Origin of the sequence: Pseudoalteromonas sp. Of11M-6 (assembly GCF_022347905.1) — a bacterium.
Taxonomy (GTDB): domain Bacteria; phylum Pseudomonadota; class Gammaproteobacteria; order Enterobacterales; family Alteromonadaceae; genus Pseudoalteromonas.
On sequence record NZ_JAKRFW010000033.1, the window covers coordinates 1 to 57,671 of the forward strand.

General features: G+C 43.5%; 46 protein-coding genes, 4 tRNA genes and 1 pseudogene (1 of these 51 running past the window's edge). 24 read left to right on the forward strand and 27 right to left on the reverse strand.

The annotated features are described in order from the left end of the window. Positions 1-214: 214 nt before the first annotated feature. From MHN32_RS15360 to MHN32_RS15390, 6 genes are all read left to right on the forward strand, one after another. Positions 215-904, forward strand: coding sequence for a GAD-like domain-containing protein (locus MHN32_RS15360; protein WP_239422260.1), 690 nt, complete (start codon positions 215-217; stop codon positions 902-904). A gap of 438 nt (positions 905-1,342) precedes the next feature. Next, complete coding sequence (locus tag MHN32_RS15365) at positions 1,343-1,921, forward strand: HNH/ENDO VII family nuclease (protein ID WP_239422261.1); 579 nt, start codon at positions 1,343-1,345, stop codon at positions 1,919-1,921. Between the two features lie 9 nt (positions 1,922-1,930). Then, positions 1,931-2,383 carry an SMI1/KNR4 family protein gene (locus tag MHN32_RS15370; protein WP_095728256.1) on the forward strand — a complete coding sequence of 151 codons (453 nt, stop codon included), beginning with the start codon at positions 1,931-1,933 and terminating at the stop codon, positions 2,381-2,383. A 335-nt stretch (positions 2,384-2,718) separates the two neighbouring features. Then, complete coding sequence (locus tag MHN32_RS15380) at positions 2,719-2,865, forward strand: T6SS immunity protein Tdi1 domain-containing protein (protein WP_233525243.1); 147 nt, start codon at positions 2,719-2,721, stop codon at positions 2,863-2,865. A 215-nt stretch (positions 2,866-3,080) separates the two neighbouring features. Further along, positions 3,081-3,317, forward strand: coding sequence for a hypothetical protein (locus tag MHN32_RS15385; RefSeq protein ID WP_239422262.1), 237 nt, complete (start codon positions 3,081-3,083; stop codon positions 3,315-3,317). A gap of 136 nt (positions 3,318-3,453) precedes the next feature. Further along, positions 3,454-3,714, forward strand: coding sequence for a hypothetical protein (locus tag MHN32_RS15390; RefSeq protein ID WP_239422263.1), 261 nt, complete (start codon positions 3,454-3,456; stop codon positions 3,712-3,714). A gap of 782 nt (positions 3,715-4,496) precedes the next feature. Here MHN32_RS15390 and MHN32_RS15395 read toward each other — a convergent pair. Beyond that, on the reverse strand, positions 4,497-5,525 hold the full coding sequence (locus tag MHN32_RS15395; RefSeq protein ID WP_239422264.1) for a DUF1570 domain-containing protein: 1,029 nt from the start codon (positions 5,523-5,525) through the stop codon (positions 4,497-4,499). A 319-nt stretch (positions 5,526-5,844) separates the two neighbouring features. Between MHN32_RS15395 and MHN32_RS15400 the strand changes: the two genes are divergently transcribed. From MHN32_RS15400 to MHN32_RS15425, 6 genes are all read left to right on the forward strand, one after another. After that, positions 5,845-6,597 carry a transporter substrate-binding domain-containing protein gene (locus MHN32_RS15400; protein WP_239422265.1) on the forward strand — a complete coding sequence of 251 codons (753 nt, stop codon included), beginning with the start codon at positions 5,845-5,847 and terminating at the stop codon, positions 6,595-6,597. A gap of 566 nt (positions 6,598-7,163) precedes the next feature. Continuing rightward, positions 7,164-7,913 (forward strand): pyruvate dehydrogenase complex transcriptional repressor PdhR, encoded by a 750-nt coding sequence (pdhR, locus tag MHN32_RS15405; protein ID WP_010370324.1) that lies wholly within the window; start codon positions 7,164-7,166, stop codon positions 7,911-7,913. Positions 7,914-7,983: 70 nt separating this feature from the next. Continuing rightward, positions 7,984-10,650, forward strand: a complete 2,667-nt coding sequence (gene aceE, locus MHN32_RS15410) for a pyruvate dehydrogenase (acetyl-transferring), homodimeric type (protein ID WP_206471282.1) — start codon at positions 7,984-7,986, stop codon at positions 10,648-10,650. Positions 10,651-10,661: 11 nt separating this feature from the next. Further along, positions 10,662-12,554 carry a pyruvate dehydrogenase complex dihydrolipoyllysine-residue acetyltransferase gene (gene aceF / locus MHN32_RS15415; RefSeq protein ID WP_239422266.1) on the forward strand — a complete coding sequence of 631 codons (1,893 nt, stop codon included), beginning with the start codon at positions 10,662-10,664 and terminating at the stop codon, positions 12,552-12,554. Between the two features lie 211 nt (positions 12,555-12,765). Further along, the gene (lpdA, locus tag MHN32_RS15420; RefSeq protein WP_010607389.1) at positions 12,766-14,190 is read left to right on the forward strand and encodes a dihydrolipoyl dehydrogenase; all 1,425 of its coding nucleotides are present in this window, start codon (positions 12,766-12,768) and stop codon (positions 14,188-14,190) included. Between the two features lie 142 nt (positions 14,191-14,332). Next, complete coding sequence (locus MHN32_RS15425) at positions 14,333-14,581, forward strand: DUF1289 domain-containing protein (RefSeq protein ID WP_010607388.1); 249 nt, start codon at positions 14,333-14,335, stop codon at positions 14,579-14,581. On the opposite strand, the gene MHN32_RS15430 is transcribed toward MHN32_RS15425, so the two are convergent. Further along, positions 14,565-15,254, reverse strand: coding sequence for a hypothetical protein (locus MHN32_RS15430; RefSeq protein ID WP_010607387.1), 690 nt, complete (start codon positions 15,252-15,254; stop codon positions 14,565-14,567). The genes MHN32_RS15425 and MHN32_RS15430 overlap by 17 nt on opposite strands. Positions 15,255-15,421: 167 nt before the next feature. Between MHN32_RS15430 and MHN32_RS15435 the strand changes: the two genes are divergently transcribed. The 3 genes from MHN32_RS15435 to MHN32_RS15445 are packed head-to-tail and all read left to right on the forward strand — an operon-like array spanning position 15,422 to position 20,524. Further along, positions 15,422-15,625 (forward strand): DUF3283 family protein, encoded by a 204-nt coding sequence (locus MHN32_RS15435; RefSeq protein ID WP_010607386.1) that lies wholly within the window; start codon positions 15,422-15,424, stop codon positions 15,623-15,625. Then, the gene (locus MHN32_RS15440) at positions 15,625-16,050 is read left to right on the forward strand and encodes a GNAT family N-acetyltransferase (protein WP_239422267.1); all 426 of its coding nucleotides are present in this window, start codon (positions 15,625-15,627) and stop codon (positions 16,048-16,050) included. Before MHN32_RS15435 ends, MHN32_RS15440 begins: the two co-directional genes overlap by 1 nt. Before the next feature lie 19 nt (positions 16,051-16,069). Continuing rightward, the gene (locus MHN32_RS15445) at positions 16,070-20,524 is read left to right on the forward strand and encodes an EAL domain-containing protein (RefSeq protein WP_237116773.1); all 4,455 of its coding nucleotides are present in this window, start codon (positions 16,070-16,072) and stop codon (positions 20,522-20,524) included. 15 nt (positions 20,525-20,539) lie between these two features. On the opposite strand, the gene MHN32_RS15450 is transcribed toward MHN32_RS15445, so the two are convergent. Further along, the gene (locus MHN32_RS15450) at positions 20,540-21,487 is read right to left on the reverse strand and encodes an ion transporter (protein ID WP_237116774.1); all 948 of its coding nucleotides are present in this window, start codon (positions 21,485-21,487) and stop codon (positions 20,540-20,542) included. A gap of 32 nt (positions 21,488-21,519) precedes the next feature. Continuing rightward, the gene (locus MHN32_RS15455; RefSeq protein WP_239422268.1) at positions 21,520-24,189 is read right to left on the reverse strand and encodes a bifunctional acetate--CoA ligase family protein/GNAT family N-acetyltransferase; all 2,670 of its coding nucleotides are present in this window, start codon (positions 24,187-24,189) and stop codon (positions 21,520-21,522) included. A 145-nt stretch (positions 24,190-24,334) separates the two neighbouring features. Here MHN32_RS15455 and MHN32_RS15460 point away from each other — a divergent pair, with 145 nt between their 5' ends. Further along, the gene (locus tag MHN32_RS15460; RefSeq protein WP_010607381.1) at positions 24,335-25,045 is read left to right on the forward strand and encodes an SIMPL domain-containing protein; all 711 of its coding nucleotides are present in this window, start codon (positions 24,335-24,337) and stop codon (positions 25,043-25,045) included. A 500-nt stretch (positions 25,046-25,545) separates the two neighbouring features. Here MHN32_RS15460 and MHN32_RS15465 read toward each other — a convergent pair whose 3' ends face one another. Further along, entirely contained in the window at positions 25,546-27,456 is a 1,911-nt protein-coding gene (locus MHN32_RS15465) for an aminotransferase class V-fold PLP-dependent enzyme (RefSeq protein ID WP_239422269.1), read from the reverse strand. Positions 27,457-27,756: 300 nt separating this feature from the next. Between MHN32_RS15465 and MHN32_RS15470 the strand changes: the two genes are divergently transcribed. Further along, positions 27,757-28,752, forward strand: coding sequence for a YncE family protein (locus MHN32_RS15470; protein ID WP_239422270.1), 996 nt, complete (start codon positions 27,757-27,759; stop codon positions 28,750-28,752). A 149-nt stretch (positions 28,753-28,901) separates the two neighbouring features. Here MHN32_RS15470 and MHN32_RS15475 read toward each other — a convergent pair. Beyond that, a pseudogene (locus MHN32_RS15475) lies at positions 28,902-29,153 on the reverse strand (endonuclease III); the annotation flags it as partial. A 182-nt stretch (positions 29,154-29,335) separates the two neighbouring features. Continuing rightward, positions 29,336-30,229, reverse strand: a complete 894-nt coding sequence (locus MHN32_RS15480) for a LysR family transcriptional regulator (RefSeq protein WP_239422280.1) — start codon at positions 30,227-30,229, stop codon at positions 29,336-29,338. A gap of 114 nt (positions 30,230-30,343) precedes the next feature. Between MHN32_RS15480 and MHN32_RS15485 the strand changes: the two genes are divergently transcribed. Both MHN32_RS15485 and MHN32_RS15490 read left to right on the forward strand, forming a co-directional pair. Continuing rightward, positions 30,344-31,330, forward strand: coding sequence for a zinc-dependent alcohol dehydrogenase family protein (locus MHN32_RS15485; protein ID WP_239422282.1), 987 nt, complete (start codon positions 30,344-30,346; stop codon positions 31,328-31,330). A gap of 64 nt (positions 31,331-31,394) precedes the next feature. After that, a complete protein-coding gene (locus MHN32_RS15490) occupies positions 31,395-32,207 on the forward strand; it encodes a DUF4437 domain-containing protein (RefSeq protein WP_239422271.1) in 813 nt (270 codons plus the stop codon). A 119-nt stretch (positions 32,208-32,326) separates the two neighbouring features. Here the strand turns inward: MHN32_RS15490 and nth are convergent, their stop codons facing one another. From nth to MHN32_RS15550, 12 genes are all read right to left on the reverse strand, one after another. Next, the gene (gene nth / locus MHN32_RS15495) at positions 32,327-32,959 is read right to left on the reverse strand and encodes an endonuclease III (protein WP_010607376.1); all 633 of its coding nucleotides are present in this window, start codon (positions 32,957-32,959) and stop codon (positions 32,327-32,329) included. A 99-nt stretch (positions 32,960-33,058) separates the two neighbouring features. Continuing rightward, positions 33,059-33,757 carry an electron transport complex subunit E gene (locus tag MHN32_RS15500; protein ID WP_174170854.1) on the reverse strand — a complete coding sequence of 233 codons (699 nt, stop codon included), beginning with the start codon at positions 33,755-33,757 and terminating at the stop codon, positions 33,059-33,061. After that, positions 33,754-34,389 carry an electron transport complex subunit RsxG gene (gene rsxG, locus MHN32_RS15505; protein ID WP_174170853.1) on the reverse strand — a complete coding sequence of 212 codons (636 nt, stop codon included), beginning with the start codon at positions 34,387-34,389 and terminating at the stop codon, positions 33,754-33,756. Before rsxG ends, MHN32_RS15500 begins: the two co-directional genes overlap by 4 nt. Beyond that, the gene (gene rsxD, locus MHN32_RS15510; protein ID WP_010607374.1) at positions 34,386-35,447 is read right to left on the reverse strand and encodes an electron transport complex subunit RsxD; all 1,062 of its coding nucleotides are present in this window, start codon (positions 35,445-35,447) and stop codon (positions 34,386-34,388) included. Before rsxD ends, rsxG begins: the two co-directional genes overlap by 4 nt. After that, complete coding sequence (gene rsxC, locus MHN32_RS15515; protein WP_239422272.1) at positions 35,444-38,137, reverse strand: electron transport complex subunit RsxC; 2,694 nt, start codon at positions 38,135-38,137, stop codon at positions 35,444-35,446. Before rsxC ends, rsxD begins: the two co-directional genes overlap by 4 nt. A gap of 9 nt (positions 38,138-38,146) precedes the next feature. Then, the gene (rsxB, locus tag MHN32_RS15520; RefSeq protein WP_010370380.1) at positions 38,147-38,701 is read right to left on the reverse strand and encodes an electron transport complex subunit RsxB; all 555 of its coding nucleotides are present in this window, start codon (positions 38,699-38,701) and stop codon (positions 38,147-38,149) included. A 2-nt stretch (positions 38,702-38,703) separates the two neighbouring features. Further along, positions 38,704-39,285 carry an electron transport complex subunit RsxA gene (rsxA, locus tag MHN32_RS15525; protein ID WP_010370383.1) on the reverse strand — a complete coding sequence of 194 codons (582 nt, stop codon included), beginning with the start codon at positions 39,283-39,285 and terminating at the stop codon, positions 38,704-38,706. A gap of 598 nt (positions 39,286-39,883) precedes the next feature. Then, positions 39,884-41,827, reverse strand: a complete 1,944-nt coding sequence (locus MHN32_RS15530) for a GGDEF domain-containing protein (RefSeq protein ID WP_239422273.1) — start codon at positions 41,825-41,827, stop codon at positions 39,884-39,886. A 187-nt stretch (positions 41,828-42,014) separates the two neighbouring features. Then, a tRNA-Asn gene (locus MHN32_RS15535) sits at positions 42,015-42,091 on the reverse strand. Positions 42,092-42,138: 47 nt separating this feature from the next. Continuing rightward, positions 42,139-42,215: transfer RNA gene (locus tag MHN32_RS15540), tRNA-Asn, on the reverse strand. Between the two features lie 34 nt (positions 42,216-42,249). After that, positions 42,250-42,326, reverse strand: a tRNA-Asn gene (locus MHN32_RS15545). 19 nt (positions 42,327-42,345) lie between these two features. Then, positions 42,346-42,422, reverse strand: a tRNA-Asn gene (locus MHN32_RS15550). 1,261 nt (positions 42,423-43,683) lie between these two features. Here MHN32_RS15550 and MHN32_RS15555 point away from each other — a divergent pair. Beyond that, a complete protein-coding gene (locus tag MHN32_RS15555; protein ID WP_010607370.1) occupies positions 43,684-45,060 on the forward strand; it encodes an MATE family efflux transporter in 1,377 nt (458 codons plus the stop codon). Next, the gene (gene uvrB / locus MHN32_RS15560; protein WP_102056245.1) at positions 45,060-47,063 is read left to right on the forward strand and encodes an excinuclease ABC subunit UvrB; all 2,004 of its coding nucleotides are present in this window, start codon (positions 45,060-45,062) and stop codon (positions 47,061-47,063) included. Before MHN32_RS15555 ends, uvrB begins: the two co-directional genes overlap by 1 nt. Before the next feature lie 55 nt (positions 47,064-47,118). Here the strand turns inward: uvrB and MHN32_RS15565 are convergent, their stop codons facing one another. Together MHN32_RS15565 and MHN32_RS15570 are read right to left on the reverse strand one after the other, a co-directional pair. Continuing rightward, positions 47,119-47,712 (reverse strand): porin family protein, encoded by a 594-nt coding sequence (locus MHN32_RS15565; protein WP_010607368.1) that lies wholly within the window; start codon positions 47,710-47,712, stop codon positions 47,119-47,121. A 137-nt stretch (positions 47,713-47,849) separates the two neighbouring features. Beyond that, positions 47,850-48,221 carry a hypothetical protein gene (locus MHN32_RS15570; RefSeq protein ID WP_239422274.1) on the reverse strand — a complete coding sequence of 124 codons (372 nt, stop codon included), beginning with the start codon at positions 48,219-48,221 and terminating at the stop codon, positions 47,850-47,852. Between the two features lie 261 nt (positions 48,222-48,482). On the opposite strand from MHN32_RS15570, the gene MHN32_RS15575 reads away from it, so the two are divergent. Both MHN32_RS15575 and MHN32_RS15580 read left to right on the forward strand, forming a co-directional pair. Next, positions 48,483-48,989: a winged helix-turn-helix domain-containing protein gene (locus MHN32_RS15575; protein ID WP_235368895.1), complete on the forward strand. Its 507-nt coding sequence runs from the start codon at positions 48,483-48,485 to the stop codon at positions 48,987-48,989. A 29-nt stretch (positions 48,990-49,018) separates the two neighbouring features. Continuing rightward, positions 49,019-49,747 carry a Sir2 family NAD-dependent protein deacetylase gene (locus tag MHN32_RS15580; RefSeq protein ID WP_239422275.1) on the forward strand — a complete coding sequence of 243 codons (729 nt, stop codon included), beginning with the start codon at positions 49,019-49,021 and terminating at the stop codon, positions 49,745-49,747. A gap of 18 nt (positions 49,748-49,765) precedes the next feature. Here the strand turns inward: MHN32_RS15580 and MHN32_RS15585 are convergent, their stop codons facing one another. Continuing rightward, positions 49,766-50,425, reverse strand: a complete 660-nt coding sequence (locus MHN32_RS15585) for a hypothetical protein (RefSeq protein WP_010607364.1) — start codon at positions 50,423-50,425, stop codon at positions 49,766-49,768. Between the two features lie 101 nt (positions 50,426-50,526). On the opposite strand from MHN32_RS15585, the gene MHN32_RS15590 reads away from it, so the two are divergent. Beyond that, entirely contained in the window at positions 50,527-52,683 is a 2,157-nt protein-coding gene (locus MHN32_RS15590) for a tetratricopeptide repeat protein (RefSeq protein ID WP_239422276.1), read from the forward strand. A gap of 308 nt (positions 52,684-52,991) precedes the next feature. Here the strand turns inward: MHN32_RS15590 and lnt are convergent, their stop codons facing one another. The 5 genes in view from lnt to miaB are tightly spaced (at most 54 nt apart) and all read right to left on the reverse strand, a layout consistent with a single transcriptional unit that may run on beyond the window. Next, the gene (lnt, locus tag MHN32_RS15595; protein WP_239422277.1) at positions 52,992-54,569 is read right to left on the reverse strand and encodes an apolipoprotein N-acyltransferase; all 1,578 of its coding nucleotides are present in this window, start codon (positions 54,567-54,569) and stop codon (positions 52,992-52,994) included. Beyond that, on the reverse strand, positions 54,547-55,425 hold the full coding sequence (gene corC, locus MHN32_RS15600; RefSeq protein ID WP_010607361.1) for a CNNM family magnesium/cobalt transport protein CorC: 879 nt from the start codon (positions 55,423-55,425) through the stop codon (positions 54,547-54,549). Before corC ends, lnt begins: the two co-directional genes overlap by 23 nt. A 22-nt stretch (positions 55,426-55,447) precedes the next feature. Then, on the reverse strand, positions 55,448-55,906 hold the full coding sequence (ybeY, locus tag MHN32_RS15605; protein WP_239422278.1) for an rRNA maturation RNase YbeY: 459 nt from the start codon (positions 55,904-55,906) through the stop codon (positions 55,448-55,450). Positions 55,907-55,909: 3 nt separating this feature from the next. Then, a complete protein-coding gene (locus tag MHN32_RS15610) occupies positions 55,910-56,944 on the reverse strand; it encodes a PhoH family protein (protein WP_010370423.1) in 1,035 nt (344 codons plus the stop codon). 54 nt (positions 56,945-56,998) lie between these two features. Next, positions 56,999-57,671, reverse strand: the end of a protein-coding gene (gene miaB, locus MHN32_RS15615) for a tRNA (N6-isopentenyl adenosine(37)-C2)-methylthiotransferase MiaB (protein WP_239422279.1). The gene runs 761 nt beyond the window's last position; 673 of the gene's 1,434 nt are visible here — the last part of the coding sequence; the start codon falls outside the window, past its right edge; it ends in the stop codon at positions 56,999-57,001.

Genomic DNA, 57,671 nt, shown 5'->3' on the forward strand with positions numbered 1-57,671 from the left:
TTGGTGTTTTGAATTAGTTTTAGTCGCTAATGTTCTAGAAATACCAAGAGAATCCTTAGAAGATAGTGTTTATGTTCCGGTTGATTTAATCAGATAAACCACCTCTACATAAAAATATTAATGGGGTCCTTTCAGATATGAGTATTGAGGCACAAAACACATTATTTACACTTAGTCCGAGTGAGTTAAATATACACCTACATAGGTGCAAATAATGAACAAGTTTTTTGACAATTTTTATAACTATAAAGGTTTTGGGCCGGCTATAAAGTCGATCCTACCAACCCCAGAGCAGCTACGATTCTACCAAGGCGTTTTACCTGACAACCTGCTTGAGTATTGGGAGAAGTACGGCTTTTGTGGTTGGGGAGATGGGCGTCTGTGGATAGTCAACCCAGCAGACTATCAAGATCTTTTGACTGAATGGTTGAAAGGAACTCAGTTCGAAATAATGCAAAATGAAGGCATCGATATTTTTTCTGTCATTGCGATAGATGCGTTTGGTAAGATGTGCATTTGGGGTAAAAACTCTGGTTACAGCTTAAAAATAACAAGTAACTATGGAATGATTTTTCCAATGTTTAATAATGAGTTTTATACTCAAAATGGAGCATCTAAATCACTAGATCTATTTTTTGCTACTCAAAGCCCAAAAGCTGAAATTGATCTAAAAGATCACAATGAACAGCCTCTTTTTGAACGTGCTGTCGAAAAGCTAGGCCCTCTTGAAAATGGAGAAATCTATGGCTTTGTGCCAGCTCTTGCCCTTGGTGGCGAACCTAAGCTTGAGAATCTCCAAAAGGTAAAAGCTACAGAACATTTGGCATTCCTAGCTGACCTTGGAGAGAAACGTGTTATGGCGGATATCGTTGCGCTATCTAACCAATTACCCCATAACCAATAGCACCTTTTTAAGTCTTTTAAATACATAGATGTTGCAAGGCTAGGTTCAATCGTCTTCCTAGCCTACATTTCTCACCACATTTCTTCTGCTGCTTTCATTTACATTTTTAATTAGAGAAACCACGGTAGCTAACTTTCAACTGCTTTATTGAGATGGTATGCAGTGGTAAGACAAAGTCACAAATAGAAGCCCAAGACGTATCATAACCATGGGCAAGGTTACCTTAAAAAAACCGGAGAATCCCTCTCCGCTGCGCTTGCTGTACTGCGGCTTTTTACCCAAAGAAAAGTCGGCAAAGGCGACCCAGTTAAATACCTAAGAAACATCAACTGGCAAGACCTAGGAAAACAATCCGCCACGGAAGTTAAAAACATCGTCAAAGGCCTGCAAGCCACGGTAAAACGCCTAGACGACGTCACCCCCAAAATCGACCAGCATATGCAACAAGCCGCCCAAGAAATCGGGCAGCGAGTTAATAAAGCACTGGATGAATATCAAGGCCAACCACCAATTCGAGGCGTTACCGACAAGCCCACCAAAGCCAAGGCCGATGAATTGGAGCCGCCAAAAGGGAATGAGCTGCCGGGGGGTGGAGCTGCAGTGAATGAGAAAATTTCCAGCTCAAACTACAAAAAATATACACCTAATATGGTCAATAATCGCAAAATGTATAAAAGCGATCTTGATTTTACGTCAGAAATACCAGCACATATTGATTCAAGTGTTCATAAGAGTATTAGAGCTAAAATTGAAAATGGTTGGTCAAATCTTGATTTAATGAAAAATGGGAATGCTCCGATAGGGAAGGATGGTAAGCAAATAAATTTGCATCACATTTTGGGACAAGAACCGAGCCCAATGGTTGAGCTTCTATCTTCAACTCATAAAAAACACCACAAAGCTTTACACGGTCTAATCGAAGATGGTAAAAGTTTTAGGAATAACCAATCACTCCAATATCAGTATGATAAATTTAAAAAAGAGTACTGGAAACTTAGAGCAAAAGATTTTGAGTAGGAAAGTTATATGAATAAATATAGTGAGTTAATTAAACAACTTGATTTGAGCGAACACGAAACCTTTTGGCAAGGTGCGGCTGACCTGAAAGAAATAGCTCTACTTGAAAAGTTAATTTCGATTAGGCTTCCACCTTCACTAGTGAGTTTTTTAAGAGAGTGTGGCGGCGGGGGAGTGATAGACTCAGAGATCTCTGGCATTGAAGATAATAATGCCAACTTAACGCACGGTGGGACGATATTAGGTGACACTCTAGATTGCAGGGGAGAATTTCAATTACCTAAGCATTTAGTTGTCATTTTTTATAAAGAAAATGAAATCTGTTGGTGCTTAGACTCTAATACCCAAGAGGAAGAATACAAACTGGTTAATTATAACTTATTTAAAAAACAAGTTGACGAGGTAATCTCGGACTCCTTCTTCTCATTCTTTTGTGAATATGTTGAGATTAGAACCTCGTAATTTTAATTATAATTAAGTCAAAAATACTGAGAGCTGCGCTTAGTAGTCACGGTGGGATCGCCTTTGTAAAAAGACTTTAACACCCAGCTCTTTTCTGATCTAATAACGCCCACATTATCACTATCTACTTGTTAATTATGTCGTTATTTAGCTAACTTTAACTTGTTGAAGATAAGCGTTCTTCCATCAACCAACATCATGCTCTTACTGATGTCTTGTTTCTTATCATTTCGGCGGTTTTATCTAATTGAGAAGGCTGGAAAGATACCGAAATATTTGGGCGCAGTAAACTACCATGACTCAGGCAGTTTGAAAATGGAGAAATCTATGGCTTTGTGCCAGCTCTTGCCCTTGCTGGCGAACCTAAGCTTGAGAATCTCCAAAAGGTAAAAGCCACGGAACATTTGGCATTCCTAGCTGACCTTGGAGAGAAGCGTGTTATGGCTGATATCGTTGCGCTATCTAACCAATTAACCCCATAACCAATAGCACTTTTTTAAGTCCTTTAAATACATAGATGTTGCAAGGCTAGGTTCAATCATCCTCCTAGCCTACATTTCTCATCAAATTTCTTTTGTTGCTTTCATGTACATTTTTAATTAGAGAAGCTGAGGTAGCTAACTTTCAACTGCTTTATTGAGATGGTATGCAGTGGTAAGACAAAGTCACAAATAGAAGCCCAAGACGTATCATAACCATGGACAAGGTTACCTTAAAAAATACCGGAGAATCCTTCTGTGCTGCGCTTGCTGTACTGCGGCTTTTTACCCAAAGAAAAGTCGGTAAAGGCGACCCAGTTAAATACCTAAGAGACATCAACTGGCAAGACCTAGGAAAACAATCCGCTACGGAAGTTAAAAACATCGTCAAAGGCCTGCGCGATTCACTCGATGACATGTCTACCAGTTGGCACTACGACCTACTGCTATGTTAGCCGGGAAAGAAATTTTTGAAGACCATGGAGAGGATGGGCTTTTTTATTACGACTTTTTAAAGTCCGAAATCAAGTTATAAACCATTTCTACGCAAAGGACAGCACATGACAGTTAGCATATACATCGTGCAATATTTTGTTCGATATATTTACCACAAAATTCAAGAGCCTTGGCTTAAGTGCCACACAAAATATCACCCTTAAGGCGGGTCGCAGCCATCGCAGTGTTATCCAAAGTGATATAAACCTCAAGGCAGACAACAATCTCACCATCACCGCCCAGGCTGGAAGTCAACTCATTCAAAGCCAAGGTAATATCACAGTAAAAGGCAGTGGCTCTGGCAACCTCACCCTTACAAGACGGTTGCACTATATCTGCTTAGGATTTGAGGATTGAGTGTGATGCCGGGGCGACGTTTTCTCGGTTCGCTCGATCACGTCGTTTAAAAAAATAAACGAGGAGCGCATGGATGCGTTTTGATATTAAACATGGAGGTTTATTTTGCTAACGGCTGATTGCTCGAAATTTATCGTGAAGTCAGCCTGTCCTTCTGGCAGGTTTCGAAGCCCATTCATGGGCTACGACTACCCGAAAAGTATAACTTCTCGGCGGGTAAACCGCCTCCCACAACGCTATTTACACTGTGAGGCTGGAGCCGCTTTTGAGCTTATAAACTACTCTATTGCTACTGAGAAAGTGGAAATTCCACAAGCAACTTTATTCCCCCTTCATCACACCCGAAAAGCATAAGTCGATATGCAATGTGCCGACAGGATGTCGACCAAGTCTTGTCTGGTACAGGGAGGTGCCTTACAAGACGGTTGCACTATATCGGCTTAGGATTTGAGGACTAAGTGTGATGTTGGGGCGACGTTTTCTTGGTTCGTTCTTTTTCGTCGTTTAAAAAGAATGAACGAGGAGCACATGGATGCGCTTTGATATTAAACATGGAGGTTTATTTTGCTAACGGCTGATTTCTCGAAATTTATCGTGAATTCAGCCCGTCCTCCTGACAGGTTTCGACGCCTATCCGTGGGCTACGACTACCCGAAAAGCACACTTCTCGGAGGGTGAACCGCCTCCCTACAAAACTATCTGCAATGCTAATTAGGAGGCTATGCTGATAGTTTTTTGTCATTGTTACAAACAGCTTAATTGCTATACCCTCACAGGGAGAGTTATTGCCATGCGCCACGTTGAATTTGGCGAGGTGTGTTACGCCATCCCTCAAATTGTGATTCGACGTTTTCATTAAAATTACGAAAGAGTAGCTCGATGTTTTGTGCAGGTACAATATTGCACGGGTTGCTGCTTTCTTGTCGTAAATACTCGAAAAAAGCGTTGCTGTTGTGCTCGACCATAAATCCGGTAAACAGGTAACTATTGGCATATAAGGTGGTACTTTGCATGGTTTGCCACTGATTTTCGCTATTGAATAGGGTGTTAATATCAAGCTTGGCAAAGCGCGATTTCAAAATCCCTTCTTTCGTTAACCAATCTTCGTCAGAGAGGTAAACTGAAAATTGACCTGTTTCGGTAATTCTTAGGTGCTCAAAATACTCGGCTAAGCCTTCCGTTACCCATCGAGGGGTTACGCCGAAATAGTAAAAAACGAGGGCGTGCACGGACTCATGAATGAGCGTTCTTAGCGTTTCTTCTTCAGTGCGACCGCCATTGATAAAGCCTTGGTTTTGAAACAAGAAGTACATGCCCAAGGTGCCAGCGGGCTCGGCATCGCGAGAGAGGATTAGCTCATTGTAGTCAGTGTCATTGGCGGCAATATGCATGTTCAACTGGATGGGAGATAAGGCTTTTTTGTGTGCTAACTGGTTAAAAAAGTGCTTAAACATCATATACACCACGTTGAGGGCTTGCTGCGCCTGATACTCAACATAAGGGCTCACGGGTTCACCCGTTAGATTAAGTTTAAAATTCTCAATGTCGTTGAATTGCGTTTGCAAGGAAAATACTTCGCGCTTTAGTGCTCCGCAGGTAGGTGTTGAGATACCGCTGAACATATTAACAATATCACTGTGCCCGTTTAGGTTATAAAAGGTTTTTTCTGGCATTTCAGGTAGCTGCTGTCTTGTTACTTTTGGTGGTGCAACCATTAGGTGAGGAGTGGTGTCTGGCTGACTTAAACGTTTTTCGGTATGGGTGTCTAGCTGTATGCCTAATTCAGTCAATAAAGGTTTGATAGACCTCATTGAGTTTGCTGCTGCACTTGGATAGATAAAATAAAGCGCAAACAATATCAGCGTGATGATAAGTAGTAGGACAAAGACCCGCCAAACCAAAGTGATATCCTTGTGTAATAAATGCCCAGAGACTCTGGTTATACTCGATTATCGGTAAACTTGGCAATGGGTAATTTGATTATCGGCTTACTCCCATGGCATTAAATAACATCTACTTTAGTGTGTCATAGCGTATCGTTTGCATTATTTGCCATTCTTTTTTCTACAACAATGTACCCATAATCTAATTCGTTGCCTATACTTTTTGAAAAAATAACAGAGCATACAGATGAAAGTAGTTTGGCCGTTGATTTTACTGTGTTGTGTGGGCGGGAGTGCGAGCGCGCTTGAGGCCCAGGTGAATATTACGACGGGGCAATGGCCGCCGTACTTAGATCAAGCGAAACAAGATCAAGGCTGTGTGGCTGCTGTGATCCGAGATGTCTTTGCGCTCTCTGATATCAAAGTCCGATTTTTATTTATGCCTTGGGAACGCGCCTATCAAGAGGGAATGAAGGCGGCTTACATTGGTAGTGCTTATTGGTATTACAGTGAGCAAAGGAGCAAAGACTATATTTACACTCAACACCCACTCACTGAAGAAACGGCACGCTTTTATCACCATCGAGATTTAGCGTTTACCTATACGAGTTACGCAGATCTCAAGCCATTTAGATTGTTGCTCAATCAAGGGTTAACTTATCCGCCTTCTCTGCTAGAGGCGATAGAGACGCTTGAAATCAAAACTTCATATGCCACGTATACCAGTAAAAATGTGGCACTGATCCTACGAAACCGTGCAGATATTATGATTATGGACGAAAAATCGGCGAAGTCCTATCAGCAGGAACTGCCTGCGGAAGAAGCGGAGTTATTAGCTGCGCAAGCGATCCCTGCTTTTATCCAAAAAGGCTATTTGCTTATCAATAAGCATCATAGTGAATATGTCGAGTTGTATAACGAAGGGCTTAAAAAACTATGGGCGGATGAAGACTATGTTGCTCAGTATCGTGCTCGCTGCTCTCGTGTGTTTACTGATTGATTGCTTTTTGGTTTTGCTAAAACCAAATAATGTCCTGATCCGTTGCGAAATCATTCATAAGTTAGAATCTAAATTTGTTTTTAATGTTTTTCATAGCCTGTTGGCTATTTTGACGGTATATAAAGCATAAAGAATGTTATTACACATAAAGCCTAATAAAGCCTAATAGTGTATTCAGTGGGATTTTAGAGTATGCTTTGCAGCCAACAATCGTAAAGACTATCTTGAATCGTCATTGGCTGCTTTAGATTTAGACTTGCCTTATCCAAACCGCCTTTCCAGCAGCTTGATTTAGCGTTAAATGGTATATGTCTATCTGGTCTGACCATTTAAATCACCTTTTAAATTTGCCCGATTCTTGGTTAAAGTTTATGCACGCCAACTGTTGTTTTTACACTCAGCTAATTATTGAATTGGGCTGAATTTTGACAGTTGTCATGGATTTTGATAACGTATTGTGCAAATTTGGTATGACCAATTTACCTATGAAGTTAATTCTTACCAAATTGATTAAAATAAGTCAGCGGTCTGGCTAGGTCACATCATAAAAAATTGGCGTTATTTCAATGTCTTTAAAGATTAAAGCAGCAAAATTATCCGACGTAATACTAGAACAGCTTGAGAATATGATCCTCGAGGGCTCGTTATTACCCGGTGCAAAGTTGCCGCCTGAGCGTGAACTAGCTAAGCAGTTTGAAGTGTCGCGTCCATCACTTCGTGAGGCTATCCAGAAATTGGAAGCTAAGGGGCTTGTTACCCGTCGGCAAGGTGGTGGCACGTATGTTAAAAATCAGCTAGAAGAAGGGCTGACTGATCCGTTATTTGACTTGATCAGTAAGCATCCAGAATCTCAGTTCGATTTACTTGAGTTTCGTCATGCATTAGAAGGCATCGCCGCCTACTATGCGGCACTCAGGGGCACAGAGAATGACTTTGCAAAGGTACAACAAAGCTTTGACAATATTGCAGAGATAGGTGATGACTTGATGCAAAAGGCAAGGGCAATTAATGCTTTTCACTTTGCCGTTGCAGAAGCGTCACATAACGTCGTCCTGCTTCATCTTGTAAAAGGGATGCAGTCACTGCTTGAGCAAAACGTGTTGCAAAACTTAACGGTCTTGGTGCAAAAATCAGACGTGAGTGAGCAGCTCGGTGAGCACAGAAAGTTGTTATTAGATGCGGTGATCAATGGTAACCCTGAACAAGCAAGACTTGCTAGTAACGCCCACTTAGCCTTTATCGAAGAAGCGTTATTAGAAGCCGGTAAAGAGCGTTCGCGAATAGAACGTTCACTGCGTAGAACAAAACAGCAGTAATCGGACTTGATTCAGTAAGAATTGGCACAAATAGAATAAATTCGTATTTTAAACATAAGGAACACTCCATATGTCTGAAGTCAATAAAATTGACGTAGACGCGCTAGAAACCCAAGAATGGTTACAGGCGCTTGAGTCGGTCGTAAAAGAAGAAGGCGTAGAGCGCGCTCAGTTCTTGTTAGAGCAAGTATTAGAGCAAGCGCGTCTTGATGGCGTAGATATGCCAACAGGCACTACGACTAACTATGTCAACACTATCCCAGCAGATCAAGAGCCTGCGTATCCAGGGGATGTGAACCTTGAGCGTCGTATTCGCTCTATCATCCGTTGGAATGCTATTATGATCGTACTTCGTGCTTCGAAGAAAGATCTTGAGCTGGGCGGGCATATGGCCTCTTACCAGTCGTCAGCTGCATTCTATGAAATGTGTTTCAACCACTTCTTCCGTGCACCAAACGAGAAAGACGGTGGTGACTTAGTGTATTACCAAGGCCACATCTCTCCGGGCATTTATGCTCGTGCATTTGTTGAAGGCCGCCTAAGCGCTGAGCAGCTAGATAACTTCCGTCAGGAAGTAGACGGTAACGGTATTTCTTCATACCCACACCCTAAGTTAATGCCTGAATTCTGGCAGTTCCCAACGGTTTCTATGGGTCTAGGTCCAATCGCGTCTATCTACCAAGCGCGTTTTCTTAAATACCTAGATGGCCGTGGTCTAAAAGATACGTCTGAGCAACGCGTTTACGCCTTCCTTGGTGATGGTGAAATGGACGAGCCAGAATCACGTGGTGCGATTTCTTTCGCTGCCCGTGAAAAACTAGACAACCTATGCTACCTAATCAACTGTAACCTACAGCGTCTTGACGGCCCAGTAATGGGTAACGGTAAGATCATCCAAGAACTAGAAGGCCTATTTAAAGGTGCTGGTTGGAACGTGATCAAAGTCGTTTGGGGTTCTGGTTGGGATAAGCTACTTGCCAAAGATACTACGGGTAAATTGCTGCAACTGATGAATGAAACAGTTGACGGTGATTACCAAACTTACAAAGCAAAAGATGGTGCCTTCGTACGTGAACACTTCTTCGGTCGTTACCCAGAAACAGCAGCGCTTGTTGCTGATATGACTGACGATGAAATCTTCGCGTTAAAGCGCGGTGGTCATGAGCCATCTAAACTATTCGCTGCATTTAAAGCGGCACAAGAAACCAAAGGTCGTCCAACTGTGATCTTAGCTAAAACTGTAAAAGGTTACGGCATGGGCGCTGCGGCTGAAGGCAAAAACATTGCTCACCAAGTTAAGAAAATGGACATGACACACGTAGCACACCTACGTTCACGTCTAGGCCTAGATGACTTGGTATCTGATGAGCAATTACAAGAGCTACCTTACTTGACGCTAGAAGAAGGGTCAAAAGAGCACGAATATCTACATGCTCGCCGTAACGCGCTTCACGGTTATACACCTAAGCGTTTACCTAACTTCACAGAAACGCTTACGCTACCTGAACTAGATGCATTTAAACCGCTTCTAGAAGAACAAAAGCGTGATATCTCAACCACAATGGCATACGTTCGTGCGCTTAATATCTTGTTAAAAGACAAGAATATCGGCAAGAGCATTGTTCCAATTATTGCTGATGAAGCACGTACCTTTGGTATGGAAGGTTTATTCCGTCAAATCGGTATTTACAACCCGCACGGCCAAAACTACAGCCCAGAAGACCGCGATATCGTTTCTTACTACAAAGAAGCAACGTCAGGTCAGGTACTACAAGAAGGTATCAATGAGCTAGGCGCGATGTCTTCATGGGTTGCTGCGGCAACGTCATATAGCACGAACGACTTACCAATGATCCCGTTCTATATCTACTACTCAATGTTTGGTTTCCAACGTGTAGGTGATATGGCGTGGATGGCGGGCGACCAACAAGCGCGTGGCTTCCTATTAGGGGCAACTGCCGGTCGTACAACGCTAAATGGTGAAGGTCTACAGCACGAAGATGGTCACTCACACATTCAAGCAGGTACAGTGCCTAACTGTATTTCTTACGACCCAACGTTTGCATTTGAAGTAGCCGTTATTCTACAAGATGGTATCCGTCGTATGTACGGTCCAGAGCAAGAGAACGTGTTCTACTACCTAACGCTCATGAACGAAAACTACCATATGCCAGCAATGCCTGAAGGCGCTGAAGAAGGTATTCGTAAGGGTATTTACAAGCTTGAAAGCTACACGGGCGACAAAGCACAGGTTCAGCTAATGGGCTCGGGTACTATTCTGAACGAAGTACGTAAAGCGGCGCAGATCCTAAGCGACGATTACGGTATCGGTTCAGACGTATTCTCTGTAACGTCTTTTAACGAGCTTGCTCGTGACGGTCAAGATGCAGAGCGTTTCAACATGCTTAACCCAGAAGCAGAGCAAAAAGTGGCTTATATCACCAGCGTACTTGGTGACGCGCCAGCAATTGCTGCTACGGATTACATGAAAAACTACGCTGATCAAGTACGTGCATTTATGCCAAGCGCATCTTACAAAGTACTTGGCACAGACGGTTACGGTCGTTCAGACAGCCGTGAAAACCTACGTCGTCACTTTGAAGTGAATGCCGGTTACGTGGTAGTTGCTGCACTTGGCGAGCTAGTTAAGCAAGGCAAAGTTGAAAAATCAGTAGTGACTGACGCTATCAAGAAATTTGATATCGACACCACCAAAACTAACCCACTTTACGCATAAGAGGACGAGTGATGGCAATCGAAATTCATGTTCCAGATATTGGTGCCGATGAGGTTGAAGTAACCGAGATCCTAGTAAGCGTAGGTGACACGGTTGCAGAAGAGCAATCGCTTATCACTGTTGAAGGCGACAAAGCATCAATGGAAGTACCTGCCTCTGTGGCGGGAACAGTTAAAGAAATCAAAATAGCGGAAGGCGATAAAGTATCGACTGGCTCTTTGATCATGGTTTTTGAAGCGGCAGGTGAAGAAGCACCGGCAGAGCAACCAGCAGAAGAAGCTAAGCCAGAAGCAAACGCCTCTGGCAAGACAGAAGTGAAAGAAGTTCACGTACCAGATATTGGTGGCGATGAAGTTGAAGTAACTGAAATCTTAGTAGCTGCGGGCGATGTTGTTGAAGAAGAGCAATCGCTTATCACGGTTGAAGGCGACAAGGCTTCAATGGAAGTACCAGCACCATTTGCAGGCACTATCAAAGAAGTGAAAATCAACGCGGGTGACAAAGTGTCAACCGGTTCATTGATCTTCATCTTCGAAGTGGCAGGTAGCGGTGATGCACCTGCGACTAACGAAGCTGCAGAAGCGCCTGCTCAAGAGCAAGCACCTGCTGCATCAGCTGAAAAAGAAGTGCATGTACCAGATATCGGTGGCGACGAAGTTGAAGTTACTGAAATCATGGTTGCTGTTGGCGACAGCGTTGAAGAAGAGCAATCGCTTATCACGGTTGAAGGCGACAAAGCCTCAATGGAAGTACCAGCTCCGTTTGCAGGTACGATTAAAGAGATCAAAGTCAATGCCGGCGACAAAGTATCAACGGGTTCTTTAATCTTCGTATTCGAAGTGAAAGGCGCGGCACCTGCACCTCAGGCAGCTGCTAAAACTGAAGCAAAACCAGCTCAGCCTGCGGCTTCAGCGGCAAAATCTGAAGCACCAAAAGCCTCTGCACAAAAAGATGATTTTGTGGCCAATGATCAGTATGCCCACGCATCACCTGTGGTACGTCGTTTAGCGCGTGAGTTTGGCGTTAACCTAGCTCGCGTTAAAGGTACAGGTCGTAAGAACCGTGTACTAAAAGAAGACGTACAAAACTACGTGAAAGAGCTGGTTAAGCAAGTTGAATCTGGTCAAATCGCAAAAGGTGGCAACACTGGCGGCGGTGAGCTAGGTCTTATTCCTTGGCCAAAAGTAGATTTCAGCAAGTTTGGTGAAATAGAAGAGAAGAAACTTTCTCGCATCAATAAGCTATCGGGTGCAAACCTTCATCGTAACTGGGTACAAATCCCACATGTTACGCAGTTTGACGAAGCAGATATCACAGAGCTTGAAGCGTTCCGTAAAGAACAGAATGTGCTAGCTGAGAAGAAGAAAATGGGTGTGAAGATCACGCCATTAGTATTCGTGATGAAAGCGGCTGCAAAAGCACTTGAAGAGTTCCCAACGTTTAACTCTTCACTATCTGAAGATGGTGAGAGCTTAATCTTGAAGAAATATGTTCACATCGGTATCGCGGTTGATACACCAAATGGTCTAGTGGTTCCTGTTGTTCGCGACGTGAACAAGAAAGGCATCATTGAGATATCACGCGAGTTGATGGAAATTTCTAAGAAAGCACGTGACGGTAAACTGACGTCTGCTGATATGCAGGGCGGCTGTTTCACTATCTCAAGCCTAGGCGGTATCGGCGGTACGGCGTTTACGCCAATCGTTAATGCTCCTGAAGTTGCGATTCTTGGTGTTTCTAAGTCAGACTTCAAACCGAAATGGAATGGTAAAGAGTTTGAGCCGCGCCTAATGGTGCCGCTAAGCTGTTCATACGACCATCGTGTCATTGACGGCGCACTAGCAGCTCGCTTTACTGTGACACTTGCAAACTACTTAAGCGATATTCGCCAGCTAGTAATGTAAGAATAGAAACCGCATGACTTAGGTGATGCGGTTTTCTTGTATTTTATTGTTCCGCTTGATAATTAGGCGGGACAATAGAGAGTGTGAATGATACACTTTCGAGCAATAATAACTCTCTCTGCCCTGTGCCCCGAATCGGGTGTTTGGCAGGCACTTTGGGTCGGCTACTCTCGACGAGTAAACCCGTTCAAATAACAGTTAAGGTAATAACATGAGCAACGAAATCAAAACTCAAGTTGTTGTACTAGGCGGTGGTCCTGGTGGTTACTCTGCAGCATTCCGTGCAGCAGACTTAGGTTTAGACGTTACACTAATCGAATCTCGCGACACGCTAGGTGGTGTGTGCTTGAACGTTGGTTGTATCCCTTCAAAAGCCCTTCTTCACGTTGCAAAGGTAATTGACGATGCAGCAGAAATGGCTTCTCACGGTGTTTCTTTCGGTGCTCCACAAATTGACCTAGACAAAATCCGTTCATGGAAAGAGTCTGTGATCGGTCAACTTACAGGTGGTCTTGGCGGAATGGCTAAGATGCGTAAAGTAACTGTAGTTAACGGCTACGGTAAGTTCACAGGTTCTAACACTATCGCTGTTGAAGGTGCTGACGGTGCAAAAACAGTGACCTTTGATAACGCAATCATTGCAGCGGGTTCTCAGCCTGTAAGCCTACCTTTCATTCCTGAAGACGAGCGTATCATCGACTCTACAGGTGCACTTGAGCTTAAAGACGTGCCTGAAAAGCTACTTGTGCTAGGTGGTGGTATCATTGGTCTTGAGATGGGTACTGTTTACCGTTCACTAGGTTCAGCGATTGACGTAGTTGAGTTTGCTGATCAACTAGTACCAGCGGCTGACAAAGACGTTATCAAGATTTACCAAAAGTACGTTAAAGACAAGTTTAACGTGATGCTTTCTACTAAAGTTGTTGCTGTTGAAGCGAAAGAAGACGGTATCTACGTATCTTTCGAAGGCAAGCAAGCACCAGAAGGCCAAGTTCGTTATGACAAAGTACTAGTTGCTGTTGGTCGTACACCAAATGGTAAGCTAATCGACGCTGACAAAGCGGGCGTAAATGTTGATGAGCGTGGCTTTATCAGCACTGACAAGCAAATGAAAACCAACGTTGATCACATCTTCGCTATCGGTGACATCGTAGGTCAACCTATGCTTGCACACAAAGCGGTTCATGAAGGTCACGTTGCTGCTGAAGTTATCTCTGGTAAGAAGCATTACTTCGATCCTAAGTGTATTCCTTCAATTGCATATACAGATCCAGAAATCGCTTGGGTTGGTGTGACTGAGAAAGAAGCAAAAGAGCAAGGTCTAAGCATTGAAACTGCGGTATTCCCGTGGGCTGCTTCTGGTCGTGCAATCGCTTCTGCACGTACTGAAGGTTCTACTAAGCTTATCTTTGATAAAGAGTCAGGTCGTGTGATCGGTGGTGCTATGGTTGGTATCAATGCAGGTGAAATGCTTGGTGAAATTGGCCTAGCAGTAGAGATGGGTGCTGACGGTGAAGACCTAGCGCTTACTATCCACGCTCACCCAACGTTGAACGAGTCAATCGGTCTAGCTGCTGAAATCTTCGAAGGTTCAATCACTGACCTTCCAAACAAAAAAGCAGTGAAGAAAAAGTAAGTTTTTCTGAGCTTTCAAAAACCCAGCCTTGTGCTGGGTTTTTTTGTTTTTGGGACCCTAGGTTGTAACTCGCTCTTTATAACCTTGGCAGACTAGTTACTAAACAGTATGCTTAGAAAAGGGTCAAAAGTGTTGAGTGTACATGGAACAAATTGAGATATTTGAGATCCCAAGTCCGTGTAAGGGGATCTGTCAGGTAAATAATCGCGGTTATTGTAAAGGTTGCTATCGCAGTCGCGAAGAGCGCTTTGAGTGGAATAATCTTAATAACGAGCAAAAACGTAAAGTTATTGCGCTGTGTCAGCAACGATATAAAAGGTACTTGCAACGTAAATCAAAAACGGAGCAAGCAGATGAGCAAACAGGAGAAAACTTTAAATTTGATATTTAGCTTTGAGCATTTTTATTACCCCCTTTCGTTCGAATTCCTCTAGTTTTGCCTTGATTAGTGGAATTAATTGTTCATTGCGCTTATGCACGAAGTGAAAGCTCTCAACGACGGCTAAATTTTTTATTTGTAGGGTTTCTTCATTGATATTTTTTAAATGTGGTTTCAAGTGAAAGTCGAGAATAAGTGCTCCTTCAACTTGCTTCTGCATGACTAAATTGAGTTGTGCGACCGCGCTTTTCACCCCGATAACATAAGCTTGGATTTGGTGCTCAGCCAAATATGTGGTCGCTACAGGATAGCCGCTGCGAACCGTTAAGGATTGAAGCTCCCTAAGTTTACAATCGCCACAAAGGGTGAATAGCTGCAAGTTAAACTGAAACAACGGGTAATCAACACGACGCAAGTTTGGATACTCCTTTTCCACGCTCGCAACTCGAGCTAACTGTCCATCTAGGTTTCCTGCATTAGCTGCAATTAGAGAGCCTTTGTGATTAAATTCTTCAAGGCGTAGCTCTATGTCGAGAGATTGATAAACCATTCCCATAAGTTCAATTACATAGAGTGCTTGCGGGGTCTTTGGCGGTTGATTGAAATGCATAACTTTTGGCGTATCTGTGGCTGCTTGAGTCGCCGTTGAAATCATCATAATTAAACATAGTAATGCGGTTTTCAATCCAACTCCGTCAACTGATTACTTAGAAGTAGAGGCTATTAGTATACATAATTTTTACAAAAAAGTGCACAGCATCTCGGTTTAATCAAAACTAGATTTTGCTGCAATAGGTGTGTTGGCTTGTGATACACTTGTGGTTCCCTTCACTTAAAATTGAATGATGTGTAATGAGCCACAACCTATGTTTGCTACCTAGACAAGAAAAATACCAAATTCAACTTGAGTATGAAGCATCGTTTTGGGCGTACCAAATAAAACGAGGCAAAAAAAGTAGAGAAGCAATCTATGACGCGATCAATCAAAGGCCACTCTCTGAACAGGATACGTTGAAGCAAAAGTTTGAATTTTACTTGAGCCTGATGCTTGCTTGATGTATTCGGTTGAACTACTCCCAGCGATAATGACACCGCTCGTTAATAAGTTTTATGATGCTCAAAAAGCACGAGGACGAGCTGCAAAACACGACAACGTTTGGGTAGTTAAAGATAATAGTAAAATTATAGCGGCTTGTCGTTTACAGCCTGTAGATGGCTATTGGTTACTTGTAGGCGTTTATGTTGCACCGCAGTTTAGACGCAAAGGTGTTGCAAAAAAATTAATTGAATCAGCTGTTTATCATTTTCTCAGTGTAAACCCAGGGCAAACAGTTTATACCTTTGCATATCGCCACCTCTGTCATTTTTATACCGCACTTGGGTTTCAAAATAACTCATGCCAATTACCGTCTGAACTCGCTTCTCGCTTATCTAGTTATCTTGGACAAAACCGTCAACTCGTGGCAATGTATTACGTCTAATTAACAATCTCGGCCTTTTATGTTTCGCCTGTGTTTTATATTTTGCATTTGCCTATTTACTGCATTGGTAAATGCCGCGCAAATTTCACGACTTTCACCTGCTGAAGGGTTATCACAAAGTTACGTCAATACACTGCTTATCGACGAGCAAGGGTATCTATGGCTTTCCACTGAAGGTGGGCTTAACCGTTACGATGGCTATCAGGTACTGGATGTAAATGGACCCGATGGCGTACTTGATAAAGTGCAGGTAAATTATATCTATCAGGACAACCTTGGTGGGATTTGGATCACTACGGGTATTGCAGGGTTACTGCGATACGATCCGATGAAAGATGAGTATAGAAAATATATAGAACCACCGTCTACAGAGGACGAGTTTTATTCTAATTTGGTTAATATTGTTTTGACCAAAGATGATGATCATATGTGGGTTGTGCGTACCAATGATGTTGCGACCCTCAATATCCACTCAGGTAAGCTCAAGAGTGAGGTGACTTTACCGTTAGATGAAGAAAGTGGTTTTATACGCGCTGTTTATCAACATCAAGACATCTTGTTTATCGCCACTTCAGAGCGCTTGTTTGCATATCATTTAACAACGAAAAAATTAAGAACCCTCGATCACCTTGCTCCCATTGAACATCCTTATCAAACAAATACTAAATCACTATTTATTTTAGACCAGGATACCTTGCTCGTGGGTGCGGTTCAGGGGATGTATGAGCTAGATATTTCTCAACTACTAAAAGATTTTGACGCAGAGGTACAGTTTAAAACGCTGCTTCCCGAACTAAACATATGGAAAATGCTCAGGCATGATGAACATACCTTGCTGCTTGGTACTGACAAAGGTCTTGTTTATTACACGATTGAAGATGGTAATGCGGTTCGAGATAGGCGTTTGTCTTCAAGCGTATTTTTGCCGTCAAATACCAGTATTATCGATATTGTTAAAGACAACTATGGTGGCCTTTGGGTCGCCACAAAAGAAGACGGTGCATTTTACTTACCAGACAGTACGCTGGCGTTTGATAATGTTAGTGATCTTACCGTTGAAGGTGAAGGTTTTTCTCACAGTAATGTCTGGGCGATGCATGAATCTAATCAATTTTTGTGGCTGGCAACGAATGACGGCCTAACACGATACAATCCAAAAACCAGAGAGACTAAACAGTTTCTAAAGGGTTACTTGGGTGACGAAATTCTCTCAGAGTTTATTATCTGGAAGATTGCGGAGTATAAAAATAAGCTTTGGCTCACGACGGTAAAAGGACTGTTTGTCTTTGACCCTATTACTCACGAAGTAACAAGGCCCAAGGCTAACAATCCAGAAGATAAAGAGATATTGACATCCTTTGTGAAAGGTGGGGAGTTGTTATCTGATGGTAAGTTTTATTTCGTCAATAGTGACGTTGGGATGTTCGTTTACGATATTAATACAGCAGAGCTGACACACCTGACGAAGTCATTTGAAAATGTCGATCCGTTTCTTACTTATGGCTTCTACCCACCACTTCCAAACGAACCGCTTAAACCCCTTTACTACTATGCTGGCGTATTGCTGCAATATGATCCGCAGTTGGAAACGCTAACTGAGATCTATAAAGCGCCGAAAGCAAATAAGCATTTAGCGGTCGATATCACTACCTACACCATAGATAAAAATAATATCTTGTGGTTGTCGTTATCATCCTTTGGTTTGATTGGTCTGACGTTAGATGGTTACGAGCCAATTTATAACATCGATTTAAAAGCCCATAAAATAGATACTTTGATGTATGAAATGCGTCAAGACAAGGAAGGTATGATTTGGATGTCATCTCATAAAGGTATTTGGCGTCTAGACCCAGATAATTTGCATTTACAACAATTCACGACCGAAGATGGCATACTTTCTAATGAGTTTAACGGTGGTGCGTCGGTGATGTTGGAAGACGGTCGCATAGCCTATGGTATGTTGAAAGGGTTTGTGGTGTTTTCTCCCGATGACAACAGACCTAAAAAGCCATTACTTGATCATGTCAATATCACCAGCGTGGATTTAATTTCTCGCCCAAATCAAAAAGCCGGATTAAAGCAATTTGATCACATCGAGCTTGAGCATGATGACATTGGACTCGAAGTGTCATTCTCTGCAATGGCATTTAGTTATCAGGATCGGATTATTTATGAGTATCAAATATCTGGTGGTCAGAAGATCCTGAGTCGTAATCAAAATCGCGTGGTATTTCCTAAACTTAATCCCGGTGAATATGCGTTAAAAGTGTGGGCTAAAGATCCGTTAACGGGAGATTATACACCGCCTGCAAAATTAACCATTAATGTAAATTACCCCGCGTGGCGCTCACCTGTTGCGATTGCCGGATATGTTTTTCTTACGCTCTTACTACTGTCTCTTTGGAGCTATCGAAAGTATCGCGTTGAGCAACTTATTCTTGCCGCTCATAAGGAAACACAAGACCGCGAAGCTAGGTTGAAAATGGCGCTAGAGGGAAGTAACTCCGGCGTATGGGAGTGGCATGCGGGTAGTACCTTAATCTATCAGCCTCGATTAGTTACGGAGCTCGATTACGAGCTTGAGAGTGTCGGCTTGGATGATTATCTGCAAAAGATACATCCCTCGGATAGAGCCATGTTTCGCTTACAGTGGCTTGAGTTCGTCACAACGAACAAAGGCTTTATCGACTGTACTTATCGATTAAAAGACAGCAAAGGTCAGTGGCGTTGGTATAAGGACTTTGGCAAGGTACTTGAGTGGGATGAAGGTAATCCAACTCAGGTGGCAGGCACCTATACCAACTTAACGCGTGAGCGTTTATTTGAAGAGCGAGCCGCATTATTTGGGGCGGCGTTTGAGCAGACCCGTGACTGGGTAATGATCTTAGACAAAAGACTGCGTATTCAGGCTTGTAATCGGGCGATGCAAAATGCCTTTAACCTTGACTCTATCCCATCATCAAGCACTGCGGTGAAGCTTGGGATGTCGAGACAAAAACGTATGATGTATCTACGCCAGACGTTGGCGCTGGCTGTGCATCAGCATTTAAGCTCTGAGGAAGTGGTGAGTTTGCCCAATGGTGACGAAAGAGACGTACTTATAAAAATTAGTGCCGTGGCGAATAGCGATGGTGAACTATACAGTTATGTGGTGGTGCTTACCGATATTAGCCAGCAAAAGCGCACAGAAAAAGAGCTATACCAGCTTGCTAACTATGATTTACAAACTAAGTTACCAAATAAAGCGTTATTGATGGATAGAGTGCAGCACGCAATCGTGCATTCGCAACATACACATTTCGCACTTTTGGTCATAAAGTTTAACCGTTTGCAGAACCTATACGATATCTATGGTGCAGACTTTGTTGCTGAGTTGCTTCCTCTGCTTGCAACAAAGCTACGCTGCTGCTTCCGTGAGTTAGATAGCTTAGCGACGGGACATGATAAGTCGTTTTATGTGTTGATGGAGCACCTCGACAACCCTGAACAGGTTCATCAGTATGTTGAGTGTTTGGTTCACTCATTTAGTACTCCAATTGAAGCCGCAGGGCATACCGTACTTATGCAACCTGCCATTGGTATTGCAATGTATCCCGACGATGCGTCAGATGCTTTTGAGTTAAACCAAGCAGCAAAGGCTGCGCTTGAGCATGTTAATGTACAGCAAATTTCCAGTTATCAGTTTTTTCGCGAAGAAATGAATGGCAAGGTTAGGCGTTCACGAGAAGTCGAGCAAGCACTTATGAGGGCCTTAAAAAATGGTGAATTTAGTAATCATTATCAGCCTATTGTCGATGTAGAAAGCGATACTCTGCTTGGCTTTGAAGCGCTATTACGCTGGCCTGAAAATAGCGAGTTTTGTGCGCAGGAGTATGCGCTTGCTGCTGAACATGCCGGTGTCGTTACCGAGCTTACCTTACAAACCCTTTCTCGGGCATTAGTTGAATTGAGACACTGGCAAACCATGAAGCAAGACCTATATATATCCATTAATCTCTCGGCCATTGATTTTGAATCCTCAAGCTTAGTCGAGGATATTCAACAAGCACTGTGCCGCAGTAAAGTGTCGGGTCATTCTGTGGCCTTTGAGATAACAGAAACAGCTCTGCTTTCTAACGTTGAGAGCGCGGTGAAAGTGATGAAAGAAATAAAAGCACTGGGCTGTCGTATCTATATGGATGACTTTGGGACGGGGTATGCCTCTTTGACCTATCTGCAACAATTGCCTATTGATGTCATCAAGATAGATAAAAGCTTTGTACAGCAAATTGCTGAGGATCCTGAAAGCTATTTAATTATTCGCTCATGTGTAAATTTAGCGCATGGATTGGGATTAAAATGTGTCGCAGAAGGGGTGGAAAACGATCTACAGTATCAACGCATCAAAGCAGAGCAAGTTGATTATTATCAAGGTTACCGTTTCAGCTCGGCGATTAGTGGCGAACAAGTCGCGCAGCTACTCTCTGAAATATAGCTGTAGTCTCTTTGGCTACAGCTTTTTACCACAGTGACGACAGTACATATGATGGACGCGTTGACTACTCATTAGTTTAATTGCTTGGTTTGCTTCCAATTGACTTAAGCCAAGCTCTACACGAAGGGCTTCTAAATGGGCTTGTTCACTTTTGTCGACATCACCATCGACTAACGCATGCAATACCGCCTCATTGAATGCATCTCGACGTTTGCGCATTTGGTCCGCAAAGCTTGAGGCCAAGAGGCCGGTGGGGATCGCGACCATGCCCATACTGAGTAAAGTGATAAGGCCACCAAAAAATTGTCCAAGCGGGGTGATAGGCACAACATCGCCATAACCCACGGTGGTTAGAGTAGCCATCGCCCACCACATCGCTTTAGGAATGGAGCCAAATTTATCCGGTTGCACATCGTGTTCAATAAGATAAATTCCGCAAGAGGCCATGATTAGCACAACGCTCATGATAAAAAAGGCGGCAAGTAATGAACTCGATTCTTCTTTAAATGCTGCGAGTAGCAACTGCATGGCCCGAGAGTAGCGCGTCAGCTTAAAGATCCTGAGTAATCGAATAACACGTAAAAAACGCAGATCAAAGGTGATAAAGGCCATTAATATGGTTGGCAAAATAGCGATGAGATCAATCACCGCCAGCGGTGATATCAGATACTTTAGGCGCTTTTTCCAATTTGGTATATCCAAATGGCGGTAATCAAGCTTATCGACACAGCACCAAAATCTCAGTAAGTATTCAATGGCGAAGATGGTCACACTGACTAACTCTAGGGTGAGAAAGTAGTGATGGTACACAGTTGCTAAGTCGCGCTCAGATTCCAACACGATGGCAACGACATTGGTTAAAATCAGGGTGATGAGGAAGATATCAACTGCCCGCCCGAGTCGGCGGTATTGCCCTGTAGCCTCGAGCACCGCAGCCGTTTTTTCTCTGATGTGAAGTTGCATCAAGTTGCCAGCATCCCTTATCTTTTTTGTGTTTAGTTTAAGTGTAACACCATCTGAATGGTGCCTTCCTCAAAATCTCGAGATACGGTGAATCCGAGCTTTTTGGCAAGACCTATCATACCGCTATTTTCTGGCAGAGTGATCCCTTCTATACTTTGTACGTTTTGTTTACGACAGTGTTTTATAGCAGCTTCCATGAGTATTCGTCCAAGCCCAAGTCCTTGGCAGTCTGAGCGTACCACTACGGCAAATTCAGCCACTTGGTTATCTGGGTCCATCAATACGCGTGATACCCCAAGCGTTTGGTAGCTAGATTTATTCGGCACAGTGACGATAAACGCCATTTCTCGGTCGTAGTCAATTTGCGTCATTTTGGCGAGTTGCTCATGATTAAATTGCGGCAGCTCGCCAAAAAAGCGGCGGTATCTATCTTCTTTACTTAAAGACTGGTCAAATTCTTGGTGCGCTCTTTCATCCTCAGGGCGAATAGGTCTCAAGGTTGCAGGGCGGCCATCTTTTAATGTCACGGTTTTTACCAACTCTCGGGGGTAAGGCCGGATAGCCAAGCGTTTACGGCCTGATACTGGCTCGTATCGTCTTAGCGTAATACTGGCGTCGAGCACTTGGAACTGACCCGAACAGGCCAAAATAGGGTTGAGTTCCATATCAATAATATCGGGTTGGTCGACTACCATTTGAGAGACACGAGTGAGTAGGGCGCACAGACGGTATTTATCGACCTTTTCAGGCAGTGCTCGCTCCTTGATAAAGCCTTTGTCATGGGCGGCTGCAATCAGGTACTTTGCAAGGTTCATATTCAGTGGCGGTAATGCCACCGCAGCTTGCGAGAAATTAAGCCCGGTGCCCGCTTCACCCAGTAAAATAACAGGGCCAACACCGGGTTCGGTTTTTACTGCTATCCGTAATTCTTGTCCTCCAGCGCGTTTTGCCATGCGTTGCAAAGAGAAGCCTTCTATTTCAGCTTCGGGTGCCGCCTCGCGGATCCGTAGTAACATCGAAAATGCGGTTTGCTCTACTTCTTCGGCATCATTGAGGTTGAGCACAACCCCACCCACTTCCGACTTAGAGGGGATGTCATGACTTATCAGCTTAAGTGCAACGGGAAAGCCAAGCTGCTGAGCTTGCTCTTTTGCTTCTGAGGGGGTGAGTGCGATTTGCGTCTCTATACATTCTATATCGTAATTAGCCAGCACTTGAGAAGCTAAATGGGTCGCGAGTTTATTGGCGCCAGAGTTTAAAAAGTCATTGATTAAACGTTTGCTTTGCAGGTGTTGCAGCTGGTCTTCATCACTGTAGGATTCTGGTGTCTGTGTGAGATGTTTTTGGTTTCGGCGGTAGCTCACCAAGTGCATAAAGGCACCAACTGCACCTTCGGGTGTACGATAAGTTGGGATCTTAGCATTTGCGCATACAAGCCTTGCAGCGTAGGCCGCTTCTTCACCCATAAAATTCGTCATCACATAAGGGCGCGCCATTTTTGGAATTTTGGCTAGGGTTTGTGCAATGATCTCGGCATAAGCGGTACTTGGCGCAAGCGCTGAAGGAGTATGAATTATCAATAAGTTTTTGACTTCGTCAGCTTTTAACAGAACTTCTAGTGCTTGTTGGTAACGTTTTGGCGAGGAATCACCAAAAATATCTATAGGGTTACAAGCATGATCCGTTTGTGGGATCAGGGCGCTGAGCGCTTGCTTGGTCTGCTCGCTTAGTACCGTCAGTTTGCCTGAGTTCTGTAGTAAGGTATCGACCGCCATAATGCCAGGGCCGCCACCATTGGTTAAAATGGTCAGCTGTTCTACTTGCAGCAATTTGGGGTGTAAAGCAAGGGTTTGAGTGGCAGCAAATAGCTCCCTAAGATCGTTTACCCTCAGCATACCTGCACGTTGGAACATGGCATCATAAACTGCGTCATCGGAGGTATTGCCGCCGGTGTGATTCAGCGCAGCGATTGCGCCAGCCTTGGTTTTACCGGTTTTTATGGCGATGACGGGCTTACTAAATGCAGCGGCTCGAGCTGCGGAAATAAAGCGCCTAACATCGTCGATATTATCAATATAAAGCAAAATAGCTTGGGTTTTTGGATCCCGTCCGAGGAAATCGAGTAGTTCGTCGAAATCGATATCAAGGCAATCCCCAACGGAAACAAAGTAAGAAAAGCCGATTTTTTTATGTTGTGCCCAGTCCAGTATGGTTGAACATACCGCCGCCGATTGTGAAATAAAAGCAAGCTTACCGGGTGCTGCAACCGTATGAGAAAAACTAGCATTAATACCCAAGTGAGGAATGAGTAAACCGAGGCAATTAGGACCAAGCAAGGTGACTTTGGCTATTTTGGCGGCTTCTTTTAATAGTTGTTTATGCTGATTATCGAGACCCGCCGCGATGATGATTGCATGCTGACAACCAATTTCGCCAAGCTCATTGATGATTTGCACTAGGGTTTGTTTGTTGGTACAAATAACAGCGAGATCAGGGACTTTGGGTAACTGTCTAATAGTATTGTAAGCAAGCACTCCATGCACTGCGGTATGTTTTGGGCTGACGGGCATAATGGGCCCTTTAAAGCCGCCTTGCAGCAAGTTACGCATTACAATAAAGCCGGCGCGATCTGGATTGTTAGAAGCACCAATCACCGCAATAGATTGGGGGTTAAAAAATTGGCTAATACGCTTTACGCTCATACTGTTTCCTAGTTCAGCCGCAGCTCATAAGCACCACTCTACCATTTTGCTCGCAGTTTTCGAGTGCAATTAAGGTAGACTTTGATCTATCCCTATAATAATTGTACGAAAACTATGACTGAGGCGTAACGTTGAGGACAAAGATATGTCTACTATGAGTAAATATTTAGCTCCTGCGGCTTTGCTATCACTGGCGGTGATAGTGAGTGGCTGGATGGTAAAATCGACCATTCTAGAAGTAAAAGGAATGGAGCGAACGGTAAGTGTAAAGGGGTTATCGGAAAAGGAAGTAACGGCAGATACGGTGATTTGGCCTGTATTTTATCGTGATGCAGATAACGATCTGGAAGCGTTGGTTGAGCGCACTGAAAAGAAAAACGCAGCTATCCGCGCGTTCTTAACCTTACATGGCTTTGATGCTTCCGAGCTTTCGATATCAGCGCCTTCTATTACAGATAAATACGCCCAAGAGTACGGACAAAATAATCAGGGATTTCGGTATGTGGCAAAAGCTGGTGTGACAGTGTACTCCAATAATCCAGATAAGGTATCGCAAGCGCTAGGGCAGTTAAGTGAGCTGGCCAAACAAGGTATTGCCATCACCAAAGATGATTATCAAAATCGAGTTGAATATTTGTTTACTGGCCTTAATGATATTAAGCCTGAAATGGTGCAAGAAGCCACACAAAAAGCACGAGAAGTGGCGGTCAAATTTGCTAAAGATTCCGACTCTGTACTTGGCAAAATAAAATCAGCAAGACAAGGGCAATTTAGCATTCGCGATAGAGACAGTAATACACCGCAGATCAAAATTGTACGTGTGGTCACGAGCGTAGAATACTATTTATCGGATTAGTATTAGCGCTAACTGCATTGAATTCACTCCCTATGCCAGCTATTGGTGCGTAAATTTGCCTTGCCTACAGGAAGCAGTGTTACCACTAAAACTCTCTGGCTGGACAAGGGGGAAATTAAGGTGAACTTTAAAAACAATAAGTTAGCTTATTCCTTATCCAAGACTCAGGTTGATTACTTTGTATCATCAGTGGAATATCTTAAGCTGAGCCAGAGATAGTGCTTTTCTATCAGCGTGTATTGATTAGATGGGTAGAGCTAGTCAATATAGGCTAAAGGGTAATAATACAGACTTGATGGTAACGATTTGATTTTTAAATTTTTATGTGTTCTCAGGTGGATCATATTTCTTAGTAGTAATTAGCCTGATAAACAAATTGTTTCTCAGTTAAGGCTATACTCAGTGAGCTAACAGCTCTTTATAATCTTTTATGTAATGCTGGTGCAGCAATGTCTAATGACATCGCTGCTCAGTGAGTCAACTAACGATAGTGGCTCGCTTTATTTTTCCTCTTGCTCCTTAAGCACGTAGATCTCACCATCGAAACTACCTTGAATGGTCAATCCTTGGCCTGCCAGTTCCTTGAGATATTCAATATGCTCTTGGGTAATATGTTGACCCGGCACCAAAAGCGGAATACCCGGAGGATACGGGGTGACTAAACCTGCACAAATACGGTTGTTGCTCTTGCTAATAGGCACAGATTCACGTTCACCGTAGAAGGCATCACTAGGAATACAAGCAAGGTCAATAGCGGGTAAATTCTCAGGTAAGCGTGAGCGTCGCGTTGACTTCGATAGTTTTACCTTGCCGCCATCGAGCTTCTTTAAGGCATTGTATAAACGAATGATCTTTGAGCGTGTACCTCCCAACGTCAGTAAGACCAAGATGGTACTGTGCGTGTATTTCTCAATCTCCAGCCCAATTTCGTCCAGCAGAAATTTATGAATATCCTTTAATGAGTACGGTAGTTCACTAATATCTATGAGGATTTTAAGCGGATCATGCCCCATATTATCGCCACTAAAATGTGGGAATATGTTCATGAAGTCTTGCTTATCAAGCACTTTGATATGTTTGAGCGAGGCCATCTGCTGTTTGAACTCTGTAACATGGTTCAGCAGCGCATTGAGTAACTTATAGCCTTCCATCTCTAACTGCTTTTGGCACACATCCAAAGACGCAATAAGTTGGTATTTGGGCGAGGTGCTGGCGTAGATACTGTAAATCTCACGGAAGAAATCAGCATCAAAATCGGGGTCATTAATATGGATATAAGACGCCTGCGAAAATGCCGATACGACTTTATGCGCCGAATGAGTGACATAATCGGCACCTGCATGAATGGCGGAGTAATGGCGCAAGCTGGGGTGAAATAGCGAGTAAGCAAACCAAGCTTCATCAATAAAAACTTTGATGCCATGCTGATGGGCGAATTCTACGACTTGTTTCAGATCGCTCAGCAAACCATCATAGGTACAGCCTGTGAGCACCAGTAGTTTTGCATCGGTATTTTGTTCAATCGCTTGCTTGATGTCAGCCAGTGAAGGCGGTGCGAATATGCCATATTTGGGATTTAAGATACTCGATAAATAGATAGGGAAACTGGCCGATTGCAAAATGCCATAGTGCACAGACTTATGACAGTTACGGTCGATGATCACCTTATCGCCCTTGCGAAGGAGGGTTTGCAAAATAATTTTATTCGAGGTGGACGAACCGTTGGTCACGAAGTAGGTGCGTTTAACCTCAAACGTTGCTGCTGCGGATTCCTGAGCGCGGCCAATGGTATTGGTGCTGTCTGACAGTGAACCTAACGAATCAACCGAGACAGACAAGTCTCCGACAAATACATTACGGCCATAGAATTGATAAAAATCTTTGATATAAGGAGAGTTTCTAAAGCTCGAACCGCCGCTGTGACCTGGAGTATGCCAAGAGTCGTTCGCTTCGCCGACATAACTGCGATACGCGGTCCAAAATGGCGTCTCGGCTCTGTCATCAAAGTCGTTGATCATATAACCTAAAATGGCTTCAGGATCTGAGATAACTTCATCTTTAAAGAAGAAAGACTCGATTTCCTCGGATTCGTTGACTATCTCAAGCCCTTTAGTGTCATCACCAATAACATAAACCGGTAATTCTAGACGAATACTTTTTAATTGCTCGATAAAGCGACTATAGGTTTGTTCGCCACTTTTCTGTTGCACATCCCAACTCAGCACGACAGCTTGAATATCACCATCTTCAGTGACATGCTCCAAGGCTTTTGAAAGTTCGAGACATTCAATAATATCGATTTGAACATCCTCTCGCTCAAAATTAGGGATCGTTTTTGACAGATTGCTTGAGAGCGCTTGCAATACGGCTGGCTCTTGTTCTATTAACAAGATACGAAGGACAGGTAGCATAATGATATTCGCATTAAAATTTAAAGACTTTCATTAGCATAAAGAAAGCGTAGTGATTTGTGAAATCAATACTTTGAAAATGTTCTAGAAATTGTAAAACGGATGTAGGCGAGGGAGTTGTTGCGAGTGATGGAAAGTGTGCTATTCAACATAGGAAACAGGAAGGTTTCGAGTATCAGGCGTGTCTGAGTTAAATTTGGGATAGGGTGTTTTTGACGGCTGTATTACGATTGCTTTTCAATGATAAATACAGTAGTGATAAAAACAACAGTACTAGCTAACAGATCAATAGGAGTCAAAATGAGATGGGTTAATTATGTTGTGTATGTGTTCTTATTTGGGTGTTTAATCAGCTTCCCTTCATGGGCTGATACAAATAACTTGTCGGGAACATTGGTTGTTGTAAATAAAAAGGGGGACTCGGTTGATTTCATCGATCTTAGCAGCCGAAAAATTAAGCTGACGCTCGCAACCGGCAGAGGACCACATGAATTAGCAATGAGTGCCGACGGGCATACGGCTGTTGTCACTAATTATGCACGTGGCAATAGTCTAAGTGTTTTTGACGTTCGGCAAGCAAAAAAAGTTAAAACCATTGATTTTTCTCGTTATCCAAGGCCACATGGCGTGTTGTTTTTAAAAGACCAAAAACGCGTTGCAGTATCGTCTGAAGGCTCCGACAGTGTGGTAATCGTTGATATAGAGTCGGGGAAAATTGATAAAGTAATAGCAACAGAGCAAAGAGGCTCTCATATGGTGGCGCTGCCGGCGTCTAGCGAGCGTGTTTACACCACAAATATGCGCGCAGATTCAGTGTCTGAATTAGATGTAAAGTCAGGTGCCTTACTTCGCAAAATTTCAATGCCAAAAGTACCAGAGGCTATCACCATAAATAAAAGTGGCTCAGAGCTCTGGGTTGGTAGCAACGATGATGGCTTAGTTACCGTGTTTGATGTAGCAAATGAGCGTATAATTAAGCAATGGAAAGGCTATAGCTTTCCATACCGTGTGTTACTTACCCGCGATGAGCAGTTTGCTGTGATCTCAGACTATAGGAATCACACCCTTGATGTGATCGATGCAATGCACAAAGAAAAGCTGCGTCAAATAAAGTTTGAGCCGGGAACAGGACCAAAAGGCGTGATCCTCCATCCAGACGATCGCACTTTATTTTTATCCGCTTACCAAAAAAATAAGGTCCTTGTTATAGATATTGTATCTGGCAAAACCTTATTTGAACTCCCTACTAGTAACGGACCAGATGGAATAGGGTATTCAGCAGTGGTATTGCCTTAGGCTAACCATCACGTCGATACGAATGTGGCGTGAAGTAGGAGCTGCTTTACGCAGCGATCTGTGCTTTCATATCGCTTGAACAATTTTACGAAACAACAAATTCACGGTAACCACCACAAATAAAAGTTGTGCTTATGCTAAAACAAAGATTAGCTATCAGTCTTCTCTTTAAACTCACACAAGTCTTCAATAATACAGCTGCCGCATTTGGGCTTTCTTGCTGTACACACATAGCGGCCATGGAGAATAAGCCAGTGGTGGACGTCCACTTTAAACTCTGTTGGTACCACCTTTTCTAGCTTTTGCTCGACAGCCACTACATCTTTACCCATGGCAAACTTAGTGCGGTTAGAAACGCGGAAGATATGGGGGTCTACGGCAATTGTCGGCCTGCCAAAGGAAAATTAAAGTAGATACGGATGCACTCTTGAGAGTACCAATAGCAGATGTTTGGCTTACATCACAAAACTACTTTTAATGGAGGTCTAAGTCATCAAGCGGTTAAAGAAACTTTAAGTCACAGAAACAGCTATTCCAACTAAATGAAGGTATTCCTGCTAAGTGAACGAAAAGGGGCTAATGGTTATTGTTCCCAATAAGGTGTGTCACCAAAATACTCTGAAAAATAATCAATAAAGGCCCTTACTTTGGGGGCTAGCAATCTTGAACTTGGGTAAACAGCCCAAATTGCCGTATTTGAAATAAGCGGAAAATCTTTTAATATTTGGACTAATTCACCACTTTTAATCTGTTGGTAAGCACTCCATTTAGAATTGATGGTGATACCTAAGCCATTAATGCAGGCATCACGAACAGCTTCACCATTATCGGTGCGTAACCTTCCCTTGACCTTAATATTGAATTGACCTTTTTCTGTTTGAAAATACCAATTATCGAGACCCATTAGGGTAATGCATTGATGAAAATTTAATTCATCAGGGAGCTTTGGCTCACCGTATTTTGCTAAATAATTTGGCGAAGCACACAATATTCGGGTATCTGGTGCTAACTTTCGAGCAATTAAACTTGAATCTTTTAGTTCTGAGTTACGAATGGCAATATCAAAGCCGCCTTCAACTAAGTCGACAATAGAATCTGAAAGTTTCAAATCAATGGTTAAATCTGGATAACGCACAAAGAAGTCATTCAATGCGGGTAATAAATGCATCCGCCCAAAAGATGCAGGTGCAGCAACCCGTAAAGTTCCGATTGGAGAAGTGCTGCCTGCCCCTACCGATGCGCGTGCCGCACCAACGCTAGCCACTACATCTTCTGCATGTGGCAGAAACGCTTTTCCTTCCTCGGTTAATGATACTTTACGGGTAGTTCGGTGAATTAGCCTAACGCCCAGCCCATCTTCTAGTTTGTTAATATGCGCACTCGCAACGGCAGGAGATAAACCTAACTCCTGTCCAGCCATACTTATGTTATGAGTTGCAGCAATCCTAATGAACAGCTTTAGATGGTCAATATTCAATATTATCAATGAAAACCAAAAAGTGATTTCTTATTTTGCTCTATTATCAATCAATTTTCTAGTGGATATGCTTACTCCATCAACTACTAAAGAGAAATTAGGATGAACACATCAATGAAAGCAATGATAGTAAACAGTTTTGGTAGCGAGAATGTATTTGAAGTTTGCGAAATTACTAAACCCCAAGTAAAAACTGGGCATGTTTTAATAAAAATTGCGGCAACAAGCGTTAATACAGTAGATACCATGATCAGAGCAATGGGTGATAACTTACCTATTGCACCAGCATTGCCTGCTGTCTTAGGGATGGATTTTGCCGGCACTGTAGAAGAAGTTGGTGAAGGTGTAACTGATTACAAAGTCGGTGATAAAGTTTATGGGTGTGCAGGTGGTTTGGCTGACCTTCAAGGAACATTGGCTGAGTACATGGTCGCTGATGCAAAATTGATTGCCCTTAAACCCCAAAATTTATCGATGCGAGAAGCAGCTGCATTACCATTAGTCGCTATTACCGCTTATGAAGGTTTGATGAGAGCAGGTATTAGTGAAGGGCAGAAGGTATTGGTACATGGTGGTTCTGGCGGTGTCGGTCACGTTGCCTTGCAACTTGCCAGATATTTTGGTGCAGAAGTTTATTCAACGGGTGGTGGTGATAGTCAGCTTGCCTTAATTGAGAAGCTAGGTGCTAAAGCTATTAATTATAAAACGGAAACAGTCGCAGGCTATGTTGCCAAATTTACTGAAGGTCTAGGATTTGATGTTGTGTTTGACTCTGTAGGCGGAGAAAACATGAGAAATTCGTTTGAAGCAGCCGCATTGAATGGTCAAGTTGCGTCAACAGTAGCTATGGTAAACATGGATTTATCGTTAGCCCATTTTAAAGGGTTATCATTACATGTTGTCTTTATGCTGATACCTATGCTGCACAACATTAAACGAGAAGAACATGGGAAAATTCTAAATGAAATATCGCAGATTGTTGAAGCTGGCGAATTAACGCCTGTTCTGGATAAAGAAACATTCTCTTTAGAGGAAGCGGGTAAAGCCCATGAGCGTTTAGCCAGTGGTAAAGCCATGGGGAAAGTGGTGATCAGCATTTAATTTGACCAGTTTTTTTGAAGTACTTGCCTTTAGCTATTAATCACGGATTAATATGGGATAGATTATGAAATTTTCAATTAAGGCTTCGATAGCAGCAATATTTATATTTTGTAATGCGTTTGCTTCAGACATAAATGCAAAAGTAGTTTCTGCGGACGATATTACTTGGGGCTACTTAAATCCCTTGAGAGGCGAACTTAGCCCTGGTGCTGCCAATCTGTGGGGCGATCGAACTAAAGATACAGCGACTGGTATGTTAGTTCGCTTCAAAAAAGGGTTTGAATCGCCACCTCATATTCACAACATTACTTATCGAGGTGTAGTAATTAATGGCTTAATGCACAATGACGATCCAAGTGCCGAGAAAATGTGGCTGCCTTCTGGCTCTTTTTGGACACAACCTGCGGGCGAAGATCATATTACCGCGGCGAATGGAGATAGTAATTTAATTTATTTAGAAATAGATTCTGGCCCATACCTCGTTCAACCATCAGCCGAAAAATTCGATAATGGCGAGCGTCCTTTAAATCTGCATCGCGATAACCTCGTTTGGCTAAATAATCATGATCTACATGACATCAAAGCAGAGGGGGTGAAGTCTAGCTTTCTTTGGAATAGTAATTCGACATTAGGGGGCTCGATGGTTAAATTACCTGTAGGCTTTAACGGTTCTATCTCTACCCAAGCTAGTGAATTTCGGATGGTGGTAATTTCAGGGGAAATTAATTATCGAGCTAACCCAAAAAATGCTGTGAAAAATTTAGCCGCTGGCAGTTATATTGAGTCAACTGGTCAGTTTAGCCACAAAATTACTAATCAAACTGACCGAGAAGTCATCATATACATCCGAACAAATGCGAAGTATCAAGTAATATAAAAACGCAACGTTTTATATTAGGTGTAGCGACAATTCAGTTCAAGTCGCTACACAATATACTTTTTGTTGAAATTACCTATAAAGATAATAACTCAATTCATTATTATTTGAGTGGAAGGTTATTCCGTTTTCTCTTTAAACTCACATAAGTCTTCAATAATACAGCTGCCGCATTTGGGCTTTCTTGCTGTACATACATAGCGGCCATGGAGAATAAGCCAGTGGTGGACGTCCACTTTAAACTCTTTTGGTACCACCTTTTCTAGCTTTTGCTCGACTGCTACTACATCTTTACCCATGGCAAATTTGGTGCGATTGGAGACGCGGAATATATGGGTGTCTACGGCAATTGTCGGCCAGCCAAAAGCGCAGTTTAGTACCACGTTGGCGGTTTTTCGGCCGACACCCGGCAGTGCTTCTAGTGCTTCACGGTTTTCAGGAACTTCGGAGCCGTGTTTGTCGACGAGGATCTGACACATTTTATAGACGTTATTGGCTTTTGAATTAAATAAACCAATGGTTTTGATATAGTCTCTTAAGCCTTCAAGGCCAAGCTCCAGAATTTTCTCAGGTGTGTTGGCAACAGGGAAGAGTTTGCGTGTCGCTTTGTTTACCCCAACATCAGTGGCTTGTGCTGAGAGGGTAACGGCAACTAAAAGCTCGAAGGGTGACGAGTATTCTAGCTCAGTTTCAGGGTGCGGATTTTCGTCCCTGAGTCGCGTGAGTATTTCTATACGTTTTTGTTTATTCATAAGATTTACTTGCTAAATTCAATGACGGTAGCATGCAGTTACTTTCATTAAGCAGCGATAGTGACGGTATCGCTGCAAATTGGCATTATTATTACCGCATTAGTTTAAGTTAGTGACCCGTGCTCTAGGACCTTTTACTTCTTCGGCTGTTGGCGCTGCTTTGGCTTTGAGCTGAGCGTCGATAATGTTTTTAGCGGCAATCAAAAAACCAAGGCCCAAAAAGGCGCCTGGTGGCAGGATTGCAACTAAAAATTGATGATCGAATGAGAAGATCTCAATACGCAATACACTTGCCCAGTTGCCAAGGAGTAGCTCGGCACCATCAAATAGTGTTCCTTGACCAATCAATTCGCGCATTGCACCCAGTACAAATAGCACCAGTGCAAAACCCAGCCCCATCATTAAACCATCCCAAACCGATAACAACGGACTATTCTTCGAAGCGAATGCCTCGGCACGACCAATAATGGCGCAGTTGGTCACGATCAACGGTATAAATATGCCAAGGGACTGATACAGACCAAAGGTATAAGCGTTCATGAGTAGTTGAATAACCGTAACAAAGGCGGCGATGATCATCACAAACACGGGAATACGAATGTCTTTTGGCACCCAGTTTCTCACCACCGATACGGTAAAGTTAGAACCAACCAGTACCAGTAATGTGGCAATACCAAGCCCCAAGGCATTGGTTACCGTTGAAGTTACTGCAAGGAGTGGACACAGCCCTAAAAGCTGTACCAGTGCAGGGTTATTTTGCCATGTACCTTCTTGAAAGAGCGATTTAAACTGACTCATTGCGACACCTCGCAAGTATTAGGCGCGTTAAATAGCGCATCAAAATGCGTTTTGGCAAACCATGCGGCCTGATTTACCGAGGTTACCACGGCACGTGGGGTAATGGTTGCGCCAGTAAATGAATCAAATTGACCGCCGTCTTTTTTCACATTCATTTTAGGATCTGCTTCACCTTCAACTTGAACACCGTTGAAAGTCGTTACCCAAGCCGATTTTGCCAGCTCGACCTTATCACCAAGGCCTGGGGTTTCTTCATGGCGCGTTACACGCACACCTGAGATCAGACCTTGTCTATCGATAGCGGTTAAGACATCAATATTGCCACTGTAGCCTTTGGGGGTGATGTGTCTCACTAACAGGGCTGAGGGTTCGCCATTGAGTCTGGCTCTGTAAATGGTGTGCGGGCCGCCAGGGCCGAGTTCTAGTGCGTTGCTGGTGGTGCAATCCAAATACAGTGTATTGTCGTACTTACCTGCTGCAATCACCTGAGAAAGCAGTTGCATCAGGTGCTGCTGCTCTTGGCTGGCAATTTTATCTTTGGTGAGGTCATTAATCAGTGCGACCGCCCCTGTTGTTGCCAGTGCAAATGCCGCGAGGATGAGGCCATTTTTCTGCATCGATTGAATTATCATGATTTTGCTCCATGACCATAAGTACGAGGCTGAGTGTAATGATCGATAAGTGGTACGGCCATATTCATGATCACAACTGCAAATGCAACGGCGTCTGGATAGCCACCAAATTGACGAATAACATAGACTGTTAAGCCGATTGCCGCGCCGTAAATCAGGCGACCTAAGTTAGTGGTAGAGGCCGACACCGGATCGGTGGCTATAAAAAAGGCACCAAGCATAGCGCCGCCACTTAACAAATGGAATAGGGTGCCCGGCTCTGATTCAGGGGCAATGATATAGCCAATTGCGCTAGCAAGGCCAAGACTGGCAATAAAGGCTACAGGAATATGCCAGTTGATCACTTTGGCTTTTAGCAGATAAAGACCACCTAGCAAAAAGGCCAGGTTAACATATTGCCAACCAAGTCCCGCAAGTGCTCCAAAACCCTGCTTATTCATCGCCTCATTCACGGTTAAGCCTTGCGAGACTGCGGTTTTTACCGAGTCTAATGGCGTGGCACCAGTCGCACCGTCAATCACCCCTGCACGCCATACGTCAAGTGAGACACCTTGGCTGGTGGACTCGGTAAAGATCATCGCGAGTTGGTCGACAAAGCTTAGCGACTCTAGCGTGAGCGCTTGAATAGGTGACCATGAAGTCATTTGTACAGGGAAGGAGATCAGCAATAATACATAGGCCGCCATGGCCGGGTTGAAAAGGTTAAAGCCTAGGCCACCGTATAGCTGTTTTACAATTGCGATGGCAAAAAATGCGCCAATGACAGTTATCCACCAAGGGGCTAGTGGCGGAATACTGATGGCCAGTAGCACAGCAGTGAGCCAAGCACTACCGTCGCTGAGGCTGTGCCATATCGCTCGACCTCTTAGCTTTAGCACTAGCGCTTCAGCAAGGCTTGCGGTAATAAGCGCCAAAGCCAACTGGATCAATACACCAAAACCAAAATAGTAGGTTTGGACTAAGATCCCGGGAATACAGGCTGCCATGACGGTCATCATGATTTTGTTGACCGACTTATGGCTATGATTGTGCGGGGATGAGGCCATGGTTAGTTTCATGACGGTTCATTTCCTTCTTGTTCTTTCGCTTGCTTCTTCGCTTTTGCTCTTGCAATTGCGGCTTTAACGGCGGCTTTTTTACGTGCTTCAGGGCTGGCTTGTTGCTGCTCAGATGTGCCCTCAGCACCTTGCTCTGTACCGCTGGAGTCTGTTTCTGATCCCGCCGTTGGCTCATTTGTTTCTTCGCCTTGCTCACTCACGCTTTCGCCAGCTTCTTGTGCCTCTTTAGCGGCTTTTTTGGCCTTAGCTCTGGCAATTGCGGCGGCAACGGCAGCTTTGCGTGGATCTTCCTCGGCGCTTGCCGTTGGAGCGGCTTCTGCTTGTTCGCTCACGCTTGCGCCAGCTTCTTCCGCCTCTTTAGCAGCTTTCTTGGCCTTAGCTCTGGCAATTGCGGCGGCAACGGCAGCTTTACGTGGATCTTCGTCAGCACTTTCCGTTGAGGCGGCTTCTGCTTGTTCGCTCACGCTTGCGCCAGCTTCTTCTGCCTCTTTAGCAGCTTTCTTGGCCTTAGCTCTGGCAATTGCGGCAGCAACGGCGGCTTTGCGTGGATCTTCCTCGGCGCTTGCCGTTGGAGCGGCTTCTGCTTGTTCGCTCACGCTTGCGCCTGCTTCTTTAGCCTCTTTAGCAGCTTTCTTGGCCTTAGCTCTAGCGATTGCGGCGGCAACGGCAGCTTTACGTGGATCTTCCTCGGTGCTTGCCGTTGAGGCGGCTTCTGCTTGTTCGCTCACGCTTGCGCCAGCTTCTTCCGCCTCTTTAGCTGCTTTCTTGGCTTTAGCTCTGGCAATTGCGGCAGCAACGGCAGCCTTTTTATCGCTTGGCGCTGCATTGGCTTCAGGCTCAGCTGTGTCTTCTGCGGCTGCTTTTTTGGCTTTAGCCCGGGCGATTGCAGCAGCTACGGCTGCCTTTTTATCATCTGTTGCTGCTGGCTCAGACTCAGATGATGCTTGGGCTGCGGCCTTTTTCGCCTTTGCACGGGCAATGGCGGCGGCTACTGCGTCTTTTTTATCTGTGCTTTCAGGCTGATCAGTTTTTTCTTCTTTATATTTACGCGCCTGCGCTTTGCGTTTTTCACGCTCTTCTGCAATGGCGCTGTTATCCGGCTCTAATTCGCCGTTCTCACCTCGTTTGGCTTTGGCGCGTGCAATCGCAGCTTGGACTGCGGATTTATCTGACTGCTTATCCTTAACGCGTGAGAGTGCTTCTTGCACTTTTTCTTTATCTGCGGCTCTCGGCGCAGCACCTGCCGAACGGCGTTTATGTTTATTTTGGCGTTCTTCTTGTTCGCGCTCTAAGCGCTCTTTTCTTGCCTCAAAACGCTCTTTAGCACGCTCTGCTTTGACTTGTTCGAGCTTTTGTTCGCGAATGTCGGCTTTGGCTACACGATAGTATTGCACTAAGGGGATTTCGCTTGGACAAACATAAGAGCACGCACCACATTCGATACAGTCAAAGAGGTTGTATTCCTCTAACTTTTGGTACTCTTTGCCTTTAGCAAACCATTGTAACTGCTGTGGTAATAAGCTTTGAGGGCAGGCATCTGCACAGGCACTACAGCGAATGCATGCCTTTTCGTCCCCCGGGATCGCAAGTTCTTGGTTGTCTGGCGCGAGTATACAGTTGGTGGTTTTGACCACTGGGATCCTAACCGATGGCAAGGTAAAGCCCATCATTGGACCGCCCATGACTACGCGCTGCGCCTCTACTGGTGAAAAGCCTTGTGAGTCTAGCAGGTGCTTTATTTCAGTGCCGAGTAAAGCCCACACGTTGCTTGGCTGACCAATGGTATTACCGGTCACGGTAACTACACGCTCAATAAGTGGTTTACCCTCAAAAATGGCTTGCCAAATTGCGAACAGTGTTCCAACGTTCTGCACTAGAACGCCGATATCCGCTGGTATTCCAGCACTTGGTACTTCTTTGGAAGTTAATAGCTTGACCAGTTGCTTTTCACCACCTGAGGGGTATTTGGTTGGCACACTACGGACTAAGATATCCTGATTATGCTGAGCCGCTGCGGTGATCGCCACAATGGCTTCTGGTTTATTATCTTCAATGCCAAACAACACTTTTTGTGGCTTCAATATACCTTGTAGCACTTCGACGCCTGCGATGATTTCTTTGGCGTGCTCACGCATCAAACGATCATCGGCTGTAATATATGGTTCGCACTCAATGCCATTGACGACTAAAAACTCAATGGGCTTTGGGCTGTCTGCTTTGACATAGGTTGGGAATCCCGCACCGCCCATACCGGCAATACCAGCTTGGTGGATAATATCGATAAGCTGTTTGTTATCCAGCGTGCTAATGTCGCTAATTGGGTTCAGTGGTGTCCACTTATCTTCACCGTCTGGGCGCAAAATAATACTGAGCTCAGGTAGCGCGGATGGATGCGCCGACGGCATCGGTTTTATCGCTTCAATGGTGCCAGATGTGGGGGCGTGAATGGGCAGCGACCAGTTCGTGCCTGGAGCCGTCAATGCTTGACCCTTAAGGACGTGATCGCCAGAGTTAACTAACAGGCTACCATTGGCACCAATGTGCTGCTTTAGTGGCAGGATTAGTTTATCAGGCAAAGGTAAACGAGCAATCGGTTGTTGGTTGGATAATGTCTTTTGCTCTGGTGGATGGATGCCACCTGGGAACTGCCACAGTTTTCCGCTTTCTATTTGTTCAAGTAATGTTTCCACTTAAACCTCTTAATCAATCTGTGTCACAGGAATGGCGTCTAGCTGCCACTTCCACGTTTGCTTGGTCTGTGCAACCGGGATCATATCAATACAATCGACCGGGCAGGGCTCGACACACAGATCGCAGCCTGTGCACTCGTCGATGAGCACGGTGTGCATTTGTCTGGTTGCACCAACGATAGCATCCACGGGGCAAGCTTGAATGCATTTGGTACAGCCAATACATTCGTCTTCACGAATGTAAGCCACTTTCTTGACCGGCTCTGCGTCTTCTCCGCCAGCCAGTGGCTTTGCTTCTACGCCCATTAAGTCCGCCAGTTTTTTCACTGTAGCTTCACCGCCGGGAGGGCATTTATTTACGTCATCGCCATTCGCAATCGCTTCAGCGTAAGGTCGACAGCCGGGATAGCCACACTGGCCGCATTGAGTTTGTGGCAGAATAGCGTCTATTTGTTCAACAATTGGGTTGCTTTCAACTCGGTATTTCACTGCTGCATAGCCAAGCACAATACCAAAAATAAGCGCCAGCGCACCCAGTGCAAGTAATGCGTAAAGTAATGTCATATCTAAAACTTAACCAATCCAGAAAAGCCCATAAACGCAAGCGACATAAGTCCTGCGGTGATCATCGCTATCGATGCGCCTTTAAAGGGGGTCGGCACGTCAGCGACAGCCAAACGCTCACGCAAAGCGGCGAATAGCACCAAAACCATAGAAAAGCCAACCGCAGCGCCAAAACCATAGACTGCAGACTCTAAAAAGGTGTGGTCTTTTTTGATATTAAGTAGTGCGACGCCTAGTACAGCGCAGTTGGTGGTGATCAAAGGTAAGAAAATTCCCAGTAACCGATACAAGGTTGGACTGGTTTTACGTACCACCATCTCTGTAAATTGCACAACCACAGCGATAACCAAAATAAAGCTCATCGTTCTTAAAAAAGTGAGATCGAGCGGCAATAAAATATACTGATTGACCAAATAGCTGGTGACTGAGGCTAGCGTAAGAACAAAGGTGGTCGCTAACGACATTCCCACTGCGGTATCCAATTTTCCAGATACCCCCATAAATGGACATAAGCCCAAAAATTGGACTAAAACGAAGTTATTCACCAGCACGGTGCCAATGAGCAACAAAATGTATTCGGTCATTCCTGCCTCTATAACTTATTCACTTTATGCGGGTTTTCCCGTCAAATCGAGGTGATAGTTAACTGTATTAAAGAACTTACTAGGTGCAAGTTTTGACTGGATTTAATTCTGCTAAAAATACTTTTTAGTAGAATTAAACCGATAGCACCGTTCCGCTTTGAATTTTTTAAGTGAAAACATGTGCCTTGCTATCATTTAAGCTAGCGTCTCACATTTTATGAGGCTGTAGCTTGTCATGTAATGCTGACAGTTTTCATTCAGTTATTAGCAAGTAATCCTAATTCAGAGTTTGCTTATCAGGCTAAATATATGATTCTTTAGCAATAAAATCATAGTGATAGAGTGATTTTATTGCTAGATATTGGATTACCGCTAGCGCCGAAATAATCTTCAAGCTTATCTTTGTGAACTTCTTAAGATCCCATGGACAAACTTGAATGATAATTCCTGCCAATAGTAACACAGATTGTAACTGGTGTGGCAAATGATAGTGTGTGAAAGTCAGCGCAATGGCAGCGGGAAAGGGAAGGGCAAATACGTTGCCCTTGGAACTTTCGTTAAACTTGGATAAGGGGAGAATTATCCAAGCTCTGGTTACTTAGATTTCTTTCGGCTTTTCGATGTAATAGCCTTGTACACCGTCCAAACAAAGCGTTTCGACTATGTGTTTTTCTTCTTGGCTCTCGATACCTTCGGCAAATACGTTGACACCGATACGGTGCGCAAGGTCAACCATTAAGCGCATAAAATATTGATTATTCTTGTCTTCTTCAAGACCACGAGTATAGCTTGCATCCATTTTGATATAGTCAGGCTTTAAGTCTCTAAAAAACTTAAACGACGTCAAACCCACACCAAAACGCTCAACGGTGATACGAGCGCCGGCACGATGCACCATATCAATAAAGCGCTTACTGGCTTTAATATTTTGCTGTAAGCCAAACTCGCTAACTTCAAATACCAGTTTAGAGGCGAGATTGGTTTCTTTTAACAAACGACGCTCTAACCAGATCACAAATTGATCGTTATGAGCGCTCGATGCGGTGACATTGATCCCAAAATACTTTTCATTAAAGTTACGCGTTTTGATAAGTTCTAGCGAGGTGTCGATGATCAGCTGATCAATCTCGATGGCCATTTCCAGCTTTTCCGCCATGGCAAGGAAAGAAGCCGTTGGTAGCATCTGTCCTTCTTCAGTTTTGAAGCGAGACTGGATCTCAGCATAGGCCTTAGAATTTTTACCAATTGGCATGATATTTTGCATCATCAAGCTAACACGTTTGCTGTTGATCACATCGCGGATCACGCGACGCCAGTTTTGGTTGCCAAATCCAGCACTAACGTTATTCACTAGGTCAGATTCACGCTGAATATGCCAAGCATTGGCTTGCTTGCTTTGTGCCATACTCATGGCATTATCAACAACCGAGAGTAGCTCTCCAAGTGGTTTACCGTTCTCGTAAGGTACAATCCCAGTGTTTGCAACCGATGATAGTTCTTGGTTTTGCTGGAACTGAGTAAAACGCGCTTGCAGTGTTTCACCAAACTCTTCCGCTTCTTTACTTGGCACATTGGGTAAGATCACTGCAAAATCGGAACTATTTAAACGGAACACCTGGCTGCCGGCATAAGTACCTGTAACGTGCTTGATGATATCCGATACCGACTTAATGTATTCATCACCTTTTTGATAACCACGAGTTTGGTTAATGACCTGCAATTCAGAACAGCGGATCATCGCCAACGAGCCAAATGCCTTTTTAGCTGATGACTCAATATACTGCTCGTAATGTTCAACGAACATATTGCGGTTGCCAAGATCGGTGACTACATCTTTATACGCTTCTTGCTTGATAGTGTGAGCGGCATTTTTAATGTCTTCTTGCTTTGACTTTAAAAAGCTAGCTAATCGTTTAAAAGAGGGGACTAAATCATGCCCGAGTTCCGCCACTTTGCCATCATTAAAATCAAACTCAATATTGTCGGTAACTTGGTTTTGTGTGATGTATGAATCTACCGCACTGGCCACTGTCATACTGACGTTGCGATTGAGCTTCTTATAGACGCCTTGCATAAAGAAAACAGGAATAAAGGCAACTAACGCTGAAATAATGATAAGCAGCAGTAGGGCTTGTTGTAGTAATTGCGCCTGGCTTTGTGCATTGATCAAGAATTCAATTTTGATGTCTTTGGTATCGTTAACAGCAAATTGGGGGCGAATAGCATTGATATTTGATTCTATGAGTTCGGCGATAAAGGGGAGGTTGCTTGGTGTGTTGACTTGCAAAACAGTTTGGCCGTCAAAGTCTCGTACGATAAAAGTTGAGAAAACATCCCCGCTATTTAAGGCCTGACGGATATGTTCAGGAGTAACTTCAGTGAGTTTCTTATCCTTTATATACTCTGTCACCATGGTATGGGCACTTTGTTGTGCTTTGTTGATTGCAGAGTCAAAACTTGTTGCGAAAAAAAAGCTACCAATCAAGGAGAATAATAGCCAAGAGGTGACTTGGAGTACGATAAGTTTTTTAAAACCAGCCATAGTACGCTTCTTAAAGAGAGTTATTCCATAGTATCGGGTGCATTGCCAATTTCTTTATCAAATTCATCGGTTTGATTTTTGTCTGGTCGATAAATTGCAGAGAAGGTTGTTATTCGGGCAAATGCAGTGAGAATATTGCTTGTAGAGTAGTGTAAATGCTGGAAAAAGTCTAATGCTTTCGTGGAATTGGCTCCCCCTCCCCGACTCGAACGGGGGACCTGCGGATTAACAGTCCGTCGCTCTAACCAACTGAGCTAAGGGGGAACAATTTGGAACTTTAGAAATGCTCTTTTGAGCACTATCTTATTGATTGGCTCCCCCTCCCCGACTCGAACGGGGGACCTGCGGATTAACAGTCCGTCGCTCTAACCAACTGAGCTAAGGGGGAACTACAATAAAATGTTGACTTTCCGGTGAAGGAGTGGCTCCCCCTCCCCGACTCGAACGGGGGACCTGCGGATTAACAGTCCGTCGCTCTAACCAACTGAGCTAAGGGGGAATAGTCAAGTGTGAGAATTTGGCTCCCCCTCCCCGACTCGAACGGGGGACCTGCGGATTAACAGTCCGTCGCTCTAACCAACTGAGCTAAGGGGGAAGCGTATCTCTCAACGGGGCGAAATATTAATGACGACATTGCAAGGTGTCAACCACTAAAATCACAGAAACGTAAAAAACTCTACTAAGCGATGAATTAATGCGCTATTTGTTGGCTTTTTAGCTTGTTTAGTATTATTGATATAGGTCCTGTTGACCTTTGCGGTTTGATTTTTGTTCCCCTGAGTGGGTTTTGAGCGCGGCGCTCGACTTGCCGCCTAGTAATCTAAGCAAAAGTTGAGTGATAGGTAATTTATCATCGTTAATATAATGACTCTTAGCGAGTTTCGGTTTTAAAAACCTCATATCATGAAGAGCTGCAAAATATGAAATAGAAGCTGTTGTATAAAATTCCTAAATCATCATGTAGGGGGATGTCGAATAAAATTAACATATACAGTGTTTACTGTTTATCTATACAGTGATATATTCTGTTTAATGTATTTTTTGAACGTTTTGTTTGAATTATATCCCTAACTGCTCATTTTATGATGTTTTCTTGAGATCTTTAAATCATTGCAATTGTCACGTGAATGAGATCAATGAGCATGAATAGTGTGATATTGATAATCTCTATTTAAACGCGGTGTAGCAAACAGTAAGTAGTTACTATCGTCAAAGTGAGAATCAATAAATTAATAAAAAGTTCAATTAAAACAGTTGTATATGTGATCCTCGTTATTTTTAGTAGCTAGATGCTTTTTACTTCCAGAAGCAAGGTTAGTCTAGAGATCTAAATTGATCCAGTTGTTGTTTTAAGAATGATCACACTAAACTCGCCGTTGATCAAAATTACTCCAAGCTGAAAACCTTTATTCTATTGGCTTGGAGCGACTTATCCACGGAATCTGTGGATAACATTGTTTATTATTATTTGAGAAGTATTGCAAGACTATGAAATTAGGGCGCTGCAGCCGTTTCAAGTAAAATTCGATAAATATTTAATTTCAACAATATCAATAGGTTATATTTGATTGGTTATTTTTGTTTATTTGTTGCTCAGTGTGAAGCTTTTATGAACTTTTTACCTTTTTGGTTGTGCAAAAAACATGCTACTTTGCAAGCGAGGTTGTAACTTTTTTGTCAAAACTTACTGAATCGTTATTTTCAACACTAAACCTTAATCCTGTGACGTAACACAAGCTTTTTATAGGTAACTGTTGCTAATTTAGACTTTATAACGACTCTTAACGTTTCCCACATAGCGTCAACATCTTGAATAGCATACAATGAGCCGCTTAAAGTATCAGAAATAGGTTGTTATGACTCAAGCTAAGTCAAATTCCAATGGCAACGATATCCTTTTTGGTGATATTGGGGCGACTTTAAAGCGAATGACGATCCCCATGATATTCGGGATGATCACGCTGATGATGTTTAATCTCGTTGATACTTTCTTTATTAGTATGCTTGGCACCGAGCCGCTCGCAGCAATCAGCTTCACCTTTCCAGTTACCTTTACTGTAATTAGTTTAGCCATCGGGCTAGGTATTGGCACATCCGCCGTTATCGCGAAGGCTTTGGGTAGCAATTTGCTCGACGAAGCTAAGTTTGATGCCGCAGTGGCTATTATTATCTCTGCCATTTTTGTTTCGCTGCTTTCTATTCTTGGTTTTATTTTTGTCGATGAGATCTTTATTCTCCTCGGGGCAGGTGAAGCGGTTATGCCATTTATACACGACTATATGTCGGTGTGGTTCATTGGCTCGATTTTATTGATAACGCCGATGATTGGTAATTCAGTACTGCGTGCCAGTGGTGATACCAAAACGCCAAGTTTAGTCATGGGACTCGGGGGATTAGTAAATGCGGTGCTGGACCCGATATTAATCTTCGGATTTGGGCCAATTGATGCAATGGGTGTAAAAGGGGCTGCAGTGGCCAGTGTGTTATCTTGGAGTCTTGGGGTAACTATTATTTTATATTTGCTGATAGTTAAAAAACGTCTTATCTCACTGTCTGCAAAATACACCAGCTTCACAAATGCGGCAAAAAAAATTCTCACCATCGGCCTGCCTGCAGCTGGCGCAAATATGCTGACGCCGTTGGCAATGGCGGTAATGACCGCACTTATTGCCAGTTATGGACCAGAAGCTGTGGCCGCATTTGGCGTTGGGAGTCGTATCGAGTCTATCGCAAGTCTCGTGGTTTTGGCGCTTTCTATGACTTTGCCTCCTTTTGTAAGTCAGAACTTTGGTGCAAAACAATACCAGCGTGTGTCTGATGCCTATACCCAAACACTTAAATTTGTGCTTGCTTTTCAATTTGCGGTCTATCTATTACTGGTATTGAGCGCTTACTACATCAGTCATACTTTTGGTAATGAACCTGCTGTCGTTGAAACCATACAGTTATTTATTTATATCATGCCGCTAGGATACGGCCTTCAAGGCGTGATCATATTAACCAATTCGTCATTTAATGCGTTGCATAAACCGATGAATGCGCTCATTCTAAGTGTGATCCGGTTGTTCATATTTTATGTACCTATTGCTTATATAGGCTCACAGTTGGCAGGATTACCAGGGCTATTTGCAGGGGCTGCTTTGGGGAATTTATTTACCGCAGCCATAGCCTACAATTGGTTTAAGAAAGTAATTAATGAAATTGCAGCAAGCGAGGTTCAAAAGGAGGCGTAATGGAAGATAAGTTTCAGCTAGTTTCTGAGTTTCAGCCAAACGGAGATCAACCAACTGCGATTGCTCAGCTGTGTGATGGTTTAGAATCGGGCCTTGCACATCAAACCTTGCTGGGGGCTACGGGGACAGGTAAAACCTTTACCATGGCCAACATCATTAATAATCTTAACCGTCCTACAATCATTATGGCGCATAACAAAACACTAGCGGCGCAATTGTACGGCGAAATGAAAGAGTTTTTCCCTCATAATGCGGTTGAGTATTTCGTCTCTTATTATGACTATTATCAACCCGAAGCCTATGTCGTTGCCAGCGACACTTTCATTGAGAAAGACGCGTCTATCAATGATCACATTGAGCAAATGCGTTTATCTGCGACCAAAGCTTTGCTTGAGCGCAGAGACACTATCATCGTCGCCTCAGTTTCAGCTATTTACGGCCTTGGCGATCCCGACTCTTATATGAAGATGATGCTGTTGCTGAAAGTCGGTGAAACTATCGATCAGCGCGACATGTTAAGGCGTTTGGCAGAACTACAATACACGCGTAATGACATGGATTTTAGCCGTGGTACCTATCGAGTTCGCGGTGAAGTTATTGATATTTTTCCTGCCGAATCGGAAACCATTGCGGTACGGGTTGAGATGTTTGACGATGAGATAGAGCGGATCAGTTTGTTTGATCCCTTGACTGGTGCCGTTGAGAAACACCTAGTTCGCGCAACTATCTATCCAAAAACCCACTATGTGACGCCAAGAGAAAAGATCCTTGATGCCATTGAGCGTATCAAGGTGGAATTAAAAGACCGCCGTACTCAATTATTGGATAAAAATCGCTTAGTTGAAGAGCAGCGCATTGCTCAACGTACACAGTACGACATTGAAATGATGACCGAGCTTGGCTATTGCTCTGGTATTGAAAATTACAGTCGATATTTATCGGGACGTGCACCAGGTGAGCCACCACCAACTTTGTTAGATTACTTGCCGGATGACGCGCTTATGATCATCGACGAGTCTCACGTTACTGTTTCGCAGGTTGGTGCGATGTACAAAGGCGATCGCAGTCGTAAAGAAAACTTGGTTGAATATGGTTTTAGATTGCCGTCTGCGCTAGATAATAGGCCACTAAAGTTTGAAGAGTTCGAAGCGATTTCGCCGCAAACTATTTATGTTTCGGCGACTCCTGGTGATTATGAATTGAACAAATCTGCGGGTGATGTTGCCGAGCAAGTGATCCGTCCAACAGGGCTATTAGATCCAGAAGTAGAAGTGCGTCCAGTTGCAACTCAAGTTGACGATTTGCTCTCTGAGATCTACAAACGGGTGGAAGTGAATGAGCGTGTACTGGTTACTACGCTAACAAAACGCATGTCAGAAGATCTGACCGATTATCTTAACGATCATAATGTTAAGGTACGTTACTTACATTCTGACATCGATACCGTTGAACGTATGGAGATCATTAGAGACCTGCGCAAAGGTGTCTTTGATGTACTCGTTGGCATCAACTTATTACGAGAGGGCTTGGATATGCCCGAAGTTTCTTTGGTTGCCATTCTTGATGCTGATAAAGAAGGCTTCTTACGCTCGACACGCTCTCTTATTCAGACAATTGGCCGCGCGGCACGTCACTTACATGGTAAAGCGATTTTATATGGTGATAGGGTGACGAACTCAATGCGCCAAGCTATAGATGAAACGCAAAGACGTAGAGAAAAGCAAGAGGCGTACAATGAGACCAATGGCATTACCCCAACGGCACTCAATAAGAAGATCACGGATGTGATGGATCTCGGTGAGGAAGTGGCTGATGACAAAGTGGTTGATATCGATGCCAAATTTAAACCAGGTATGCCTGCAATGGATGCGAAAGAGATCGCTAAAGAAATAGACCGACTCGAAGCACAAATGATGAAGTTTGCTAAAGAGCTTGAGTTTGAAAAAGCAGCTCAAGCGCGCGATCAAGTTCAAATCTTACAAAAGCGTTTGATTAAAGCCTAGGTTTTAAAGAATAAAAAAGCATGTGAGACTCACATGCTTTTTTATTGGTTGGGTATTAGAAGCGGTAGCTGACACCCAGAGATAGGCTCGATGTATCCAAGTCACCCATATCAAGGTACTTATAGCCAAGGTTAACTGCCATGCCGTTATCCCAGTCATATTGCCAACCCGCTTCAGCGACAAAACCGATGCCATCGTCGGTAACTAATTTAGTGCGGCCACGAGTGATTTCGTAATCGTAGTAGTTCGCACCTAATTTGCCGTAAAAATAGCTGTTGTCAGAAATTTGATAGTAGCCTTTTGCGGCAACAACAAAGTTATCAAATTCTAAATTGTTAGCGCCAAGGCCAAACAAAGTTTTGTTGTTTTGCGTACAGGTAAACTTGCGATCATTTTCGTCCTCACACTTCCAATCATCTAAGTCTTCACCGCTGTTATAACCTAATTCAAGCGCCAAAATTGGCGTAAAGTGATAGTTGTAATACAGGTATGCTTGGCCTACACCATCACCATCTTTGCTTGAGCTTTTATAAGAAGCGCCGCCGCCAGAGATGTCTAAACCAACGCGATGCGTCTCGTTATTTTGTTCTGCAAAAGACGATAAACTTGTTGTGAGTAATGCAAGAGATAAAAGCGCTTTAATTTTCATAATCAATGTCCGTTGTGGTTAACTTGAGGACAGTATAAATAGGGTAGGTGTCAAGGTCTGTTGGGGGGCTGTCATAAAGTGTAAGAAGGCGTCTAGTTTGGTTCTCTTTATTTTACAAATATAAATAGTTGCACTTGCTAAGTACTTTTAGCTGCCGTAGGTTTTGCAATGAGCGTTTGGTATTTTAGTATGGTTGTCAATGTCAAAATCGCAGCAATAAGCCCACTCCATATGTGATGCATGATCAAGTGACTTGCAATGAACATAGGTACGTCTTGCCAGCCATCAATAAACAAAAGTTTACCCAATAACAACAAGTAACCGAGCAGGTGCGAGAAGGTCACAAACTTAAAGGATTTAATAAATTCGCTTTTTGCATTGGTTGAGAGGGTGGGTATATTGAGATGTAGCGCGAGAATAAAGACTGTTGAGAGCACAATACTGACAAGTCCCAGCCCGAGTAATGAGGTTTTTATCAACACGATGGAGTAGATAAAAGCAAGTAACATGAGTCAGCCTAACAATTACAGAAAATGCAGTTTATATATGCTTAGGTTTTGAGTCTATTCGAATTATTCTAAGGATTAGGTAGTGATTTTCTGAGTGATCGCTCTATACTAAAGCCGATTTTATCAATAGTTTGTAAACCGATGTAACATTGCCCTATATTTTCGCGGCATGTTTCGTTATAAATGCAATGTTAAGTTGTAGTAAATTCGAATAAAACAATAACTATTACAGTAATTAAGACCAAGTTGGGAACTAGGGAAATGAAATTCGCTTTTAAGGATTTTTTGTTTGATAGCAAAGAACTGAAGCTTTATAAAGACGACAGAAAGCTCAATTTAAAACAAAAACCTGCTCAGATATTGGAGCTATTTTTATCTGCTCCTCAAACCATCCACAGTAAAGAAGACATCTTAGAGAAGGTATGGCCAGATAGAAAAGTAACCGATCAGGTCGTATTTCAAAATATTGGCCATTTACGTGCTTTGTTTGGTGATGATGCCATCAAAACCTTTTCACGAAAAGGGTATCAATGGCAGATCCCTTGTACGGCCTTTGAAGGGACTGCGGAAGCTCAGGCTTCACCTCAGACTACTCCCCATGAGTCGACTAAACAGGATGTAAAATCGGTGGAAGAAGAAACTGTAGTGACTGAATCACCTTCTGAAGTGTTCGAAAGACCAGAATCTATTGGTAGCAAACTGCCTATGTTTGGGCTTGCGGGTGCACTTGTGTTGCTAGCCTTGGGTATCTACTTTACGTTATCGTGAGCCAAATTTACTTGAGTTGAGGTTGTGTCATGTTGCAAACGTTGTATATCACAGGTGCAGGGGTGAGTGCCGAAAGTGGTATTCCGACTTTTCGAGGAGATGATGGTTTTTGGACGGTAGGTTCGGCTAATTACACTCCTCAAGAAATGGCAACGCGAGCAATGTATAAATCGCAACCGGCGGAATTCTTAAAATGGTACTACCATCGTTTTGTGGTTTACCGTAATCACGGCCCCAATCAGGTTCATCAATGGCTTAGTGATAAAAATGTGATCACGCAAAATATCGACGGTTTAGATGGTAAAGCGGGAAATAATCATTTTATTGCGATCCATGGACGCGTTGATCAGGTGACTCTCTTTCATACCCAAGGTGAGCCCACAGCGTGTTTTACTGCCCCTTGGGATGAGGTAGACGAAAGTCGATTGGCCGAGTCGTTGTTAGCACTTTTCAAGATCGCGCGACAAGGCCCAGAAAAAGGCGTGTCACTTAAACCCTATGTATTGTTATTCGACGAATACTACACCGATCTGTATCGTATTAGCGAAGCACAGTCACGAATGTATGCTGCGGATAGAATCATTTTTATGGGCACTTCCTTTAGTGTCAATATCACTCAAATGGCCTTGGAAATAGCAAGGCACAAAGCAATTCCAATTGAAGTGGTTGACCCAAACCCAGCGCACTTACTTTACAAACAAGTCACCTATCACCGCATGACAGCAAGTGAATACATCGCCAGTTTGCCTGCCTCTTAATTTAAAGCCTGAGGAAAGTTAGCCTGCATTGCTTTGATAGTAAGTGGCTAGCAGAAATTGTTTATATTCACTGAGCCGGTGTTGTTGTTGGAGGTGTGATTCAATCACTTTAGCGTTATGGGGTTCCACTGCACTTATATGTCGCCTTTCGATTTCCATCAAGCCAAGTAACGCACTTAATTCTTGAATGCTCAGTGGCGCAGTATGGCTATTAAAAGCTAAGTAGCATTCTAGAGGTGTTAACTTTTTTGCATTTCTTTGACTCAGCGCATTTTGAAGTAGCTCTTTGCTTTCAAAGTGCAATAAGGTTCTAAGGTAATTTAGACCGTTATCTTTCGCGGACATTTGCGATAAAAGGATATGTAGTATGTTATTTCCTTGCGGGTTAAGGTTATTGATTTGCTCAGCTTGGATCAATGGTGTTGAAAAAAAGGCAAACTTCTCCAAGGAGTTAATCGCAGCTATCATCGCCTCTGGAAAGCGTGCTGCTTGTAAGCAAACACTCGCTATATCTTGATAGTGGCCATAGAGTACAGTGTTACTCTGCGCACTTTGAAAAAGAAACTTGAGGACCTCAATCTGCTCGTCTTTGGTCACCTGTGCATACACGGCTTTTATTTTTTCTATATCCGCGCTTTTTAACGCTAACAAAAACTGAGTTAGACAATTATTCGACATACATAGAACCACAATTTATTATTTAATGCTCACGCAATATGATAGCCTATTCGCCTGCTGTTTTGCTCAATTTATAATGATAATAAAAAAGAGACGATAACGTGTTGCACTTTAAGATAATCCTGCTTACTTGTTGCCTACTACTAAGCCCACTAGTTCACGCTAATGAGCGTTTATATGATGCTTTTATAAAAGAAATTCAGCAACAAGAAACACGTGATAGTGCGCTTCAAAAAGTCGACCAAGTATTAGAGTCAGGCTTAACGCCTGAGGAAATCGCTGACGTTCACCATAAGACCACAGTTGCATTAAAAAACGGTTTCCAGCTCGAAGAGGCACATAAATGGGTGGAGCGTTTTAAACAGGTATTACTCTCACATCACTTACCCGAATATGAAGCTAAATACTCGTTAACGTATGGTGACCTCATGCTTAAAGAGGGAAAGTTTAGCGATGCGATTAGTTATTTAAACCTAGCCGTGTCTCAGCTATCGGCGCTTGATATGCATCGATTGTTAAGCCACGCTTATCGCTTTCGGGCTGCTGCTTACAAAAGCAATGGCAGTTATAAAGACTCGATAGAGAGTTACGAACTCTCAATTGAAGTGGCAAAGAAGTATGAACTCCCAGATTTGCAAGTGTCTGCGATCACTCAGTTAGCAGATGTTTACTCGGATCTTTCATTACCGGACAAGGCACTTGAATTACTGCAGCAATCGATAGCGGTACTAAAAAGCCAAAAACAGGAAAATACGGTTTTACTTGGACAAGTTTACTATAACCTAGGTGGTGCGCATCAAGTGATTGGCGACCATGCAAAGTCGCTTGAAGCTTATCAAACCGCATATGACTATGACATTAAAGCGGGCAATGTCGTTTATTCAGCTTACACGTTGATCCGCATTGGTCGTGAACAAATGAAACTCAGCCAATATGACAATGCACAAGCGTCATTTGAAAAAGCATTTACGATTTTCGAGGAGAATGACCACACCAGAAATCAGGGCTGGGCGCTGAGCAATTTGGCTGAAGTTAAATTAAAAGCAAATGAAAAAGCTAAGGCTCAAGAGTATGTTGAACAGGCGCTAGAGTTAATTGAACCGGTACAAAGCAAAGTGCTTTATCAAGAGACGATGACTACCTATGCGCAAATTGTTTTACCTGAACGAGCTGATTTTTTTATTCAAAGTATGGAGCAAATTATTGCTCAAGATGAGGTTTATCTTGGCCTCAAGGAAACCGCATTACGAGTGTTAAAGGACGCCTATAGCGCGAAAGGTGACTTTGAGTCTGCGCTTAATTATCACTTGCAATATGCGGAATCTAAGGTTTCTCAGCTTGAAAAAGAAGCCAGTCAAAAAGCCTTGGCTTATCAGATGGATACCGAGTACCAGAAAAATCAATATGAGCTACAAAGTCTAAAAACACAGCGTGATGTAGAACTGGCTGAACAGCGCGTAGAACAAATAGTAACGGCAGCAGTGGTGGGAGTTTTGGTCGTTCTACTGAGCGCGTTCTTATTACTTGCGAGAAACAAACGTCGGGCACTTGAACTCGAGAAGCAGCTTCTCAACAAAACTTTGGATTTAAAGCAGCAACTACTTGCAGATATTTCTCATGAATTAAGAACACCGCTTACCGTACTTAAGCTGCATATTGAATCTCTTGAACATAATTTGGTGGAAAATCCCCAGCAGAGCTACAAAGTGCTTAACCGCCGTCTTGATACTCTTAACACATTAATTAAAGATATCTACGAACTCGCGCAGGCAGATACCGGCAGCCTTAACTTGGCGTTAGAGCGCGTCAATGCCAAACAAGCCTTTATTGGTCTTGTTGAAGATATTGATGACTTTGTGACGGATGAAGGGCTTGAGTTTAATGCCCATATTGAACTACCTGATGAGCTGGAAATCGACATTGACGTAACTCGGTTCGCTCAGGTATTTAATAACTTGGCTCGTAATAGTGTGAATTATACTGACAAGCCGGGAGAAGTCTGTGTGGATATTAGCTATCAAAGCCAGCAAATCCAATGTGTTATTGAAGATTCAAGCCCAGGCGTGGGCGATGAAGCTTTGGGGAGATTGTTTGAACGTTTGTTCCGCTGTGATAAGTCCCGTAGCCGAGATCTTGGTGGCTCCGGCTTAGGTTTATCTATTTGTCAAAAACTGGTTGAATTGCACGGTGGTAGCATTGCCGTTGTGCACAGCGAATTAGGTGGGTTGAAAGTGAGTGTTATTATACCTTGTGAGTAATAACACAAACCTGCTTTTACCTGAGGTTAAATACTCACTGCGATTTTACGTTGTGATATGGTAAAAGCTCGCCGCGTAAAGCGGCTCCCACCAGAGGTTATATATTACGTGTAGGAGCGATTTCACATCGCGATATGGCATTAGATATCGCCGCGTAAAGCGGCTCCTACCAAAGGTTATTTATTGCATGTAGGAGCGATTTCACATCGCGATATGGCATTAGATATCGCCGCGTAAAGCGGCTCCTACCAGAGGTTATATATTACGTGCAGGAGCGATTTTACATCGCGACAGGTACAACACCGCAACTACAAAAAGTTGCGTTCAAATCGCTTAAGCACTATGGACTTTGCCTTTGCGGCGGTGAGTATCAGCAAAATAAAAGCGACAATAAACCAGATGGGGCGATTACCATGCTCTGCATACCAGCTCACTCCACTAATTAGTTTTACATCACTTTTCAGTATATTGGCTTCGAATTGTGGAATGGCATGCTGAACTTTGCTAAGTGGATCGTAAACACCAGTGATACCATTATTCGTTACTCGAATTAATGGGCGCTGTAATTCTAAGGCACGCATGCGAGCGATCTGCATATGCTGATGCGGGCCGTGGGAATCTCCAAACCAAGCGTCGTTGCTCACAGTAAAAAGAATATCTGACTCAGATGTAAAGTTACCTCTGACAAGCTCGCTAAACGCGATTTCGTAGCAAATAGCGGGTAACACATGCAAACCGTTTGCAAGTAGGTTTGGTTGTACCGCATCACCTCGAGTAAATGACGACATCGCTAAGTTAAAAAGAGGCGCAATAGGACGCAATAGGTCTTCGAACGGCACAAACTCACCAATAGGCAACAATTGGTGCTTCTGGTAGCGGTTTTTGTGCAGATAGTGATATTGCCCTTCGCTATCTTCTTTTTCTTTTTTACCAAGGGTGATCAGCGTGTTGTACGCGGTTCTGGTATCAAACTGATAATCGGGAATACCCGTTATTAGCGCCGTGCCATTAAACGCAGCGGCTTTGTCCAGCCCTTCTAAAAATGGGTAGGCGATATCTTCAAATTCTGGAATAGCCGCTTCTGGCCACACCACTAAATCAACGCCTTGCCAGTTAGGTCTGGTCATATCTCGATATTTAGACATGGTAGGCCAAAACTGTTCAGGCTCCCAGCGCAGACTCTGTTTGATATTACCTTGTACAAGTAAGGTGGTAATTTCATCACCCGAGTATTTCAGTGGGCCTTGAATGACCGGCACACTGTATAGACCGGCAATGCCAGCAAAGCTGACTATGGTGAGATAAATCGCACGTTGTTTAAGTAGATAGTAGAGGCTTGTTGTCGCTAAAATAACTAACAATGTTAAGCCAAATTCACCGATCCAAGGGGCTAAACTGCCCAATGGCGAGTCAGTTAATGTGTAACCGAAGCTAAGCCAAGGGAAGCCCGTGAGCATATGGCCTCGCAGCCACTCGGTAATGGCAAACCCCGCCACAAGTGCCAACACCCGTTGCCAAGGTGTGCGAGTAAAGTAGCTGGCAAAAGCAAATGCCAATGTCGGGTAGATGGCAAGATAAGCACATAGTAATGCCATCAACAGCACTGAGACAGGTAAGGGTAAACCACCAAATTCAGCTATAGAGACATGCACCCAGCTTATGCCAAGGGCAAACCAGCCAAAGCCAAATAAAAAGCCATATTTAGCCGCGAGCTTTGGACTGGGTTTATCGGTAAGCCAAGTCGCTATAATCAAGCTGACAAACGCGATGGGCCAAAAACCAAAAGGGGAATAAGCAAAAGTAAGTGCACAGCCAGAAATGAGTGCCAGCCATGCAAACTTATCTTTTGCGAGGTTACTCAGGTTAGATACTAGAATCTTCAACATGTTCAGATTTAGGTACACTTACTTGAATTTGTAAGATCCTCCGGTTATCGGAGTTAGTTACCTTAAACTGAAGGGGATCTATGTCTATGGTTTCACCACGGCTTGGCATATGGCCAAATGCATGAAGAATAATACCGCCAATGGTATCTGCTTCTTGGGTGTCGTAGTTGGTTTTGAAAAATTCGTTGAATTCATCCAATGGCGTGAGTGCTTGCACGGTATAAACATGTTTAGACAGCTGACGAATATCTTGTTGTTCTTCGTCGTCATCATGTTCATCTTCGATTTCACCAACAATGGTTTCGAGAATATCTTCGATAGTAACCAGTCCAGATACACCGCCGTATTCATCAATCACGATAGCCATATGGTAACGTTTTTGACGGAATTCGTTGAGCAGGGTATCGACACGCTTACTTTCAGGCACGACCACTGCGGGACGAAGATATTCGCGGATACTTGGCAAATCGCGCTCTTCGCGCAAAATCAAAGGTAAGAGATCTTTGGCAAGTAAGATGCCTTCTACGTGGTCTTTGTCTTCACAAATCACAGGAAAACGCGAGTGTGAAGATTCTACCATCATAGGGAGTTGAGCACTGAGCGGCTCATCTACATCAAGTGTAATCATTTGCGAACGTGGGATCATGATGTCACGTACTTTCAGCTCTGAAACGCTGAGTACACCTTCCATCATGTCTTTGGTTTCTGGGTCAATCAGCTGGCGCTCTTGCGCATCAGCGATGACTTCAGCCAATTCTTCTTTATTTTGGGGTTCCCCTTGCAGCATCTGTGTGATGCGTCCCAGCCAGGTCTTGCTAGAAGAACCCTGACTACTTTGCGAGTTATCGTCGCTCATTAGTTGTGTCTGCTCCGTTAATTTAACAATCGTCTCTGTAAGGATCTGCGATATTCAAAGAAGCGAGAATTTGCTTCTCTATTGTTTCCATTTCTACCGCGTCTTGTTCATTTATATGGTCAAATCCAAGTAAATGCAAGCAACCATGGATAACCATATGGGCGAAGTGGTCATGAAAGGTCTTTTCTTGCTCTATGGATTCTTGGTATACCACTTGGGGACAGATAATTAAATCACCAATAAGTGGCAACTGAATCCCCGGTGGTGCATCAAATGGGAAAGACAACACGTTGGTTGGCTTGTCTTTGCCCCTGTATTGGCTATTGAGCTCTTGGCTTTCGTGCTCGTCAGCGATGCGAATCGTTAATTCTGCTTCTTCGCGAAATTGCGTTAATGCATGTTCTGCCCATAATTGAAATTGTGCTTCGGATGGTAAGTTTTCAAACTCACAAACCAATTGCAAATCTAGCATTAGGTCCATGGTTTATTCCTCAGAAGGTTGCTGTTTCGCTTGATGCTTTTCAGCTTTAGCGAGACGCTCTTGTTCTTCTTTCTTCTCGTATGCTTCGACGATACGAGCAACCACAGGGTGTCTAACTACATCGTGAGATTTAAAGAAGTTAAATGAAATCTCTTCTACATCATTGAGTACTTCTATCGCATGACGAAGTCCAGAGCGCGCACCACGAGGTAAATCGATTTGGGTGATATCACCGGTGATCACCGCTTTTGAATTAAAGCCAATCCGGGTAAGAAACATCTTCATTTGTTCAGTCGTGGTATTTTGGCTCTCGTCCAAGATAATAAACGCGTCATTGAGTGTTCGACCACGCATATACGCCAAAGGTGCAACTTCGATGACATTTTTTTCGATTAAGCGCTCAACTTTTTCAAAACCAAGCATCTCGAATAGGGCGTCATAAAGAGGGCGAAGGTAAGGGTCGATTTTTTGTGTTAAATCACCCGGTAAGAAGCCCAGCTTTTCACCAGCTTCAACTGCTGGACGAGTGAGGAGGATGCGACGTATTTCTTGACGTTCTAGCGCATCAACCGCTGCCGCAACAGCAAGATAGGTTTTACCAGTACCTGCAGGACCAACACCAAAGGTAATATCGTGAGTTAAGATATTAGCGACATATTGGCTCTGATTTGGGTTACGAGGCTTAACTACACCGCGACGAGTCTTAATATAGACTTCTTTGTCCCATACGGTTGGGGCGTCTTGTTCGAGTACGTTCGCTTCTGTGATGGCCAGATGAACCTGATCCGGTTCGATTTCTGTCATTTTTCCTTTCACAGGCTGAGTATCAACATATAGAGATTTTAGAATATCCACAGCTGCTTTTGCCGTTACCGCTTGTCCGGTCACTTTAAACCAATTGTCACGGTGCGCGATTTCAACTCCAAGGCGACGTTCTATTTGTTTTAGATTTTCGTCGAACGGACCACAAAGTGAAGAAAGGCGGTGGTTATCTGCGGGTTCTAAGTAAATTTCTATATTCTTTATCTGATTACTCAAAATGTCTTCCTATAAAAATGACGCTAGCCGAAGCTAGCGCACAATTTAAAAATGCTAGGGGGTAAAAGTACCAACACCTAATTCATTAATTTCAGGTTCTTGTGGTGCTTTATTTAAGATATCCGACGGTTTTACGTCACGACGTAAATCCATTTCTGCTTCAGTACGGATAAGTTCACCACGTAACGAGTTTGGTAACGCCTCAGTAATACGTACATCGACGAATTGGCCGATCACTGAGTGTGGACCTTCAAAGTTTACAACGCGGTTATTTTCGGTTCTACCACGCAGTTCCATTGGGTTTTTCTTCGATGGTCCCTCAACCAAAATACGCTGCTCGGTATCGTGCATCTTGCGGCTGATATCCTGCGCCATTTGGTTGATACGGTTCTGTAGAAGATACAGGCGTTCTTTCTTTTCTGATTCTGCCACATCGTCAGGTAAGTCTGCTGCTGGCGTGCCAGGTCGCGCCGAGTAGATGAAACTAAAGCTCATATCAAAGCCGATATCATTAATCAGGTTCATCGTTGCTTCAAAGTCTGCGTTTGATTCACCTGGGAAACCAATGATGAAATCTGAAGACATGCTTAGGCTCGGGCGGATCTTACGTAGCTTGCGGATCGTTGACTTGTACTCAAGCGCAGTATGACCGCGTTTCATCAGGTTTAGAATACGGTCTGAACCACTTTGTACCGGTAGGTGTAAATGGTCAACAAGCTCTGGCACA

Bases quoted from the DNA above. Each gene is read 5' to 3' on its own strand.
- MHN32_RS15360 (WP_239422260.1), top strand. From the start codon at position 215: ATGAACAAGTTTTTTGACAATTTTTATAACTATAAAGGTTTTGGGCCG.
- MHN32_RS15365 (WP_239422261.1), top strand. From the start codon at position 1,343: ATGCAACAAGCCGCCCAAGAAATCGGGCAGCGAGTTAATAAAGCACTG.
- MHN32_RS15370 (WP_095728256.1), top strand. From the start codon at position 1,931: ATGAATAAATATAGTGAGTTAATTAAACAACTTGATTTGAGCGAACAC.
- MHN32_RS15385 (WP_239422262.1), top strand. From the start codon at position 3,081: ATGGACAAGGTTACCTTAAAAAATACCGGAGAATCCTTCTGTGCTGCG.
- MHN32_RS15395 (WP_239422264.1), bottom strand. From the start codon at position 5,525: ATGAGGTCTATCAAACCTTTATTGACTGAATTAGGCATACAGCTAGAC.
- MHN32_RS15400 (WP_239422265.1), top strand. From the start codon at position 5,845: ATGAAAGTAGTTTGGCCGTTGATTTTACTGTGTTGTGTGGGCGGGAGT.
- pdhR (WP_010370324.1), top strand. From the start codon at position 7,164: ATGTCTTTAAAGATTAAAGCAGCAAAATTATCCGACGTAATACTAGAA.
- aceE (WP_206471282.1), top strand. From the start codon at position 7,984: ATGTCTGAAGTCAATAAAATTGACGTAGACGCGCTAGAAACCCAAGAA.
- aceF (WP_239422266.1), top strand. From the start codon at position 10,662: ATGGCAATCGAAATTCATGTTCCAGATATTGGTGCCGATGAGGTTGAA.
- lpdA (WP_010607389.1), top strand. From the start codon at position 12,766: ATGAGCAACGAAATCAAAACTCAAGTTGTTGTACTAGGCGGTGGTCCT.
- MHN32_RS15425 (WP_010607388.1), top strand. From the start codon at position 14,333: ATGGAACAAATTGAGATATTTGAGATCCCAAGTCCGTGTAAGGGGATC.
- MHN32_RS15435 (WP_010607386.1), top strand. From the start codon at position 15,422: ATGAGCCACAACCTATGTTTGCTACCTAGACAAGAAAAATACCAAATT.
- MHN32_RS15440 (WP_239422267.1), top strand. From the start codon at position 15,625: ATGTATTCGGTTGAACTACTCCCAGCGATAATGACACCGCTCGTTAAT.
- MHN32_RS15445 (WP_237116773.1), top strand. From the start codon at position 16,070: ATGTTTCGCCTGTGTTTTATATTTTGCATTTGCCTATTTACTGCATTG.
- MHN32_RS15450 (WP_237116774.1), bottom strand. From the start codon at position 21,487: ATGCAACTTCACATCAGAGAAAAAACGGCTGCGGTGCTCGAGGCTACA.
- MHN32_RS15455 (WP_239422268.1), bottom strand. From the start codon at position 24,189: ATGAGCGTAAAGCGTATTAGCCAATTTTTTAACCCCCAATCTATTGCG.
- MHN32_RS15460 (WP_010607381.1), top strand. From the start codon at position 24,335: ATGTCTACTATGAGTAAATATTTAGCTCCTGCGGCTTTGCTATCACTG.
- MHN32_RS15465 (WP_239422269.1), bottom strand. From the start codon at position 27,456: ATGCTACCTGTCCTTCGTATCTTGTTAATAGAACAAGAGCCAGCCGTA.
- MHN32_RS15470 (WP_239422270.1), top strand. From the start codon at position 27,757: ATGAGATGGGTTAATTATGTTGTGTATGTGTTCTTATTTGGGTGTTTA.
- MHN32_RS15485 (WP_239422282.1), top strand. From the start codon at position 30,344: ATGAAAGCAATGATAGTAAACAGTTTTGGTAGCGAGAATGTATTTGAA.
- MHN32_RS15490 (WP_239422271.1), top strand. From the start codon at position 31,395: ATGAAATTTTCAATTAAGGCTTCGATAGCAGCAATATTTATATTTTGT.
- nth (WP_010607376.1), bottom strand. From the start codon at position 32,959: ATGAATAAACAAAAACGTATAGAAATACTCACGCGACTCAGGGACGAA.
- MHN32_RS15500 (WP_174170854.1), bottom strand. From the start codon at position 33,757: ATGAGTCAGTTTAAATCGCTCTTTCAAGAAGGTACATGGCAAAATAAC.
- rsxG (WP_174170853.1), bottom strand. From the start codon at position 34,389: ATGATAATTCAATCGATGCAGAAAAATGGCCTCATCCTCGCGGCATTT.
- rsxD (WP_010607374.1), bottom strand. From the start codon at position 35,447: ATGAAACTAACCATGGCCTCATCCCCGCACAATCATAGCCATAAGTCG.
- rsxB (WP_010370380.1), bottom strand. From the start codon at position 38,701: ATGACATTACTTTACGCATTACTTGCACTGGGTGCGCTGGCGCTTATT.
- rsxA (WP_010370383.1), bottom strand. From the start codon at position 39,285: ATGACCGAATACATTTTGTTGCTCATTGGCACCGTGCTGGTGAATAAC.
- MHN32_RS15530 (WP_239422273.1), bottom strand. From the start codon at position 41,827: ATGGCTGGTTTTAAAAAACTTATCGTACTCCAAGTCACCTCTTGGCTA.
- MHN32_RS15555 (WP_010607370.1), top strand. From the start codon at position 43,684: ATGACTCAAGCTAAGTCAAATTCCAATGGCAACGATATCCTTTTTGGT.
- uvrB (WP_102056245.1), top strand. From the start codon at position 45,060: ATGGAAGATAAGTTTCAGCTAGTTTCTGAGTTTCAGCCAAACGGAGAT.
- MHN32_RS15565 (WP_010607368.1), bottom strand. From the start codon at position 47,712: ATGAAAATTAAAGCGCTTTTATCTCTTGCATTACTCACAACAAGTTTA.
- MHN32_RS15570 (WP_239422274.1), bottom strand. From the start codon at position 48,221: ATGTTACTTGCTTTTATCTACTCCATCGTGTTGATAAAAACCTCATTA.
- MHN32_RS15575 (WP_235368895.1), top strand. From the start codon at position 48,483: ATGAAATTCGCTTTTAAGGATTTTTTGTTTGATAGCAAAGAACTGAAG.
- MHN32_RS15580 (WP_239422275.1), top strand. From the start codon at position 49,019: ATGTTGCAAACGTTGTATATCACAGGTGCAGGGGTGAGTGCCGAAAGT.
- MHN32_RS15585 (WP_010607364.1), bottom strand. From the start codon at position 50,425: ATGTCGAATAATTGTCTAACTCAGTTTTTGTTAGCGTTAAAAAGCGCG.
- lnt (WP_239422277.1), bottom strand. From the start codon at position 54,569: ATGTTGAAGATTCTAGTATCTAACCTGAGTAACCTCGCAAAAGATAAG.
- corC (WP_010607361.1), bottom strand. From the start codon at position 55,425: ATGAGCGACGATAACTCGCAAAGTAGTCAGGGTTCTTCTAGCAAGACC.
- ybeY (WP_239422278.1), bottom strand. From the start codon at position 55,906: ATGGACCTAATGCTAGATTTGCAATTGGTTTGTGAGTTTGAAAACTTA.